Consider the following 57671-nt stretch of genomic DNA (forward strand, 5'->3'; position numbering starts at 1 on the left):
TGATGGAGTCCACGAGCGAGCGTAGCATTTTCAGTCCTTCGCTGTATGCCTGCATACCCGAACGGATATTGCGGTCGTAGCGGGTGGTGGATTCCAGCGCGCCGGCCGTAAGGAAATCTATTTTGATAAAGGTAGCATGAATAGCCTTCGCTTTCTGTATCTGCTTGATGATACTGGCCCTCACAGCCGGGTGTGTAGGATCGATGGGATAACAGGCCCAGTCGCCCGCTTTGTAAAGGATAGGCTGCCTGTTGCTATCCTTCAATACAACGCTGCTCAGAGGGGTCTCTGTCCCTGACAATTGCTGGTCCAGATGGTCCTTCCATGCCCATACGGCAAAGGGGATAAAATAGAAGCCCATTTGTTGCCGCTTTTTCTGCCCGTATTTCGCCAAAGAGGTAAGCAGTGAGGTAGTGTATATATTTTGATCGTACGAGTCAACGCTGAGCACCGGAGGGGCATATTTGTTGAAGTTGTCCATCGAAGCGATGATGTCCGATGTTTTGATCACTCCGGGAGGCATCATCACCTTTCTGTAACCCAGTACGTCTTCCACGCCGAAGCTGTTCCAGTAGAATGGCGCATTCCCTTTCCATTCGCTTCTGCCTGCCAGCTGTACATTGACTTGCCCGTATGCCGTAAATGCTTTGCGGATGTCGGTATCTGCTGCCAGATAGATAACCGGTGAAGTCACTGTTTTGCCCTGCATGGTGCCGTGCGGCGCATGGTCATGGGTGCCATCCAGTCCGCCGTAAGCCGGTGGCAAGGATTTATCATCCGCGGTAGCGGCGCCACCATACACTATAAACGAATCAATACGTCCTGTTTCCTTACCAGCACCATAGCGGAAGCCTGTTTTCCAGAAGTCGTGTGTCACACTGCCAGTCACCAGTCCTGATAAGCTCTGCTGGTCATAGATGGAAGTGAACTCGTAACTCATCCCTGAAGGGGAAGGCCACTGCCGGGTGACAACAGGCACCCAGTTGTCGTTGTCAAAAGGAACGTCTAGTATGCTGGGATTATTACCCGGAACAAACAGGTAGGCCTGTTGTTCCGGGATGATAGTTAATGGAGAGATGTTACGCGTTTCTAACGTCGCATCACCTGTTGCCTGTACACTCAGTAACAGGTGAGGCGACTGCGCGTACACGGTAATATGTTGTTCCAGTTTAAGCTGTCTGGACGGGTCACTATGTATGACAGAAATAGTTACACCTTTGCCGGAAGCATCCTGTACAGGAGTTGTACTGTACTTATGCTGCGAAAAATCTGTACTGGACAGTTTTCCTGCCTGCAACTCATCTATTGTGGCAACTGTATTTTGCAGCTGTACGCCATTCGCGAACAGGTAATTGACCCTGCCTGTACGGCTGTTAATAGTCAGTCTGACCTGTGGATTGGATACCACCAGGCTGTCTGTTGTCGATTTCACTGTCTGCGCCAGTAAGTTTCCGGAGGCCATGCAAAGCAGCCCGGCAAATGATATGTAACGGATGATCTTCATAACTAATTAGTAGCCCTCATTTTGATCTGCAGGTGTAAGTTTAGGATTGTTTTCAAACTCTCTTGCAGGGATTGGATATAACAGGTGTTTAGCCTGTATATTCGGTGTAGCATCAGGATTATTGGCTTTGACGATATTGAGCAGTGTGCCCGTCCTTTTCAGGTCGAACCATCTCCATCCTTCGAAGCCAAGCTCACGCATACGTTCCATCATGATTTCGTTGCGCAGCTGATCCTGTGACGGCACGCCATGTGCATTTTCCCATTTATCAAGTCCGGCACGCTGCCTGATCTTATTCAGATTGGCAAGCGCCGTGGTCACGTCATTCAGTTCGTTAGTTGCTTCTGCATACATCAGTATCACATCCGCGAGACGCAGGTAGTACATGTTCCTGGAAGACAGGGAGCCACTTACAGATACGCCGTTGGTAATGTCAAATTTCTTCACATGCGGTTTACCTACGTCTTCCCACCAGGAATAATCTACCAGCTCGCCGTTTGCGTTATAAAATACCGTGCGGAACGTAACGTCCTTCCTGAGATCATTAGCTTCAAAACTGTTGAAGAAATAATCGGTAGGAATGATCACATGTCCGCCGGCTCCGGTCAGGTTAGGCGCGTTGATCTGCCATGCACCGGTGTTATTGGCCATGTTGCTGGTATTGTCAGGTTCATTGGAGAACTGCACTTCAAACAGCGACTCAATATTATTTTCATTTTTCTCCACGAACAGGTCAGCATATGCCGGCATCAGAGTTGTTTTGTCAGATGTCAGCAATGGCTCCAGTGTACTCTTTGCAAGGTCGTATTGTTTGTGGGTGAGATAAACTTTACCGAGCAACGCGATGGCAGCTTCTTTATTAGCGTGACCTACTTCCGCACCGTTGCCTTTATTGTTGAGGTGCTCAATAGCATATTGCAGGTCGGATATCACCAGCTGGTATACTTCCTCTGCTGTACTCCGCGGATAACCGTCCCTTACTGCCTCCGGATTGTCAACATCAGTAGGCATCGGTACGCCATCATAGAGTTGCACCAGGTAGAAATAAAACAGCGCCCGCATAAATTTGGCTTCTCCCACTGAACGCGTTTTAAAATCTTCATTTACGGTAGACAGCAGTGTATACTTAATAGCGACGTTGGCATTATTGATGCCCTTGTAACAATTGATCCAGAAACCCTGTACAACATCATTCTGTGCAGTCAGCAGGGGAGAGTAGCTATTCACAGCCGCAAATCCCTGCCAGTAAGGGCCCCAGGTAGGTACAAAAATGGTCATCTTCGCTTCGTCGGTTCCCACCATGCCTACTACAGCATAGTCGGACTTCTTTAGCACAAGTAACTGGCGATAGATACCGGTAATACCAGCTGTAATACCGGCTTCGTCTTTGTAGAGTTCTTCCGGAGAAACAAACACTTCTGGTTTAATATCAAGCTGTTTCTCGCATCCGGAGAAAAAGACCCCGGTAAGTATGATGAAGAAAAGTATATAGCGATGCGTTTGCATAAATGTCTTTTTAGGAAATTATAAACCCATTTTTAAACCTACCAGGTAAGTACGGTACCGTGGATAGATATCGTAAGTTCCTGAGGTGCCGATCTCAGGATCAGTACCTTTATACCCCGTGAACAGGAATGGTTCCAATGCTTGTGCATACACGTTCAGCGACCTTATTTTGATCTTTGATAAAAGGGTAGGCGAGAAGTCGTACGCCAGCGTGATGTTCCTGATACGCAGGAAATCGCCTTTCTGAACAGCAAAGCTGGAAGAGCCCTGTGGCAGCGTTCTGGTGGAACTACCGAATGCATTCGGACGAGGAATGTCGGTGTTCTGATTTTCCGGTGTCCAGTATTTCAGACCATCTTTCAGGATCACTTTTCTGCCATCAGAATACACATAGTCCATATAGGCCCTGTTGTAGATATCATGACCATACATATAACTTGCAAATACCGTCATGGATACCCTTTTATATCTGAAATAGTTCCAGATACCACCCCAGGCTTTGGGGGTAGTACGACCTACGATCGCTCTGTCATACTGGTTGATAATACCGTCGTCATTGATATCTTTGATACGCACATCACCTGGTCGGCCGGTAGGATTAAGTTTAAAATCATCGCCGGTTTTATATATTCCGTCGAATACATAATCAAAGATCAGGCTGTTCGGCGCTTCTCCTACTTTCAGATAAGGACTGAGGGAATCCCTTCCAGGTAACAATGCAGTTACTTTGGATTTATATTTTGACCAGTTAAGATCTACCTGCCAGTCGAAGTTTTGCGTCTTTACAGGATACAGTTTCAATCCGATGTCGATACCTCTTGTATTCATAGAGGCCACATTGATCATAGTACCATCGAAGCCCTGTGATGGCGCCAGTGTGTTTTGCAGCAACAGGTTTTTGATGTTCTTGTTATAGAAGTCAAATGTCATTTGGATCCTGTTATTCAGGACTGCCAGGTCAAAGCCGGTATTGAACTGATGTTGTGCTTCCCATTTCAGTGCGCTGTTACCTTTGTTCCCACCTAACTGATAACCGCTGGATTGTGTATTGCCGTTGAAAGGATAGGTCGCGGCATTCATCTGCGAGAAGATCCTGTCATAAGACACATCCTGGTTACCGATTATACCGTAGCTGACCCTGATCTTCGCATCACTTACACGTGATTTAAACTTCACACCCACGAATGGTTCGTCGATCAGTCGCCAGGCGCCGCTGATGGAAGGGAAGAACCCGTGGCGGTTCTCCGCACCGAAGCGGGATGATCCATCGTAACGGGCGGTGAAGTTGAGGATGTAACGTTGTTTGTATTTATAGATAGCCCTGCCCAGCATTGAGCTGGTAGCCCAGTTGAAGTAGTCGCTTGCAATATTATCCCTTCTGGTAGCAAGGCTCATGTTTTTATATGTCAGTTCATCTGTTGGAAAACCGGATGCCTGTTCGAAGTTCCATTCCTGTCTTCTTTTCTGGAAGGTAAAACCAGAGAGGAGGTTAAGGGAATGGTCTTCTGAAGGATTGTAGTCGTAGGTCAGTGTGTTTTCCCATAACCAGTCGCGGTAACCGAAGTTCTGTACTTTAGCGACGCCTTTTTGTACGTATCCTGCACTGGTATTTCTCGGATAATATTCAAACTGTTGATTCTTGTAAATATCTGCACCTACATTCGAACGGAAGCTCAATCCGGGCAGCACCTTATAGTCCAGGTACATATTACCTATCAGCCTGTCGTCTATGCGGCGGTTGATCGCATCTGTAACCATCGCCAGCGGATTGTTCACCGTGATGGTACCCGTATTAGGATCTATCACCACTGATGGTTTTCCTGTTGAGTCGTAAATGGGCCGTAAAGGGCTCATGGTCACAGCAGTATAATAAGCTTCGTTGCTGACAATGTTCTGTTGGATATGTGAGTAGTTGCTATTCAACCCTATGGTCAGTTTGTCTGTCACGGCCGATTCTACGTTCGCTTTCAGGGAATAACGTTTCATGTTAGACCCTTTGATGATACCATCCTGGTTAAGGTAGTTACCACTGAGGTATACTTTATTCTTACCGATGCCATTGGAAATACTGAGGGTATGGCTCTGCTGCTGCGCAACCTGGGTGATAACGCTTGGCCAGTCATAGCTCTTGCCTTCGGCAAGGCTTTTCAGTTCTTCTCCGCTGAATATTTTCTTATCAGTCTCCGGATCGTTCATCGGCCAGCCAGTCGCGCTTTCGTCAAACCATGCCAGGCGGCGCAGATAGCCATACTGCGCACCATCTATGAAATCATAGGTCTTTACGATCTTCTGTATACCGTAATAGCCGTTGTAGTCAACGGAAGCCCTGCCTGTTTTCGCTTTCTTTGTAGTGATGATCACAACGCCTGCTGCCGCTCTGGCGCCATATATAGCTGCCGCAGAAGCGTCTTTCAGTACGTCTATGGATTCAATGTCATAAGGGTTGATCTCCCTGATATCGCCGGTCAGTATAACGCCGTCTACCACATAAATAGGTCCGTCGCCCTGTGTGATCGAGTTGATACCTCTGATCCTGATATTGGTACCTCCACCTGGTTGATAACCTGCACTGGTGATCTGTACGCCTGGTACCCTGGCCTGCAGAGCACTGTTAATGGACGTTGCAGGCAGTTCGGAGATCTCTTTTCCGGACAGGCTTGATACTGCACTGGTAATATCTTTCTTTTTCTGCTGACCGTAACCGATCACCACCACTTCGTCAAGCCCGGAGATTTCCGCCTCCAGCTTTATGATGAGTGATGTTTGTCCGGGAGTGAATGTGACGGTCTGTGTCTTGTAACCTACAAATCGGAAGCTCAGTACGGCTTTTGCTGTTGGAAGGGGAAACTGGCCGTCCGCGTCCGCTTTCAGGGACGCCCCTTTGTTAGTTGTGTTAGTAATGGTGACAAAAGGTAACGGTTTCCCGGATGCTGCATCCAGCACCTTTCCTCCTGATACCTTGTCTTGTGCTGAAACCCACGTACTTAATGATAGCAGTAGTAGGATGAGCAGGGATAAATTTCTTTTCATAACATGAATTTGCCTTTGTTTGGAATACTGATTAAACTGGTACCCTTGCCGTAAGTCTATTGTTGTTGGTTTTGCTGATGTTGTGGAATTTATTTAGTTCACGAATCAAATTTCGGGTTTCAGTATAACCGGGGAAATGGGGTTTCTTATGAAATTGATGGATTATTTTCTGGTTTTTGTATCTTGGTGCCAGATTCTATCAAGATGAAAGAGAAGGCAGTTAAAAAAAGGGAGGGCTTTGAAGGGCAGCAGCTGATCGTGGTGCCTAAAAAGATATCGGCCGATTTCCTGACGAAAGATCCCATTACCCGCCAGCTGTATGTTACCGATATCGGGTACTATCCAAAGGCTCGTTATCACTATATTAAACGGGCTGCGGGGGTAAGCCAGCACATAATTATTTACTGTATAGAGGGCAGGGGATGGATAGAAATTGATAAAAAACGTGTGGACGTACTACCGTCTCAGTTCATCATTATCCCGGTGAACGTTCCGCATAAATATATGTCTGACGAAAATGACCCCTGGACAATTTACTGGATACATTTTAAAGGAGAGATCTCGGCTTACATAGTGGAACTTATCTTGCAACGGGCGAAGAACTACAAGTTACACCTGACATACAACGAAAACCGGATCCGCCTGTTCGAAGAGATCTGTTTAAATCTTCAGAAAGGATATAGCGGCGACAACCTCCGTTATGTCAATATGATCTTTAATCACTTTCTTTCTTCATTATTATATGAAGAGAAATTCAATCACTCCGGATCGGAACAGCCGGATGACGTTATTGCACACACGATCGGTATGATGCAGGAACGCCTGGATAAAGTGGTCACCTTACAGGAATTGTCTGATTATGCCGGACTATCAGTATCTCATTTCTCAGCTGTCTTCAGGGAGAAGACAGGTTATTCCCCGATAGAATATTTTAATCATCTGAAGATCCAGAAGGCATGTCAATACCTGATGTTCTCAACAGCTACCGTCAAAGAGATCTCCGGCAAACTTGGGGTGGAGGACCAGTATTATTTCTCCAGGATGTTCTCAAAGTTAATGGGCATGTCGCCATCGGAGTACAGGAACAGGAATAAGTCGGCCGACCAATAATATTAGTAGTAAACATAAGTAATGTTACTTAGTAGTGCCCTAACAGTGAAGACGGCAAACGCAATGTTAACCGCTATTTAGCTATCTGCTGCAAGAAAAAGAATTTGCAGGGAAGGGAGATTTATATACATTCGCGACATCCCAAAAAGATATACCCCCATACAGCAGACCCTGCACGGGTGCTGGCTGACACTTACTACAAGAGAACTACCGAAACAACCAAAACCGCGAAGGAACCGAATCACTATTTAATCAAGTCCCCACAAAAATCCAGTTATGCTGAAAAACAAAAGCACAGAACATTACTATTGGTTAGATCTATTCAGAGGGTTAGCATCCTTAATTGTTGTTACCACGCATTGCCGTACGATGTTGTTTGTTGAATATGGCTTATTGCCTCCGGAAGACAAAACAACCCAGAACCTGATCTTCTTTTCTCTGACCCGTGTAGCACATGAAGCGGTATTACTTTTTTTTGTACTGAGCGGCTTCCTTGTAGGCGGAAAAGTTATTCAGCGATTGAGAGCAGGAACATTTGACCTTAAATCCTATACGCTCGACAGGACGGTACGTATAATGCTACCTTTACTTTCGGCCTTTATAATCATTTTGATATCCAATACGGTTACAGGCCAGCAGTTCAGTGTTGTTGACTATTTAGGGAATCTGTTATCGTTGCAGGGCATATTAGTGCCCTGGGTGAGCGGCCCCTTGTGGTCACTGGCTTATGAGGTGTGGTTTTATGTGTTAATGGGAGCAGTGGCCTGGCTATTAACAACCTCAAAAGAAACGAATAAGTACATCGCGTTTACGATCGTATTCGTTAACCTGGTGATATTTTCATATTACCTGAAACCGGAGCTGCTTTTTGTATGGGTACTGGGTGCAGTGTCCTGCTTTTATGCGAAGAAGAATAACTTGTTGCTGTTCGCAAGCATTTGCTTATTCACCGTTTCTATGGTGGCCTTCCAGCTATGGGGAAAGACGAGCCGTACACTTGAAAAGTCTGACTTTAATATAGAAATTGTCGCTGAACTGTGTTTAGCATTGTCTATGTGTGTGATTGTTCAGCAGGTGATATACCGTGCGCCTAAAAACAAGTTGACGATCCTGGTAAACAAGCTGGGAACGAAGCTGGCAGATTTTTCATATACTTTATATCTGACGCATTTGCCAATAGTATATCTTTTAATACACTTCGGCTTCCCAAAAAGTAAAACAATAGACGCGGTATCGATCGGTTACTACATTGCCGCTATTGTAATTGTTATAATTTGTGCTTACCTGATCTATTTAGTATTTGAGAAAAGGACTAAATATGTGAAGGAAGTTTTAAGAGGTAGAATGTCTTCCAGAAAGCGGGTTCCGGTACAGGAGCCGCAGGCTACATATTGAGTGGCCGGATAAATAAAGAAACCCGTTTCTGTCGTGTGCTCTTCAGGGGCAAAACGATAGAAACGGGTTACATTGGTTTAAGAGCGGACTGCATTAATATCAATCTACTACAAAACCATATTTTGCGAGGTTCTCTTTGGTCGCCTCGTAGGTCACATGTTGAAGCCCGTTGATGCCAAGACCTTCTGCTACTGATACGAACATGGCCCTGTCGTCAATATATAGCACCTCCTCTGGTTTTACGAGTGCAATGTCCAGGGCGATGCGCCAGATGTCTGCATCCGGTTTCCGGAAATGAACAAAGCAGGAGGAAACGAAGAAATCTACAAACTTATTGATCCCGAATTGCCTGATACGGTATTCATTGAGCTCACGGCCTTCATTGTTTACAATGGCGATCTTTACCCCATATTTTGCCTTGATTTTACATACCAGGTCTATCATTTCCGGAATGGCGGTAGTAACGGAGTACATATACGCTTTGAACTCATCTTCACTGAATCCCCTGGGTTCATAAAACACAGTTCTTTTCAGATATTCATCAAGCGTTAGTTTACCTTCCTCATAAGTGTCGAAAGTGAGGTGGTGACGTTCCTCCAGTTCAGGGAGGTCGAGAGAGAATTTAGCGGCAGCCTCTCGTCTAGCTTTACGGTCCCAGCCATTGCTCAATAATACGCCGCCTATGTCCAGGAATAATGTGGTGATTGTTGAATTCTGCTGCATAGTGCTAATGGTAAACGACAGAACATATTGATCTGTCAGATTTAATGGTGAAATTAAAAGTAACAAAAAAAATAATAATCAATCCCATCACAATGAAAATCAACAACACTAACCAATGAATATACAACAAAGAACCAGGTAACAAAACGACCAGCAAAACACAATAGAACTCCGTCAGGAGTCCCCATGTTTGTAGCCCGGGGTTTTTAACCCCGGGGACACCAGAAATCGTTGAAGCCCCCCGAAAGAAATAAAGACAAGGGCGTATCTTTGCCAGATAGATCTCGTCTTATACTATATTCTCACCATTAGCCCCTCTTCAAGTCCACGTCATGTCCACCTCATCTCCACGTTAGCTGCATGTATACTTCGGCCATGCTACTACCTCTGGGTAGCGAAATGCCTAGTTTAGGCTATCAGAAAATCCTCCTGTTAAAATAACATCATAAAATATCCCCCGGGCACCAACATTAGGAAGGCCGAAGTACAAAGGTACCCCGGCCGATAGCTAACTTAAGAACAGCAAACGCTACGTATTATAATAGAGATTTCATAACCTTCATAAAAACAATCGGATAAGGATCAAATCAAACGTCGTTGCTTGCCATATAGAGGCAAATGTGAGGCCTTACCGCATCTCGTCGTTGCAAAACATTGATATATATTATTCTATAGCATGGTCGCTGTCCGTGCCAACTCTCAATTACCTCTCATTTTGAGATAGCTATTATTTGTTTTGAGATGGTATGAGGTATATGAACGCATATCCGGATATGCAAGACCAACATAGAAAACGGCCACGTACCGGTTACCCTCATAAAGTTGTTTATACGCTGCCATTCTGATAATACCTTCTCAAGATGAGAGGTTTTTTAATGTTCTTTATTTCGGGCACGTATCGGTGATCCCGTTTGAAATGCCGTATGACACTGGATCTCCTGCGTTTCCTGTTTTCGCTTCCCACACAGGTGGTATAGGCTTTGGCATATAGAGGCACACTATTACACTAACCTGTTTAGTATGGGAACAAAACAATACAAACAAATGAAAAAAGCATTATTGGCATTTGCACTGGCTTCAAACGCTATTTGTGCAGTTGCACAGGACACCGCTACGACTACAGAAAAGGTACCATTTGACGGCATCGATCAGACATGGCAGAATGGTAACGACAGAAGAGAGAACCCGGCATTTCAGAACATGAAGTTCTTCACGCCGAGTATTATGATGGACATCAATTACACACATTCATTTAATAACCCTAATGACAACACAGTTGTTGGGTCTACGGCACTCGCCAGGAACAATGAAGTGCAGCTCTCAGCCCTGCACTTCGGCGGCGATTTCTATTATAAAGGCGCAAGGGCAAGGGTTATGACGCAGTTCGGTACTCGGTCCATTGTGGTGCCGCGTAATGACCTGAGCCCTTACCGTGGACAGTATCAGTTAGCGAACGCATACCGTTATTTAAGCGAAGCCTATGTGGGTTATCACATTAATAAATGGTACGGTATCAATATCGACGCCGGTATGTTCATGAGTTATGTTGGTTTGAACTCCTACTATCAACCAGAGAACTGGGAATACCAGGCATCCTTCACCTCCGATAATACACCCTGGTTCTTCAACGGATTGCGTGTGCAGGTTTATCCTACGCAACACCTGAAAGTGGAAGGCTGGTTTATCAATGGCTGGCAGAGCTATGGTAAGTTCAACAAAATGCCGGGACTGGGCTTCAACGTGACCTGGATGCCAAGCAGCAACATGAAGTTATTAACGAACGACTACTACGGTACGGATGCTGCCGGATTGCCTGACAGAAAACGTTTCCACTCCGATAACAGTTTGCTGGTCCGCTATTATAACAGGCCTCAGTCAAGAGGTATCAGCAGAATGGCCTTCTCTTTGACCGGAGACATTGGCTTTGAAAAAGGCGGTGGCGTAAATGGCTTTAAAGACAGCGATAAGAACGGTCCTGCACAATATTTCGCAAGCGGTATGTTCTACAACCGTGTATGGTTCAACAGAAACAAATTTGCATGGACAGTTGGTGGTGGTGTAATGACCAACCCAGGCAGATACCTGGTGCTTTATCCGACAGGACAGGCAAGCCCATTGCCTAGCCCGACCGATCCTACCAAAACCGAAGGCGCCTTCCCGTTCAGTGCTAACCCTGGCGATAAATTCAAAGGCTGGGATATGTCCACCAACTTTGACTATATGCCAAACCAGAGTGTGACCTTCAGGTTTGAAGTAGTGAACAGGAATGCGAGTGTGCCATATTTCGCTGGTGAAGGAGGTGTGACTTCCCAGACCGGTTATACTACTACGCCGCTGGACCCGAACTGGCGTCCTGACCTGGTAAAATCCGAAACAAGGATTATCCTGGCGGCTTTATTCAGGCTGTAATTTTGATCTATAAAGGGGAAAAAGGCCTTCCGTTCAGGGAGGCTTTTTTCGTTGATAGCCAATATCCCCAGAATCGGGGATATCCGCGTGCGCTAAATCACCTGATCAAGACTTATCTTTGCCCACATAAAAATTGAAGGTCACAGATGGAATATTCAAAAATCTATAAGGTAAAAGAAGAACATATTGACGTACAGGGTATCATGGATGGATTATATTACCCTTTCTATATGGAATGGTGCAGACATGATTATATCAGGGAAGTGCTGGGATTTGATTTCGCCGAAGAAGCTGCCAAAGGTATTCATATGGTATTGTCTCAATACACGATCAAATTTCTACGCTCACTGAAAAAAGACGATGAATTTACTGTGACCTGTGAACTGTATGGTGATGCGGGTGGGCAACCAAGACTGCATTTCAAACAGTCTATCATTTTGAATGGTAAGGTGATGACCACAGCTGTATTTACCGGTACCTGTGTAGCTGCTACCGGTGGCAGGCCTTATCTGCCAACCGGCATGACAGATAAACTGGTAGACGCGCCAAAACTGGATGTGGCGACGTTAAAGTAAAAGTTGTTTAGTTTCTATATATCTCCCGGGTAGTGAATGCTGTCCGGGAGTTTTTATTTGGAATTCTTTGTCTTCATTAGCGGACGCTGTTGCAGGAACCGTATCTTGAAATAATCCTTACCCATTATACACTGGGAGACAGAAGCCAAAGGTACTACCTTCTCCCAGTTTGCTATCTACCCAGATCTTTCCACCCTGTGCTTCTATAAACTCCCTGGAGATGGATAATCCCAGGCCTGTACCCACTTTCTCCGGTGTTCCGGGCACCTTGAAATAACGGTCGAATATGCGGGAGAGATATTTTTCTTCAATACCCCGGCCATGGTCACAAACGGAAAATTCGATATTGTTGTCTTTTAGAGAAGTGGTCAGCTCGATCTCGGCATCTTCAGGAGAATACTTCACTGCATTGGTCAGGAAATTGGTGAGCACCCAGGCTGTTTTCTCCGGGTCTGTCATGATCCTGTTGCTGTTCGTATTTTTATGGATCCGGATAGCGATATTCTTTTGCTGTGCCAGTGCACTCACTGTATTAGCAGCATTGTCGATGATGATATCGGGCAATACAGGCTCTATCTTCAGCTGTATATGTCCTGTTTCCACCTGGCTCATATTGAGCAGCTCACTGGTGATCTTGAGCAAACGGTTTGCATCGTCAGCAATACTTTTTACCAGTTCCTCCTGTTCCTTGTTGACGTTCCCTACACGGGTGTCTGTCAGCAGCTGTGCACTCATTTTAATGGACGCAATGGGTGTTTTTAGCTCATGAGAGATCGTGGCGATGAAGTTTGTTTTAGCTTCATTAAGCTCATGGAAAGGGGTGATATTGCGGAGTACGATCACCTGCCCGATCACTTTCTCGTTGTTGGTGACATTAAGGATATCCAGGTGGAAATAACTTTCTTTCTGATCTGCATAGATCTTAAGTTCCTTATTGGGACTGTCCTGTTTCAGCAGGCTTCGCATGAGGTCATTATTGACAGCAATATCAGGGGCGTATTGTCCCATGATCTCCGTTTCCCGTAATCCCAGCAGTTTTTCGGCTACCTTATTCAGAAAGAGCAGGTTCCTGTTTTCATCAAGGCCGATAATACCATCATTCATCTGGTTGATGATCGTATCGATACGGCTCTTTTCGAATTTGATCTTGGCCAGGTTGCTATGTTCATATTCATCCAGCTTTTCGGCCATGCTGTTAAACGCCTGTGCAAGCTCCCCGAATTCGTCGTGTTGTGAGATGCGGATACGTTTTGAATAGTCCTTGTTGACTATGGCCTTAATGCCTTCAGAAAGGGTCTTTACAGGCTCGCTGATGATCCCCGGAAAGTTAACTGCCAGCGTAAATGCTACAAGGGCCAGAAAGCCAAAGATGAACATCGTGTAATTACTGAAGCGCTTCGCGTTCTTTTCGGCGACTGCATTCTTGCGTAGAATGGCTTTCTGGTTTGCTGTATTGATCTTATAGATCTCCCGGCGGATAAGCGTCTGGAGACTGTCACTGGACGGATCATGTTTCAGTTGCTCGAATACATTCCTGACGGCAGCGGTAGCGAGGCCTTCGCCTGCTTCCGTAATATTTGATTCCTGTTTGGCAAGATTGTCTTCAAATTCAGGAAGTACTGTAGAATCGAATGGTACGCGGTCCATTAGTGTCAGCATGTTATTGCTGTACACGAGTGTTTCGTAATTGTCTTCCAGGATAAGACGCGCGTCATTCTTAAGCTGATATATAGAAAATATACCGATGATCCCGGATATTAGAATAGCTGCAAATAAAAATCCAATGCCTATACTTAGTTTCGTTTTGAGGCGCATGTCACGAGAGAATTATAATGTCAATGTCCGATTCCGACAACTTGCCCAGCAGTTGTGAGAATACGGCTGTATTCAACAACATCCCCATTACATTGAGGTGTGGTTTGCCGAGACAGATCGTAGTGATCTTTTTTTCTTCGGCAGTTTGCATAATACTTTTAGCAATATTAGTACTTTTTACTTTTATCACTTCTCCACCCAGTTCCATTGCGAGTTTGAAGTTATTGATAAGATGCCGCTGGGCTGCCAGTCCTATCTTGTCGCCGTCTTCTTTAGGCGTCTGCACGTAGAGCACATACCATTTGGATTGATAGTAGGCGGAAAGCCGGGCGGTTTTACGGATCACTTTCCTGGCAATGACATGATTGCTGCTTACACAGGCAAGGAAGCGCTCATTTCTTGCCTGAGCGCTTCCCGGAAGTGACGAGTCTATTTTACGTTCTACCTGGGCAGCCACTTCTTTCAGCGCCAGCTCTCTTAGCTGGAGGATCCTTTCCGGCTGAAAGAAGTTCTTTATAGCTATCGCTATTTTGTCCGTCGTATAGATCTTGCCCTCTTTCAGACGGGTGATCAGCTCATCTGCCGTGAGATCGATGTTCACAACCTCATCGGCCTGTTGGAGCAACAGGTCAGGGATACGCTCCGCCACATCCACGCCCGTGATACTTTTAACCTCTTCCTGTAAACCTTCTATATGCTGGATATTGACCGCACTGATAACGTTAATGCCCGCTTCGAGTATTTCCAGTACATCCTGCCAGCGTTTTTCGTTCTTGCTGCCTTCTATGTTGGTATGCGCCAGTTCGTCGATCACCACCACTTCCGGATGCAGATTAAGTACTGCCTGCATATCCAGTTCCTCGAGCGCCTTACCTTTATAGAACAATTCCCTGCGGGGAATAATGGGCAAGCCTTCCAGCAGGGCATGTGTCTCTGCACGGTTGTGCGTTTCTATGTAGGCAATCCTGATATCAACACCGTTGCGCAGTAAGGTCCTGGCCTCCTGCAGCATGCGGTAGGTCTTGCCTACACCGGCGCTCATACCGATGTATATTTTAAACTTTCCTCTTCTGGACTGACGGATCAGATCAAGGAAATGTTGCGCATTGTTTTCTTTTTCAGTCATAGGCTGGTACGTTCAAAAACTCACTCCCCGTCTAAACCCAGGCAGGTATTCTCCGAAAGAGAAGGCGCCCGTTGCTTAGTACGGAAAGAGTGAGTGGATCAGGTTATGAAGATCAGTACGCGCCGGCTAACAACCGGGCTTCTTTTTCTTCTTCTTTCTGTATGGCCGGAGGCGTAAAAAGCATGGCCGTACAAAGACAGTTCTGGCATCCTTTCTTCTGCAGGATATTAAAGTTAACACAACTCTTACATCCTTTCCAGAATTCAGGGTCCCGGGTTATTTCATTAAAGGTGACTGGTAAAAAACCTAACTTGCTGTTCATACGCATAATAGACAGTCCGCTTGTAATGCTGAATAACTTTGCCGCCGGGTATTTTTCACGTGATAACTGGAATACCCTTCTTTTGATGCGGGACGCGACTCCTTGTCCACGGAACAGGGGATTTACGATCATCCCTGAGTTTGAGACGAATTCCCCGTTGCTCCAGGCTTCTATGTAAGAGAAACCCACCCAGATCTTATTTACGGTCAATGCGATGACCGCCTTTCCTTCGCGGATCTTTTTCATAATAGCGGTAACGGAACGTTTGCTGATACCGGTACCTCTTGCTTTGGCGGAAGCTTCCATTTCTGCGGTGATTGTCGCAGCATATTTACAATCTGAAAGCACCGCCTTTCTGACGATCACTCTGTCGTTGTCCATTTCGGATAGTTTTATTTTAATGTATCGAGGGCTATATTAAGTTTCAACACATTTACTTTTGCAGGTCCTGCAACGCCCAGCAGCGGACGTTTAATATGATCGGATACCAATGTCATTAATTTGGTCTCTGATAGATGACGTATTGCGGCAATACGTTTTACCTGTATCAGGGCTGCCGCAGGAGAAAGATCAGGATCTAACCCGCTACCGGATGCTGTTACCAGTTCGGCAGGAATATCTTCCTTTTTTATACCAGGATTGTGTACCAGGAAAGTATCGATACGTTCCAGTACTGTTTTCTGGTAGTCCGGATTGGAGAGGCCCTTGTTGGAGCCTCCGGATCCGGCAGCATTATAGTTAACCGCAGATGGGCGGCCATTAAAGTATTTATCTTCTGTGAAGTTCTGACCTACATTTTCGTAACCCACCACTTTGTTATTTACAGTGACAGTTCTGCCCTTTCCCTGTCCAGGAGCTGTTTTGGATACAGCTGCAATTAAAGACGGATAAAGAACTGCAAGAACGAGCACCATAAAAAGTGTCAGTTTGATAGAAGGCCATATATACTTTTTCATCGTTGTTTTTTTAAACGTTAATTACATGAACAGGGTAAGGAACAGGTCAATGATCTTGATGCCCACAAAAGGGATAATAACACCACCAAAACCATATATCAGCAGGTTCCTGCGCAACAGGGCACTGGCGCCGATCGGTTTGTAGGCGACACCCCTGAGTGCCAACGGGATCAACGCAGGAATGATCAGTGCATTGAAGATCACGGCAGAAAGGATAGCGCTCTCCGGAGAAGCAAGGTGCATGATGTTAAGCCCCTGCAATGCGGGAATAGCGGTTACAAAAAGTGCTGGTACGATAGCAAAATATTTTGCTACGTCATTAGCGATGGAAAAGGTTGTGAGCGTACCGCGTGTCATCAGTAACTGTTTACCGATTTCCACGATCTCAATCAGTTTGGTAGGGTCGTTATCCAGGTCCACCATGTTGCCCGCCTCTTTGGCTGCCTGGGTACCACTGTTCATGGCTACTCCTACGTCAGCCTGGGCTAATGCAGGAGCGTCGTTGGTTCCGTCTCCCATCATCGCTACCAGTTTTCCGCCTTCCTGTTCCTTGCGGATATAGATCATTTTGTCTTCAGGTTTGGCTTCTGCAATGAAATCGTCCACACCGGCTTTTTCAGCAATGTATTTCGCGGTCAGCGGATTGTCGCCCGTAACCATCACCGTCTTTACACCCATGCGGCGCAGGCGTTCGAAACGTTCACGAATGCCAGGTTTGATAATATCCTGTAGCTCGATCACGCCGATCACTTGTTCGTTGCGGCTCACCACCAGCGGTGTACCACCATTGGAAGAGATCTCTTTTACTTTCTCTTCTGTTTCGGCAGGGAATACATGACCCGCTTTCTGTACGATGTTGCGGATAGCATCATACGCGCCCTTGCGGATCCGCATGCCGTCGAGATTGATCCCGCTGCTGCGTGTTTCAGCGGTGAACTCGATAAAGGTTACTTCATCTTTGTTCAGTTGAGGCGTCTTAATACCTTTCTCTGCAGCCAGTTCCACGATGGATTTCCCTTCAGGTGTTTCATCCGCCATAGATGCCATCGCACACGCTTCAAAGAACTCTTTCTTGCCAACGCCGTAAGCTGGCCAGAATTGGGTGGCTTTACGGTTACCGATAGTGATGGTACCCGTTTTGTCGAGCAACAAAGTATCCAGGTCGCCTGCAGTTTCGACCGCTTTACCACTTTTAGTGATGACGTTGGCTCTCAGTGCACGGTCCATTCCCGCGATACCGATCGCACTGAGTAGCCCGCCAATGGTTGTAGGTATAAGACAGACGAACAGGGAAACAAAAGCAGCAATAGTAATAGGTGTATTGGCGTAATCACCAAACGGCTTAAGGGTTACGCAAACGATGGTGAAGACCAGCGTAAAACTTGCCAGCAGGATGGTAAGGGCAATTTCATTAGGCGTCTTCTGACGGCTGGCGCCTTCTACAAGCGCGATCATTTTGTCCAGGAAGCTTTCTCCGGGATCGGTGGTTACACGTACCTTGATCCTGTCGCTCAGCACTTTGGTACCACCTGTTACAGACGATTTATCGCCACCGGATTCACGGATCACAGGAGCAGATTCACCTGTAATGGCCGACTCGTCGATGGTAGCCAGTCCATGCACTATCTCACCGTCCATAGGTATCATGTCACCAGCTTCGCAAATGAAGAAATCACCCTTGCGCAACTGTGAAGAAGGAACGATCTTGATCTCATTAGTGTACATTTCACCCACTGCCAACACCTTCTTGGCAGGTGTTTCTTCCCTTGTTTTACGAAGGCTTTCCGCCTGCGCTTTACCTCTTGCTTCTGCGATCGCTTCCGCGAAATTGGCAAAGAGAAGGGTCAGCAGCAGGATGATAAACACAGCGAGGTTATAACCGAAAGAGCCTTGTGATTTATCTCCTGTAAAGGCAGTATATAGTGTTACAACCAGCATGATAGCAGTACCGATCTCCACGGTGAACATCACCGGATTACGGAACATGATTTTTGGAGAGAGTTTGACAAAAGCCTGCTTTAAGGCGCCGCTCACCAGGGCCGGTTCAAAAAGTTTATTATGATTGTGTTCAGACATATAATTCAATTTTGCGAACAAGGGTTGTCATAGGACAATAACAGATAATGATATAGGATAGTAACAACGGTTTATTAGTAGGACTGGAAATATTCTGCGATAGGTCCGAGGGTCAGTGCAGGGAAGAAGGCCAGCGCTGCTATGATCATGATCACAGCGTAGGTCATGATACCGAATGTTGCGGTATCGGTCTGCAATGTACCGGCGGATTCAGGGATATATTTCTTTTTGGCAAGTATACCCGCGATAGCTACCGGCCCGATAATAGGGATGAAGCGGCCGAGTATCATGACTACACCCGTGGTGATGTTCCAGAAGATATTGTTGTCTGCTAAACCTTCAAAGCCGGAGCCATTGTTGGCAGAGGATGAAGTATACTCATAAAGCATTTCTGAGAATCCGTGATTGGAAGGATTGTTGAACCAGGCAGACGGTTGTACTGACCATGCCATTTGCGGATGATGTGCTGCGAAGTACGCTGACAACGCTGTACCCACCAGTATCAGGAATGGATGGAAAAGTGCAATGATAGCAGCGATCTTCATTTCACGTGCTTCTACTTTGCGTCCCATAAACTCGGGCGTACGTCCCACCATCAGTCCGGAGATGAACACCGCGATGATCAGGAAGATAAAGTAGTTGAGAAGACCTACGCCTTTACCACCATAGAAACAATTGGTCATCATACCCAACATCTGCATAGCGCCGGATATAGGCATAGAACTGTCATGCATGGAGTTGATCGATCCGGTAGAAATGATAGTGGTCATTACCTGCCAGTAAGCGGAAGCAGCAACACCCAGACGTACTTCCTTGCCTTCCATCGCAGAGATGTCTTTCAGCCCCATATGGCCGAGGACAGGGTTGCCGCTCATTTCGGAGATAAGTGTCGGTATCATGAGCGTCAGCATACCTACGGTCATGACGCCAAAGATGATATAACCAAGCTTTCTTCTGCGGATAAAGAAACCGAAAGCGAAGATCAGTGCCATAGGCAATATCACCTGGGCAATGATCTCTACCATATTGGTAAAGTAGTTCGGGTTCTCCAGCGGATGGGCTGAGTTAGCGCCATACCATCCACCGCCATTAGTACCCAGGTGCTTAATAGCGATCATACCGGCAGCAGGACCTCTGGAAACCTGTACGGAATCGCCCTGAACGGTGACAATACTGTCTTTCCCGTCAAAGCTGGCAGGTGTGCCGTTGAACGCCAGGATGATGGCCATAATAATGCTCAAAGGCAGCAATATACGGGTGATCGTTTTGGTGAAGAATACGAAGAAGTTACCCAGCTTTTCTGTTGTTTTTTCAGCGAAGGCCCGGAACAATACTGCAACAGCGGCGACGCCGGTAGCGGCAGATACGAATTGCAGGAATGTGATCACAAACAGTTGGGAAAAATAGGTAACGCCGGACTCTCCGGAATAGTGCTGGAGGTTACAGTTCACCAGGAAACTGATGGCCGTATTGAAAGCAAGGTCCGGTGTCATATCCGGGTTACCGTCCGGATTGAGAGGCAGATGCGACTGGAACAGCAGAACAACAAATGCATAGATCAACCATACGAAGTTAATTGATAACAATGCTGCCATGTGTTGCTTCCAGTTCATCTCTTTATGAGGATCTATCCCGCAAATGCGGTAGATAAAGCGCTCCACAGGATTCAGGAAGTCGGTGATGACACGCTCGCCCTGGAATACTTTTGAAATGTATTTGCCAAGTGGGAAAGCTATCACCAGTGTTACGATAAAGGTGAGGATGACACCTAGTATTTCGCTGTTCATTATTAATCGGTTTGTGTCAGAATTTTTCAGGTTTCAGGAGAACATACACCAGGTAGATAAATACGAGGATGGATATTATCAGCAATATTGTCATCATAAATATTCAATTATATGTTTTCGAAGAAATCTATCGATTTGTAAAAGATGTAAAAGCAAACCAGCATTATAAGCAGGTAGATCGCGATGAGCATATGATAGTAGTTTATATTGATGACAGATTATACCCCTGGTTTCAGCACCTGCTGAATGTAGAGAGAGAATAACACCGCAGGCATTACCCGCTGTATTTCTAACCATTCCTGGCGACTGCAGGACATCCTTAGATTGGAGAAGGAGAAGATGAAAACGTTTTCAATAGCAGTTTTCACCAACTGATTGCCACGGTTGTAGATCTTCTCAGCGAGCACCATACAACGTTGTACCTGGCGCAGCTGATGCTGTTGTAACATCTTACCGGTATAGTTAGCCAATACTTTTACAGAGAGATAGGCACTTCCAAAAACAGGAGCGCGTACGATCTCAGTTTGTATTTCTGGTATTTCATCCGCTATCTGAGCGGCGGCTTCATATTGGTTCATAAAAATTGATTTACGGGGTAATAAAGGCCAACGGCATGCCTGTTCCTGTCACAGGAATGTGTTTTCGGCCGGAAGCCGGTACTGGTAAGGAGAGCAATTGAAGGGGAAATGGCACGCGGGTAAAATAAGGTCCTTAAAACCCTCTCATTTTGAGAAAGGACTATCAATTTGAATGAGATATACCCCCTGAAATTGGACGCCCCGGATGTCCGGTTCACCTCCCAATTTGGCCGATCGGCCTATCTGCTACTATGTATTGTTCTGAAATTGGCGTCCATTTGTGTCATGATTGGCAATGAGGCGTAACGAAATTTTAAAACATTCAACGATAAAAGATATGAAACCAGGTAGAGTAATTATTATGAGTATTGCCTTGATAGGTGTTCTGATAGGCATGGCAGCATTTGTAAATGCATCAAACCAGAAAATGATGAAAGATGTACAGAAAGCGAAGGACAATAAAGGCTTCGCAGTTGTTGAACTATTCACTTCGGAAGGTTGTTCTAGTTGTCCGCCGGCCGATGAATTAATTGAGCGTATCCAGGAAGGTAACGAGAATAAGGAAATATATATAATGGCCTTCCATGTAGACTATTGGGATCACCAGGGTTGGAAAGACCGCTTCAGTGATCATGAATATTCCGTAAGACAGGAGCAATATGCAGGCTGGTTGAACCTTTCCACTATTTATACGCCGCAGGCGGTAATAAATGGCACCAGGGAGTTTGTAGGTTCAAACGGTAGTTCTATCGTGAAAGCGATCTCCAACGGTCTGGAAGAAGCGCCCGGAGCTGAAGTTAAACTCCAGTATAAGATCGCACAAGGTAAATTGTACATAGAACATGAAGTGACCGGCGATAAAAAGAACACAGAACTAGTGCTTACCCTGGTACAGAAATCAGCCGAGAGTAAAGTAATGGCAGGGGAGAATTCAGGCAGGAAATTATCGCACGTACAGATCGTAAGACAGCTGGCACATGTTGACGCCAACAGCAAGGAGGAAGTGGTAATGACATTACCGCAGGACTTCACCGGAAAAGGCTGGGAACTGATCGGCTTCGTTCAGCGCAATGCAGATGGCCGTATCATAGGTGCCGCCAGGACCGGATTTCAATCATAAGAAAGTTCACTGAATAAATTATAGAAGTATTTAATTGTTAAAAAAATCTAAACTAAACAGATCATGTCAAACAACACTAACGGGGTGATCGCTACTCCAAAAATCGAAAAAGTAATCTATACAGGTAAAACACATACAACCGGCGGCCGAGAAGGTTTCTCAAAAAGCTCTGATGGTCATCTGGATATTGAACTCACATCTCCCGGAGCAAAAGGTAACGGTACAAACCCGGAACAATTGCTGGCAGCAGGTTGGTCTGCCTGTTTCATCGGCGCGATCGGTATCGCAGCCAATAAGGCCAAAGTTAAATTACCGGAAGACTTCTACGTGGATACTGAAGTTGATCTTGGGGTGACAGGAGTTGAATATTTGCTTCAGGCCCGTCTGAACGTACATCTCCCAGGTATTGACAAAGACGTAGCACAAATGCTGGTAGATACCGCACATAAGACATGTCCGTATTCCAAGGCATTACACGGAAATATCGATATTACAACTAACCTGATCTAAAACTAGATCTGAATCGGGGATAAGCTGGCGCATTCCTTTTATATAGTAGCATAGCATGCTACTGTATAAAAGGAATGCGTCTTTTGGCAGATTCCTGTTAATTATTTAAACCGTATTCTTCGATCTTGCGGTAGAGGGTAGCAAGACCGATATTCAGCAGGCGCGCGGCCTCTGTTTTATTGTTCTTGGTATGATGTAACACCTTGATAATATGTAGCTTTTCGACACTGGCAAGGTCAAAGGAGGATTGTCCGCCGGTACTGATCTTATCAGCGATCTGAAGGTCCAGCGGAAGGTGTTCTATGGACAGATCTGCTCCTCCGGCTAGGATGACCGCCCTTTCCAGGACGTTCTTCAGTTCACGGATATTTCCTTTCCATTCATGAAGCTGTAACTTCTCAATAAAGCCCGGTGTGATCTGCTGTTTACGCTGGTTGATCTTAGCGGAAAAGACGCCTACGAAAAACTCGGCCAGGGCCGGAATATCCTTCTTTCTTTCTCTTAAAGGAGGTAGCATGATGGCGAAGACGTTCAGACGATAGTACAGATCTTCACGGAAATGCCCTTTTTCGGCCTCTTCTTTCAAATCCCGGTTAGTAGCCGCAATGATCCTTACATTGACCTTGGTGGGCTTCGTATCGCCTACTTTGATGAATTCACTGGTCTCCAGTACCCGGAGCAGCTTACTTTGGAGGTCAGGAGGCATTTCCCCGATCTCATCCAGGAAGATGGTCCCGGTATTGGCTTCCTCGATCAATCCCTTTTTATCCCTATTGGCATTGGTGAAGGCGCCTGCCTTATAACCGAAAAGCTCACTTTCCAGCAGTTCCCGGCTAAAGGCACTACAGTTAAGGGCGACAAACGGTTTGCCCACTCTCTTACTATTATTATGAATAGCCTGGGCGAATACTTCCTTACCCGTACCGGTTTCCCCCAGTAGCAGAACGGTAGTATCTGCGGGAGCTACTTTGCTGGCCTGCTCAATGGCATCCCGGATAGGGCGGGAGGTACCCAGGATACTGTCAAAGCTGTACTTCTTACCGACCTGTTTCTCCAGCTTTTCGATACGTTTCTGAAGCTGGACCTTTTCAATAGCCCTGTTCAGGAGCGGGATAATGCGGTTATTGTCATCACCTTTGGTAAGGTAGTCGAAGGCGCCGTTCTTAATAGCCTGTACGCCGTCAGGGATGTTCCCGTATGCAGTCAGCAGGATAATTTCTATAGCAGGATATTTCTCTTTCAGTGTCTTTGAGAAGTCGACGCCGGTACCATCCGGTAGTTTTACGTCGCAGAGGACTACGTCTATTTCTTCCTTTTCAATTATTTTCTGAGCACTTTTAATATTGCCGGCTTCCAGTACATGGAAGCCTTCCAGTGCAATAATACGTTTCATCAGGCTGCGCAGCTTCTCTTCATCATCTATTATAAGGACAGTTCCGTTCATAAGATCATTTGCGGGCAAAATTACATATTCCCGGTGATCTTCCTTCTATGCTGTTGACCCAACAAAGCATGCCAGACGTCAAACAAAATTTACCCGGTCTTCCCGCAGGGATATTTTAGCATAAAAATTCCCTGCTATGCAAACTCATACTACTCCCAGACAAGCCTATCTCGACTGGCTCCGTATCCTGGCCATCTTCGGCGTCCTGGTCTTTCATTCCGCGATGCCCTTTGGCGCAGAACTGGAATGGCATATCCGGAATAAGGAGACGAGCAATCTTTTCTTAGAGCTGGTATACTGGATGCACCTTTTCAGGATGCCTCTGTTGTTTTTTATTTCAGGTACCGTCAGTTACTTTATGTTGCAGCACCGTAGCGGTGGGAGCTTCATCGGGTTACGCGTCAGGAGATTATTAGTTCCCGTTATTCTCGGCATACTTGTCATCGTTCCTCCACAGGTGTATATGGAACGCATCACACAAGGCTTTAAAGGCAATTTCTGGCAGTTCTATAGTAACATGTTCACTACGGGTGCCTATCCCAAAGGAGACATCAGTTGGCATCACCTGTGGTTCATTGTTTACCTCCTGATCTATGATATACTTTTTGCTCCGGTATTTGTCTGGATCATCTCTTCCCGAGGCGCTGCATTCCGTAAAGGATTAAACTCGCTGGCAAAAGGAAAGCGGGTATACCTGCTGGCGATTCCCGGTATTGCTGTCTTTGCTGCCTTCTCCAGGCAATTTCCCGAAACAAATAACCTGGTGGAAGACTGGTGTTATTTCTTTTACTGGTTGTGTTTCCTGCTGCCGGGTTTCCTCTGTATCGCGCAGCCTTCGCTAATGGATAGTCTGCAAAGGAACAGATATACTTCTTTCCTGGTAGCGTTCCTGTCTATCGTAGGGATCAATTATCTTCGCTGGAATGATCTGCAACCCTGGGACGTACTGGTAAACTGGGACCAGGATCCCGGGACTTATGCTTATCTTGCATTAAAGGCAATATGTGCGTGGGGATGGGTGCTCACTGCTATCGGGTATGGTAAACAGTATCTCGACAAACCTCATCCGGCGCTGAACTATCTGAACCAGGCAGTGTATCCTTTTTACATCTTACATCAGACAGTTATTGTTATCCTTGCATATTATGTTGTACAAACTACTGATACAATAGGTGCGAAGTATCTGTTCATTGTGATAACAACGTTTATATTGTCTATGGGGATCTTTCATTTGCTGATCCGTCCTTATGCTGTATGCCGGTTTCTATTTGGTATGAAACCTGCGGCAAAACAGAACAGGAGGGAAGCAGATAAACCCGAAAAAGATACCGCAGAAGAAAGGATATTATTACCGGCATCATAAAGAAATATCATATTTCATGAGTAATTTCCGTAGATATTATTTCCCCGCCATTTATGGTCTGATCACCTATTTCAGTATCCGGCTGCTGCTGGATACTGTTACTGGTATGAGATTCTGGGAAAGGTCCTGGGAACTGAACCTGTTTGAGATTTCCTGTTGTGTGTTGTTTGGATATCTGCTGATCGGTATGCATCATTACCTGTACCGCTATTTTGATAAGCATTGGACAGATATGACCAATTACAGGAAACGGGTACTGAAGGAAGCAGGCGTTATTTCACTGGTGACCATCCTGTTTCAGAATATATTTGTACTGCCGATGGCAGCTTTTACAGACGACGGTGCGCAATGGTATGACGTAGCAGATATTAACCTCGTGCCATTATTGTATTCCCTGATCTACTACGGCGTAAGTCGTAGCAACACTTTTCTGGAAGCATATGTAAATAATAAGACAAAGCTGCAGGAAGTGATGAATGATCAGCTGCAGGCAGAATTGAAGTTCCTTAAGTCCCAGCTGCATCCTCATTTTATCTTCAATGCACTCAATACTATTTATTTCCAGATGGACGAAGATGTCAATGCCGCCAAGAAGAGTGTGGAACAGTTTTCAGAACTGTTGCGCTACCAGTTGTACGATCAGCAGCAAACAGTTTCTATCAGGCATGAAATACAATACCTGCATAGTTTTATCAACCTGCAAAAAGTACGGGCTTCCGATAAGTTAGTACTGAATTTACAGCTGGATCCCGATCTGTACGATCAGCAGGTCTATCCCTTATTACTTTTCCCGTTGGTGGAGAACGCTTTTAAATATGTAGGCGGAGAATACTGGATCAACATTCAGGCATCCGTGGAGAATGACAGGATACACTTTGTAGTAGAGAATGCCATCCCTAAATTCACCACGCCGGCAAAAGCAGGAGGCATCGGGCTGGAGAACCTGAAACGGCGGCTGGAACTTTTATACCCGGGAAAACATACATTTGAGGTCAGCAAAACGGAGCATACCTTTAGAGTGGCATTATCCATCCAACCGGAACCGCTTGCTTACCAGACAATAATAACTGAAGAAGATGAAGATCAGATGCGTCATCACGGATGATGAGCCCTATGCAAGAAAAGGATTACAGGGGTACGTAGGACAGATAGATTTCCTGGAACTTGTAACCGTTTGCGAGAGTGCTGTAGAGTTAAACGCCTTCCTTAAGCAGGAAGCTGTTGACCTGTTATTCCTCGACATAGAAATGCCTTATCTGTCAGGGATCGACCTGTTGAAAACATTAGCCAGACCACCAAAGGTGATTTTCACCACAGCTTACGAAAAGTATGCCGTGCAGGGCTATGAACTCGAAGTACTGGACTACCTGCTGAAACCAGTTTCTTTTGATCGCTTTCTACGCGCAGCAAATAAAGCGTTCGATTATTTCAGCCTGCAGCAACAGGTGAAACCGCAGCAGGAATATTTCTTTGTGAAGGTAGACAGTAAGCTGGAGAAAGTACTGGTAGCAGATATATTATTTGCGGAAGGGATGGAGAATTATGTAGTCATCTACACCAAAGAAAAGAAGATGATGACACATCTTACCCTGAAGATGTTACAGGAACATTTACCGGCAGACAAATTCATCCAGCCGCACAAATCCTATCTTGTTGCAATAGACAAGATCGATGCGATCGAGGGTAATATGCTGGGCGTTTCGGGGTACCAGGTACCAGTATCACGTTATCAGAAAGAGGAGATCATGCAGAGGGTCCTGCAGAACAGGATCCTCAAAAGATGAATCAGAAGCCAACTGCGGCATTTGCGTCGATCAGGCCCCAGCCGAATTTGCTGCTTCTGCTATTGGCAAACCCGGATGCACGGGCCATCCTGGCTATAATGCTATCCCTCGGATAAGCCGGATATTTACTCCAGACCAATGCTGCGATTGCCGCACAACTGGCCGTTGCCACAGAAGATCCGCCTACAGTAGAAGGTACATTTCCGGTCATGGCAATGCTCAAAGGATTTCTTCCGGACGATTTTTGCATAACAATAGCAAAGTCGACCTTACTACCCGTATGACAAGCGTCGCAGCGATCTCTCAGGTTGTCCTTCATTCCTGTAACTGCCACTACCTGTGGCTGATTGGCCGGAAATATTACTCCTACAAAACCTGCAAAGAAGGAAGTGGAAGTACCTGCCGCACAGAACATCAGTTTTTGTTTGCTGTAAGCATAACTAAGGGCGTCTTTAATCTGACCTGAACTAAAGAGCGTGCCCATACTCATACTGATGATCTTCACCGCAGGATCGTCAGCGCCCAATACATACGCATTGGTAACGCCATTAATTGCACTGGTGGAAAGCAATACAACATTCTCCGCTGCATGTACAATGACAAGATCACAGTTATAGGCTATCCCGGCAGTATTACCGTCAGTGCCTCTCGGTCCTGCAAGCACACCTGCCATACTGGTGCCATGCCCGCATGGATCGTCCGGACTGCTGTTGTAAGTGCCCAGTTTTTGTATGGTCCTGCCCGAAGACAAGCCCTGATTGAAAGCGCTTCCCAGGTTCTCCTGCTGCGGACTAACGCCTGTATCAATGATCATCACTTTAATATGCTGTCCCGTTGAACGCTGCCATGCCTGTTCTATGCGATGATAACCATAGTTCCAGGAGAGTTTGGCAGCTGGTGATATCGCCATAAAGTCAACACCTGCAACGAGATCTGTCTTGGCCGAGTTATAACCACAACCTGAGGCCAGAATGTCTGATGCTGCCGCTGCGTCTCTCGGATTTACATCTTTCATAAAAGCACCATAACCGATAGGCTCCGCATAACGCACTTTGTCAGATGACCGGAGAGCGCTGACAGTTTCATAACGACTGACGCGTACGTTCAGGAAACGTAGTTTTTCAGCAGTGGGATTATGTTGATCTTTTCCTGACGCGACATCTTCTTTATTGCCGATCAACGCTAATATTTCGCCTGCGCTGGAAGATGCAGAATATCCTACGGAAAGGATACTATCCCCATGCAGCAAGGCACTCCAAACCATTGTATCGTTCGCCATTTTCCAATCGAAATAGCCATGCGCGTCGAGCTGCTGTTTAACAAAAGCATTAATAACCGATTTAGGTATGCGTTCCTGCGGGTCTTCTTGTCCGGGAATGGTAGTTCTAAGCGTATCTGTTTTTCGGCAGGAGGTGGAAAGTACAAATGCTACGACCACTATTATAAAATAAGGGGTTCTCATCTGTTTACGTTTTTAGTGATTAACAATCCTGACTGATAACGTGGTTACCAGAATTTACACTAATTCCCTGAGTAAGTCAAAATCATTTTAATAAGGATTTGGATTTAATCCTAAATACTATACATTTGCAACAAAGATGCAAATAGTATAGGTCACAGTCTAGAATATACTGTGCAAATCCTTTCCGGGTGCTGATTACCCGGTACGGGCGTTCTATTTTAATAACTATTTTATATGATAACTGACAGATTACCTGTAACGGTGCTGAGTGGCTTTCTCGGCGCTGGCAAGACCACTTTGCTCAATCACGTCCTGCACAATAGAGAGGGCCTGAAAGTGGCCGTTATTGTCAACGACATGAGTGAGGTTAATATTGACGCACAACTGGTCAGGAATGAGCAAACGCTGAACCGGACAGAAGAGAAGCTGGTCGAAATGAGCAATGGCTGTATCTGCTGTACGTTACGTGAAGATCTCCTGATAGAAGTAGAAAAGCTGGCGAAAGAAGGAAGGTTTGATTATCTGCTGATAGAAAGCTCGGGTATCAGCGAACCATTACCTGTAGCCCAGACGTTCAGCTACGTGGACGAAGCGAATGGTACTGACCTGAGTAGTTTGTCCAGACTGGATACACTGGTAACGGTTGTGGACTGTTTTAATTTTCTCAGAGATTTCAGCAGTATTGAAACGTTACAGGACAGGGAGGCTAGTGATATGGAAGGAGACAATAGGACCATTGTGAACCTGCTGACTGACCAGATTGAATTTGCGAACGTCATCATCCTGAATAAAACAGATCTCATTACACAGGAAGAGCTGGGAATGCTACAGGCCGTCATTCGTAAAATGAATGCCGCAGCACGCATTATTCCATCTTCCTTTGGCAGGATCGATCTGCAACAGGTATTGAATACCCACCTTTTTGACTTTGAAGAAACCAGCCAGAGCGCAGGATGGATAGAAGAACTGAACAAGTCGCATCATACGCCTGAAACGGAAGAATACGGTATCAGCAGCTTTGTGTACCGTAGCAGGAAACCATTTCATCCGGAACGTTTCTGGCAGTATCTGAACAACGACTGGCACTCCAATATCATTCGCAGTAAGGGCCTTTTCTGGCTCGCATCACGTAAAGATGATGCGCTGAACTGGAGCCAGGCAGGTGGTAGTCTGCGGGCGGAACGTGCGGGCGTATGGTGGTGCAGCATGCCTTACCAGGAACGGATACGTTACGCTTCGTTCCTGGACAATGAAGATGATATAGACAATAGGTGGGATAAACGTTTTGGAGACCGTTACAATGAAATAGTGATCATCGGCAGAGAACTTGAAAAAGATACTATCATAAGAGAGTTGGAGGATTGTCTGTGTAATGAACCAGAACTCCGGACCATGGAAAGTGGAGGCACTTTCCGGGATGAATTCCCTGTTTAATAACCCGGTAGAGATGATGAAGGAAAGGCGGTACCCCGTCACGCCCTCAGAAGTGTCCTCACTTTTGGGGGCTTTTTCGTTTGAGGCAAATACCGGAGTAACGATATGTCCGGTCCGCGGTCAAATTTGTCCATTTGCCTGATTATCCATTGGATATCGATTTATGGTAGGACTATATTTGGATCATAAAATGAAAACAAAATAGATGAGCCATGAAAAAGATTATAGGGATTCTCGCCAATATCGTCATTACAGGCCTCTTAGCAATGAGGTGTACACTGGATACCGCCAGAAACGTAGCCTCTGCCGAAACAACACCAGCCAGACAAACGCAGTCTATCCGTATAGACGCTAAGTCCCGCCGCTGATCATTCCCATAATTACCATTGATTAATTCTTATCATAAATTATTAAAACTTTTATAAAATGAAAACGAACAGAAACATACTTACAGCGTTTATTGCTATTGTAGGATTTGCAGCATTGACCATTCCAGGTTCTGCGAGTGCACAACAGAAAGGAGTTAAACGTACAGACCTTCAGCGGCATGACCTGAGTATCCCCGGTTACGAAATGATCCAGGCGGTTGTGGCCATTGACCCTGGAGTAACCGCCGCCAAACACAAACATCCGGGAGAAGAAACTATCTATGTTCTTGATGGCACCTTAGAGTATCAGCTGGAAGGACAGCCACCGGTAAAACTTAAAGCAGGAGATGTTCTCTTTGTTCCTGCAGGTGTACCTCACACAGCAAAGAATATAGGAAAAGGTTACGGCGCAGAGCTGGCTACATATACAGTTCAGAAAGGAAAGCCACTGGTAACACTGGTAAAGTAACGTACCAGGCCAGTAGTGCAAAATATATGCTCCTTGTGGAGCCGCTTATTGGAAGAAATTGATTAACGTTCCGGGATCTGTACAACAGCTCCCGGAATTTCAAATTCCAGCAGATGTCCAAACAATTCGTAAACAGAAGCGTTATTTTTTTGACCGTCTTTACCACATTGCTTGCGTTTTTTTCACTAGCCAACGCGCAGGTATCCGGAGAATTTACACAAAAGATGAAACCTTCTCTAAGTGGTGCAACCGGCTGGGTTAACACACAGCCTTTAAACCTGAAAGATCTCAGGGGCAAAGTTGTGCTTATTGACTTCTGGACATACACCTGCATTAACTGGCGGCGTACGCTTCCTTATATAAGGGAATGGGCGTCGAAGTATAAGGACCAGGAACTGGTTGTTATTGGTGTACATACACCGGAGTTCCCATTCGAAAAAGAAACGGACAATGTAAACAGCGCCATCAAAGAAATGCATATCAGTTATCCCGTAGCGGTAGATAACAATAATGCCATCTGGGAGTCACTTCAAAATGAGTACTGGCCTGCGTTATATCTCTTTGATGCAAAAGGGAAATTACGGTATCAGAAATTTGGTGAAGGTGATTACCAGGAATCGGAACTAAAGATCCGGGAGCTGTTAAAAGAAACTGCTGCCGCAGATGTTCCTGGTGGTATAACCACTCTTCAACCGGAAGGTATCGAAGCCGCTGCTGATTGGGGAAACCTCAGATCGCCCGAGAATTATCTGGGATACTTCCGTACGCAGGGCTTTGCATCCCGCGAAACGATACACCCTGATAAGCCAGTCGTTTTTTCAGTACCCGATGATATACAACTTAATCAGTGGGCACTTTCGGGAGAATGGAAGATGAGTGCAGGAAAGATTGTGATGCAAAAAAAGGGCGGTAAGATCGTTTACCGTTTTCATGCCCGCGACCTCCATTTAATTATGGGGCCTGCCACGCCGGGAACTACTGTGAAATTTCGTGTGCTTATTGATGGAAAACCTCCAGGTCCCGCACATGGACTGGATATTGATAGTGATGGAAATGGTACCGTAACAGGGCAGCGTATGTACCAGCTGATACGCCAGCCTGGCAATATTGAAGATAAAATATTTGAGATAGAATTTCCTGAAACAGAACAGGGAGTGGAAGTTTATGATTTTACATTCGGATGATCAATGCCTATTACGACTGATGAAATGCAATGATGTATACAACTGTATATAAGACGTCGGTATTTGATTCAAAGAATTAAAAAAGTAAACAAATGGACAAACAAACAATTCAGGGCTTCAAAAGGTACGGTTCCTACGAGCCCTCACGGACAGGCCTTCTACTGGTCGACCCATACAATGACTTTATACACCCCGATGGCAAAAGTTTCCCCAAAGCCAAAGAAGTAATAGAGGGTGTTCACCTGCTGGATAATCTCAGACGAATAGTTAAAAAGGCCAGAGAGCTGAGCATACAGGTCTTCTACGTCCCGCATCACAGAACATCTCCCGGAGATCTTGCCGATTGGAAATACCCTACTCCAGGACAACTTTCAACAGTAGAGCGGCTGGTTTTTCAGAGAGGCAGTTGGGGTGGCGAATTCCATGCTGATTTTCAGCCACAACCCGGCGATGTCATTGTACAGGAACATTTTGGCCAAAGTGGTTTTGCCAATACAGACCTGGACAGATTACTGAAGCAACATGATGTAGATAAGATCATACTGATTGGTATGCTTGCCAATAGCTGTATCGAGTCCACCGGCCGTTTTGGTATGGAACTCGGTTATCATGTTACCCTGGTAAAAGATGCTACCGCTGCATTTGGTTGGGACTTAATGCATGCCGCGCATGATCTCAATGGTCCCACCTTTGCCCACGCTATCATGACCAGCGATGAACTGCTAGATATTCTTCAGGGAAAACCAATACCTGTTGAAGAAGCAGTCAATGCGAAGTGAACGTATCATCATGTGATGCCAATCAGTATACAATAAATAAAATATTATCATATGCAACTTGCAGAAAAGATTGTTGATTCAAGCTTCAGCGCCATAATCAACGCACCAATTGAAAAGATCAATATACCGGAATGGGCTTTTAATTTGTCAGAGCCGGACTACCAGGCATGTTCGGCTGCGCACGTCTCTGCCGCGAAAACAATAGGAGCTGACGGCCGGCGCATGTCGATCAATGTGGAAGTGATCGGTGGAAACCCGATGGTACAGCATTACCAGGAAGAACTATCACAACCCGATCACCTGGTACTGACTTCTTTTTCCGATGTTTTTACTCCCACCGGACGTGTGGTCATCCATGTACATTGGGAGCTTTCTGTTAAAGCGATCAGCGCAACGCAGTGTGAGTTTACCAACAGGGTCGTTACACATGCTACGGAAGATATGATGCGTGGACTGGCCCGGCAGGGTATTCCTTTTGAACTATTTAAAACACAACGGACGCCTGTATCCGTCGATCATAATCGTTTGGAAACCCCGTTGTTTGCAGCCAGCATTGAACGATATGCATTGAACGGATGATGTGAGCGGGAAGAATTTTTTGTTTTAGTTGTTGACAAGCTTGCCCTGAAGGGTGCAGTACCTGGTGATTCAGAATACCACGTAAGTAAAATAATGAAAAGACAGGGAAACATCCTTTGGGCGGGCTTTTTATTTAAATGGTCATACGTTGTTAACGTAAACATAACATGTAACTAAAGTACCGCTTTATAATTTCGCGCCGGATATCTGCCAACTAACTATGATAGAGAATCTGACCGACGCGGAATTATTATCACTTTCACAGACTGGCGATGAGAAGGCGTTTGAGGCGATTATGTATAGATATAATACACAACTGTACCGGTATATTTATACACGCATCCGTAGTGAACATGACGCGAAAGACCTCTTGCAGGAAGTATTTATTTCCTGCTGGAAGAACCGGTATACTATTAATAATATAGCGGCTTATCTCAAACGGTCGGTACATTATGCCATCATAGACTGGCAGATAGAAAATAAAAAAGTACTGGCGCGGCAGGCTACACTGCTGGAAAAAGACGAACCCACAACATATCCTGTAGAAGACCAGCTGATATCTGTTGAGCTCCGGGAAGAGGTAGAAACGGAGATCTCAAAGATGAACGAAACCATGCGTAAGATCTTCGTATCCAGTCGCTGGGAATCAAAATCAATCCCTGAAATAGCCCAGGAATACGGGCTTTCCGAACAAACAGTCAAAAATAACCTCTCCCTTGCGCTCAAACGTATCCGTTTGCGCCTGGCCGCATTTTTCCTGATGCTTGTTTACATACTGGTAACATTGAGTTTACAATTCCTTAACGGTACCACTTTTCACTTTTGAGGACTTTACTGATGAATGGGAACATCATCAGACAAAGCAGCGTTGTTAGCGCTTTTAAAAAAATACCGCGCCGGCCGGTGTACGCCGGAAGAAGCTGCGCGTATCCAGGAATGGTTCGACAGCTTTGAAGAACTACCTGAGAGTGAAGACATGAGAACTGCTGCCGATGAGGTAGTGCAAAGAACAATGCATACCCTGTTCCCAGGTGGAAAAGTGTTCAGGTATATCATGCTTAGCGCCGCAGCCGTGTTGCTGGTCGCCATTACCGGCCTGCTGTTCGTTTACGGATTCTATACTAAAAGACCGGTCGCCGTTACCTATTCATCTCTTACTACAGGGAAAGGAGAACGTAAGAAATTGACCTTGCCGGATGGAAGTATACTGACTATGAACGCAGGCTCTACCATCAGCATTCCATCCAATTTCGGAGATAGCACAAGAGAAGTAATATTAACAGGACAGGGGACTTTTGATATCAGTCAAAACATTGAGAAGCCATTTATAATCCGCACGGGAAATATCCGTACTGTAGTACTGGGTACTGCTTTTGACATCAAAGCATATCCGGGTGAAAAAGATGTACAGGTAGCCGTACTAAACGGTAAAGTGCGCGTTGAAAAACATGAAAATAACCATACGGAAATACTGGCCCCGGGTGTAACCCGGGACCAGCTGCTGACCTATAACGAAGCTTCAGGCAAACATGAACTGAAGCCCTGCAAGGCAGCAGACATCGCAGGCTGGCAGCAAAACAGATTATTCTTTGAGCAGGCCACACTGGAAGAAATTGCACAGGTACTCGAAAGACAATACAATATACATATCACACTTAACGGAAAGGCAAAGAACAGATGCCGTTACACTTTATTATTGAAGAATGAAAAATTAGACAATGCGTTACAGCTGATAGAGCAGCTGTCAGGAATCTCCTACCAGGTAAATAACAATGAAATAAAAATCAACATTGCGTCATGCGAATAAAATGTAATGCGCTAACAATGAAGAGGCAGTTGCGCCTGCTCGCCTTATTTCTTTTTACTCATGTGATGTGTTTTGCAAACGACCTGCAAAATCAATACATCACTGTTACAGTACGCAATGAGCGTATTAGTCTGAACGTCAGGAATCAGCCATTGAAGAATGTGTTCATGCTGATAGAACAGAAAACAGGTCTTTCCGTAGCCTATAATGCCAGTACAGTTAATGCAATGCAGACTGTAAGCTATAAAGCGGATAATGAAATGCTTGCTACCGTATTCCAGGAGTTGCTGAAAGATTACCAGGGTACAGTAAAACAGGTGGACGACAGTCACATCTTCCTGAAAGTGGAAAAGAAAAAGGCCGTTGAGAAGATAGCAGAACCTGTTGCCGCTGTTGCTGCAGCGCCTGTTATGATCTCCGGTACGGTGACTGATGAAACCAATCAGCCGGTGCCGGGAGTAAGCATTTACGAAAAGAACACTAAGAAAAATACAACAACCGATGCGCATGGTAAATATACCATTGCAGTAAATACCGGTGATATATTGGTGTTTAACTTTATTGGTTATGCGCCGCAGGAAGTAACTGTAGGAGCTGAAAATATTATGAACGTTCAGCTGAAAGTGCAGAACAGCCAGCTGAAAGAGATCGTAGCTATCGGTTATCAGACAGTAAGAAAGAGTGATGTAACAGGTGCTATCTCCAGTGTAAAAGCGAGTGAGCTGAACCTGACTTCTCCTTCCGTTGGACAGGCGCTGGTAGGTAAAGTAGCTGGTGTGCAGGTATCGCAGGTAAGTGGTGCTCCATACGCCAGCACTAAGATCCGTGTACGTGGTATCGGTTCTATCAATGCGGGTTCTAACCCATTGTATGTAGTGGATGGTTACCCGATGGACAATGATATCTATATCAACCCGGAGGATATTGAGTCGATCGACATCCTGAAAGACGCCGCTTCCGCCGCTATCTATGGTTCCCGTGCTGCAGGTGGTGTGGTGCTGATCACTACCAAACGCGGTAAGGCAGGCAAAGGTAAGTTCGAATATGATATTCAGTCTGGTATTAACCAACTGGCAAAAAAAGTAAAACTGCTCAATGCGGATGATTTTGCCCAGTTAATGATAGATGGTAGAAACAATTCTTATAAAGATTTCGTGGTAAACGGTGGTGGTACCTGGACCGATGCTATGTATTCCGACGATAATGCAACCCGTGTTGCTAAAGTAGGTAATGCCAATGCTGTTCAGGTTGATCCGGCTTTTTATGACTTTGCGAGCCAGAAGGCGATCAAATCAAAATACAACACCGATTGGCAGGACCTCTTATATCGCAATGCAATATTCAGCCGTCACAACCTGTCATTCTCTGGTGGTAGCAACGAAGTTAAATATTACATCAGCGGTGGTTATCAGAACCAGGATGGTATTATCCTTAACACCGGTGTAAAGAAGATCAACTTCCGCGCAAACGTTGATGGGCAGATCAACTCAAAACTGAGAGCCGGCATGAATGTTTCCTATACCAATAACCAGAATAAGGAAACTGAAGAAGGTCGTTGGGACCATAACCCGATCATGGCCGCATTGCTGATGCTGCCTACTTATCGTGCTTATGACGACAACGGTAAGATAGTAAAGAATGAAGTAGCTGCGCTGTCAGCAACCTATGGTTATAACAGCTTTGAAAACCCACTGGCGATCGCGCAGGAGATCAACATCCGTCGTAAAGGCAACCGTGCTACTTATAATGGTTATGCTGTTTACCAGATACTGCCGGAGTTGTCTGTAAAGGCTAACCTGGGTACGTCCAGTTTCTCTGAGAAATACGACTATTATTATCCAACCAGCCTCAGTGCCGGCGTGAGCGCTCCTTACTCTCAGGATGCAAAGAACGCTGCCAATGCAAAAGCAAGGAACACTGGTATTGTAGATCGTCTAGGTGAGTTCACGGCTAACTATAGCAAACAATTCAACAAACATAAAATAGATGTGCTGGGCGGTTATACCATACAGCAAACAACAGGTGATGTCCTTGAAGTAAAAGCACAGGGCTTCCAGGATGACCGTATCCAGGAATTGAATGCGAAAGGCGCTGATGCGGCACTGTTCACATTGACTACAGCCTCTAAGTATACTTATACACTGCTCTCTTACCTGGGACGTATCAACTATAATTACGATAGCCGTTATTATCTGACAGCGTCCTTCCGTACAGATGCTTCTTCCCGTTTTGGTCCTGAGAACCGCTGGGGTAATTTCCCTTCAGTGGCAGCGGGCTGGAACATTTCAAATGAATCATTCTATCACGATTGGTTAGGACAGCATTCTACATTAAAGCTGCGTGCAAGCTGGGGTCTGAGTGGTAACAACAACATCGGTAACTATAACTCAACACAGGTAATGGGAACTCCGACAGGCGTACCCCTGGGCAATGGTTCCGTTAATACCGGTACGTTCGCAGGTGGTATCAAAGATCCAAAGATCGGTTGGGAGTCTACTTCACAGTATAATGGTGGTCTGGATATCGGTTTGTTCAATGGCCGTCTGAATGTGATCGCTAACTACTATCTGAGCTATTCTTATAACCTGTTGTTCAACCAGCCAATTTCCGCTATTTCAGGCGCTACTACCGTGCTGACGAACCTGCGTGATTCCAAGATCCGTAACAGGGGTGTTGACCTGCAGCTGGATGCAAGGGTCGTTGACGGAAAGGATTTCCATCTGAACTTCGCAGGTAACATCTCCGTAAACCGTAATAAGGTGCTGGATATGGGTGGAGCAAACACGATCCTGACTGCCGGTGCTGAACGTTCTTACATCACACATATTACGCAAACAGGCCAGCCTGTAGGTATGTTCTACGGATTCAGAGTACTTGGAGTTGCTACCGAGGAGAATTACAAGACTTTGGCACCATCAGCTTCCAGCTCTAATCCTTTACATCCTGGTGATCTGTACTTCTATGACAAAACAGGTGATGGAAAGGTGAATGATGCTGATAAAGATGTTATCGGCAACCCTTATCCGAAATTTACTTATGGTTTTAACCTGTCAGCTACTTATAAAGATTTCTATTTCTCTTCATCCTTCAATGGTTCTTATGGCAACCAGGTACTGGACGGACAGGATTATTATCTGTACAACATGGAAGGCTCAGGAAACCAATATGCTGACGTTGCAGAGCGTTTCCGTTCCGTTTCGCAGCCAGGCGCCGGTAAAGTGTTCAGAGCTTCCCGCGCTGGTACACAGAGCAACAGTACACGTCTGTCTACCTTCTATCTGCAGGACGCTTCTTATTTCAGATGTACCAACATCGTACTGGGATACAACTTTAAGTTCCGCGGATTGCAGGAAAGACTCGGAGTATCGAAAGCAACCATCTTTGCAAGCGTAGATAACGCATTTACGATCACCAAATACAAAGGATATAATCCTGAAGTAGACTTTGGATCTACCAGCACCAATCCGAACCTGGCTCCTGGTGTTGACTATGGGATGTATCCGCTGGTCCGTGCGTTTAACGCAGGTGTTAAACTTGGTTTCTGATCTATTGACGCTTAAACACAGAAAAAATGAAGAATAGAATATCAATTATACTGGGTCTTGCAGCTGTGCTGGCAACGACCTCCTGTAGTAAAGATTTCCTGAACCAGCAAGATCCTAACAGTCAGACAGTGGATAGTTATTTCCAGACAGAGAATGACGTACTGCTGGCTGTGAACGGAATTTATCAGTCCCTGAGAAGCAATAATGCGATCGGGGAAGGAAGCGGATTGTTCTCTGAAGAACGTTCTGACAACACTGGTCGTAATGACAATCAGTCAAATGCCGGTGAACCTTTTCAGTTCGGAGACTTTTCCCTGCTGCCAAGCAATACTAATCTGAAGTCGCACTGGGTAGCCATGTACCAGGTTATTTCAAGAGCTAACCTTGTGCTGTCAAATATCGATAAGGTGTCTTTCACCAACGAGGATACGAAGAAGGGTTATGCTGCAGAAGCGAAATTCCTGCGCGCATTGATCTACTTCCATATGGTGCGCAAATGGGGCGACCTGCCGTTGGTGAACAAACAGCTGACACTCGACGAAGTAAGAGCCAATACTTTCCGCTCAAAAGACACGGCTATCTACACACAGATCGTAACTGACCTGCTGGATGTAGTGAATAGCCCGCTGCCGAATTTCCAGACAGGCGCTAATATCGGCCGTGTTTCCAAAGCAGCAGGTAATGCATTACTGGGACAGGTATATCTGACCATGGCGACTACAATAGACAACGGCAAACGGAATGATAACCTCGCAAAGGCAAAACAATACCTGACTGCATGTTACGATATGCGTAAGTTCGGTGCTTTGAAGGAAGTGCCTTATTCAGATGTTTTCGCCGTAGAAAAGAAAGGTTCTTGTCCTGAGTTGATCTTCCAGATCGTTTACAAACAGGGCGATGCTACTTATTCTTCCAGTATCGCAGCCAATAACCAGGCTAAAGGAGAAACTATCAATTCTCAGAAAGCGGCGACCGGCGTAGGTGGTAATGTAACTGGTGATCTTGTTAAGGAATACGAAGCGAACGATCCACGCAAAGACTTCTCTATAAAATTTGCAGAAGCCAGCAATGTGAAGGACTGGTTCATTACTAAGTTCCGCGATGCCAGCGATGCGGCAGGAAAGAGTGGTTATGGCGGAAATGACTTCATCCTGATCCGTTATGCCGATGTGATCCTGATGCTGGCAGAGGTAAATATGTACCTGGGCGATAACACTACTGCTATCCAGTTCCTGGATATGGTGCGTGAAAGGGCAGGAGTACCAACCTACGCTACTGCTATGCAGGACGCGGCATACAGTACCAAGTTCCCGACACTGAAACTGGCCATCCTGCACGAACGTCGTGTGGAACTGGCTTTCGAGAACCACCGCTGGTATGACCTGCTGCGTACTTTCACCACAGAAGAGCTGGTGAACTATTTCCATGCAAAGAACCAGGCGGATTTCGGGATTGCCAAGCTGGCCAATTTTTCGGCGAAGGATCGCTATTATCCTATCCCGTTTGATGAGTATAAACTTGATCCTGTAAGAATGTATCAGAATACAGGATATTAATACGATAGATGAATGCAGCGGGAGTGCTTCTGAAAAGGAGCGCTCCCTTTTTTATAAAGTGCTGTGAACCAACTAATAAATCAGGTTTGAAGCGGCATTATACAAGGTTAATACAAGGCTTAACTTACGTTCATCTTACGTTCAAAGACGTAGGATGAACGTAAGTTAAGCCTTGTATTAACCTTGTATAATAGGAGATTGGTGGAGCTATACAGAAGGCTATTCCTCAAATAGGCATTGAAGCGGTACCCTAAAGGCATGGTAAAGGCATGGTAAAGGCATGGTAAAGGCATGGTAAAGGCATATACCGGGTTATTTTTAGCCCCGTGGAATAACCACTGGTAAAAAAAGAGTGCTCCGGTTACTTTTTAGCCCCCTTTTTTACTATATTGACTGTCCATAAACCTCCGCGTTTGATCAACCAAATGGAAACTATGCGTAAATTACTGGCACTGATTGCCTTAACCCTTTTTATCTATCCCACTGGCCCGCTTTCCGCTCAAAGTAAACGGTATGTTATTGATAGCAGTTTACAGGTACCACTGAAGGATGGTACGGTACTGAGTTGTATGATCGTATACCAGGAGGGCGCTAAATGGCCTTTACCGGTCGTTTTAAGGGCTAACTGTTACCCGTCGAAGCAGGACACCATCCGGGCGCAATATGTGGCAGATAGCGGCTATATCGGCGTATTTGTCTATAACCGGGGAAAGAGCCGGTCAGGAGGAAGCTTTTATCCTATGGAAAATGATGCTGCTGATAATTATGAGATCATTGACTGGATCAGTAAACAGCCCTGGTGTAACGGAAATGTAGGTATGTATGGAGGTTCCTACCTGGGCTTTGCACAATGGGCCACGGTAAAAAAGGTCCATCCAGCCTTAAAAACGATCGTACCGCAGGTGGCGGTAGGACCAGGGATAGATTATCCTAACCCGGGAGGGATATTCGTGACGTACAGTTTGCAGTGGCTCAAATATGTCAGGAATAACCATTACCTGGACGATGCCACTTTTTTTAATGAGAAGAAATGGAAAGATCTTAATACGGAATACATCCTGCGGGGACTTCCTTTTAATAAGCTTGATTCACTCGAAGGAAGTGGTATGGACACTGTTTTCCAGCGTTGGATCACTCATCCCGGCTACGATGATTTCTGGCAAAAGATGACGCCTTCGGCAGATGAATTTTCCCGTATCACTATACCCATTCTCACTACCACAGGTTTCTTTGATGATGATCAGCGGGGCGCCATCCACTATTACAATGCGCATAATAAGTACGGTCCGGCGGAAGGTATGCGTCAGCATTACCTGTTCATCGGCCCTTTTGATCATGCCGGCGGACAGGGAGGCAGGCGTCGGAATTTTATTCCCCCTTACAAGATCGATACGGTCGCGATGGTAGATCAGAAGCAACTGGTGCTGGACTGGTTCAACTATACGCTGAAAGGAGGAAAGAAACCGGCATTCCTGCAAGACAGGATCGCGGTATTTGCGATGGGAGAGAACAAATGGCATTATTTTCCATCCATCGAAAAAATGAATAGGGATACCTTGTCATTCTATCTGCCCGCAAGAGATGGAGAAACCTTACTGACGAAGAAAAAAGGCGGACGGAAGCCATTGGTGTTTTCGTTTGATGCCGCAGATCCTGTAGACGATACCATCGTGATCTATGACGGTAGTAGCTCACTGATCACCGAAGGCCTTTTCAGAAAGAAACACCTGCAAACTTTCAGCTCAGAGCCGCTGAAGCAAGATGTGATCCTGAATGGTTCCATTACGGCGGATCTCTGGTTGTCGTCCGGTACGCCTGATGCCGATATTATGATAAGCTGGTGGGAGGTGGATGCTGATGGAAAGAAATGGCCGCTTTCGCATGTGGCCCAACGCCTGTCCTTAAGTATCGATAAACAGAAGCCGGTTTACTGGAAAGAACATGAGGTGCATCATATCACACTGGATAATACGCCCTGGATCTGTAAACAGCTGAAGAAGGGCAGCCGGCTGGTGATGACCATCAGTCCTGCTTCGAACCTTTACTGGCAGAAAAACTATGGCGCGGCGAAAGATGTGAGTGAACAAACCCTGCTGGATGCACTGCTGCATGAATTACGGTTCTACCCTGAGTCTCATTTCAGCGTACCTGTTATGTAAACAGGTGTTACTTAATAAGATAATATCCCAGGGCCAGCCACAAGAGGCCTTTCACTAAAAAAAAGATGAAGGCCCAGATGCCGATACGCTTGATCCATTTGACAAAAGCGTTCTTTGGAGGAGGCGTTGTTTGTTGTTCCATATACGTTGATAAAAGACTGCTGGTGCCTGCAAGTTAAGGATTGTAGCTATTGTATAAAAATCGTGGATTGAAAAATAGTAAAACATCCTGATATTCACCATTTTTTGTATATATTTGCTGCCATTCTATAACCAACTTGATAAAACCTCATGGGACAAACGAAATTACCCGAATTCTTTCACTTTGATGATTATTTTATTGACGAGAAAGTAGGTCTGTTAAAATTCGCGAACGCTTATAAAGTATTTAACCAGGACGGTCAGCAAATAGGAAATATCCGTCAGGAAGTTCCTTTGCTGCACAAATTCCTGCGCCTGTTGCTCGATAAAAGGATCTTTCCGTTTACACTGAATATAGTCGATGCGAACGAACAGGTGGTGGCATCTATTCACCGTGGCTGGACGTTCTGGATGTCAAAAATTGAGATCCGCGATACGAATGGTGTGGTCGTAGGCGGTATCAAACAGAAATTCAAGTTCATGAAACCCTTGTTCCATATCCTCGATGCCAACAACGAGGTGCTCGCTGAGATCAAAGGAGACTGGAAAGCATGGAACTTTAAGATCGTTGATTCGTCCGAGAGAGAATTGGGTGCTATCACGAAGAAATGGGCAGGCGCCTTTAAAGAAGTGTTTACCACAGCGGATAAATACCGTGTTACCATTGCAAAAGAATGTCCGGAAGATATCAATAAAATGGCGATCGTAGCAGGAGCCATCACTATCGATATGGTGCTGAAGGAATCTAAATAAGAAATACGAATTTCAAAAAGGGATGATACAGGATACGTATCATCCCTTTTCTCTTTTATAGCTTGGCCTGTCGGCGTCTCCACGGTTTTTGCATGGCCTGATATTTGACGAGGTTGCTCATGGATGTCCTTATTACGCAGCGTTTTATAAATTTCAACATATGGATGTAACCAGGAAAAGACCGCCGTTTTGTATTGGCATCGGATGTTCTGCAGGAGGGCTCAAGGCAGCATGTGAGTTTTTTCAACAGGTCGTGGAGAAAACAGGCGCTGCATTCGTTGTCATTCCCCATCTTTCCAGCGAGCACCGGAGTAAATTCAGTACCGTTCTGGAAAGATTTACCGAAATGCCGGTGCACCGCGTGGAGGGAGAGATGAGGTTGGAAAAGGACCATGTGTATGTACTTACTGAGGATAGAATGATGATCGTCGAGGACGGCCGCCTGAAAGTGAGAAGACGGTACTCGACGGAGATCATCAATAAATCGATAGATATTTTCTTCAAGTCCATGGCGAAAGCATACCGTGAGAACGGTATCGGGATAATCCTGTCGGGTATGGGACACGATGGTATAGAGGGGATAAAACTGATCGAAGACTACCATGGACTGGTCATCGTTCAGGATCCGGATACTACTGATTTTAATATCCTTCCGCAGGCAGCCATCAACAAAGATGATCCGCATATGGTCCTGCCACCGGCAGACATTGCCCGGTTTCTACTGAGATACCTGGAAGTTCAGGGACAGTCGGAATTGAGTTGATTTAATTTTTATATATCTTTAGCAGTCCTGACTGTATTTTTGTAAAAAGCAGGTATAAAAGTAAAGCTGTATGTATGTCAGATACACATTCTGATGCGGAGTTGAACAAAAGGCGATCTGGATCCATACCTAATGCATCGCTGAAAAGCATTTTAGCGATCCTTTCGGAGTTTTCAGGAGTGGACTTTCTGCAGTATAAGTTATCAACCATTAACAGGCGACTCCAGCGGAGGATGTCGCTGGTGAATGTCCAAGGGTTTGAAGAATACCTTACGTTCATAAAAGATAATGAGAGCGAGCAAAATATTGTTTATGAGGACCTGCTGATCCACGTGTCTTCCTTTTTTCGCGATGAAGGCAGCTTTGAATACCTGTTGCGGTTCATATTGCCACAGGTGGTAAAACAGTCCCGCGATAAGGAAGAACAGGTACGTATATGGGTAGCAGGGTGCGCAACAGGAGAGGAGGCCTATTCCATTGCCATTTGTCTTTATGAGTTGATGGGGGATAAACACTTCGCCAGCAAAGTGAAGATCTTTGCAACAGACCTTTCCGAATCAGTGATCGTAGCTGCCCGTAAAGCCGTCTATACAAAAACGCAGGTAGCAGGCATATCTGAAAAAAGGCTGGCGCAATTTTTTGTGGAGCGGGAACAAGGCTATGAAATATCAGCATTGATCAGAGATGTATGCGTGTTCGCCTGCCACAATATGCTGACAGATCCGCCATTCGCAAATCTGAACCTGATCAGTTGCCGCAACGTACTTATTTACATGCAACCGGTATTGCAGAAAAAAATGCTGAGCATATTCAATTATGCACTGAAGGACCGTGGCTTTCTCTGGCTAGGGAAGTCGGAGACCAACAGATCTCCCGACCTTTTTGAAATGCCATCGAAGAAAACGAAGATCTATCTTAAGAAAAATGTAGATAAATGGACGCTGAGAAATGCGTTCCCTACTAATAAAAAAATAAAGCACATGACACCAAGCTTTGATCAGGAGAGGGATGGAAATATTGATGCACAGAAAGCGGCAGACAGCATAATACTTTCAATGTATGCACCTTCTGCAGTCCTGCTTGATGAGAAATTCGATATTATTGAGTTCCGCGGTGTTACCATGCAGTTCTTTGAACATGGACCGGGCAGAGCCAGTCTGAACATTCTCAAGCTTGCCCACAGGGACCTGGTACATAGTCTCAGAAGTGCGCTCAGTCAGGCGCAATCCTCCAGAAGCAATGTAAGAAAAGAGGGGCTTGTAGTTAACACAGGAAGTGTTTCACTCAATGTTTCATTTGAAGTAGTGCCCATCAACAGCCTGCACGAAAGCTTCTACCTGATCATTTTCAATAATCAGCAACACGATCTGACTGCCAGCGACCTTACAATAAGGAAAGCCGATCTGTTGGAGACTGCCGATGAAAAAAACCTCCGTATCCTTCAACTGGAAAGGGAAGTACAACGATATAAAGAAGAGTTGCGTGCTGTCGCGGAAGCGTATGAGGCGACCAACGAAGAGTTGCAGTCTGCCAATGAAGAGCTGAAAAGCCTGAATGAAGAACTGGAAGTATCGCAGGAAGAACTGCAGGTGATCAATGACGAATTGAGCACCCGTAACAACGACCTGCTGGAAAGGAATAATCAGCTGAACAATGCGCGTCTTTATGCAGAGTCGATCGTTAATACAGTGCACGAGTCCTTACTGATATTGGATACCAACATCCGCGTGGTTAGCGCCAATGCTTCCTTTTACCGCACGTTCAAAATGGAGCGGAAGGAGACAGAAGGAAAATTGCTGTATGAACTGGAAAGCAAACAATGGAATACATCAGACCTCCGTGTGCTGATGGAAAACCTGCTGACGTCACGGACACCTTTCGCCAATTATGAACTGACTTATAAATCTGCCGGCAATAGTTATAGGACCGTGATGATGAACGGCCAGCTGATTACTTCGCAGGACCTGAAAGAAGAGCTGATCCTGATCGCTATAGAGGATATTACTGAAGTGAGGGAGGCCAGGGAGCGTATTGCCCGTAAACAGGAATTGGTACGCGTCAATGAGGAGAGGCTTCGTTTGGCATTGGATGGTACCAAAACAGGTACCTGGGACTTTAATCCCTTGTCAAAAGAACTATTGTTATCGGATAGGAGCCGTGAGCTCTTTGGCATAACGTCAACGTCCCCATTGGAGTTTGACGGCTTTCTGAGGGCCATTCATCCTGCAGACGCACCAGGTGTGCAGGGGAATATCGCCGCAGCTCTCGCCGGCCGGGATAGCGGGCATATTAACCTGGACTTCCGTATTAATCTGACGGAAGATAGAGTGAACTGGATCTCCTGTAAAGCACAGGTCTTCTACGATGACAATGGCATTGCTGTGCGTGTACTTGGGGTAGTAACGGATATCAATGAAAGTAAACAGTTCGAAAAGCACCTGCAGGAGGTGAATAACAAACTGAATTTCGCGCTGCAAACGGGCCGTCTGGGCTCATGGGAATTGGACCTTTCCACAGGCCAGCTGCACTGTAATGAGCTGTTCCGGACTCATTTCGGTCTGCCCACACAGGCCCAGCTGACTTATGAGAAGATGTTGTCCCTGATCCTGCCTGAAGACTTGAAGCATGCAGACGAGGCCTTACAGTATGCATTGCAGAACCGGACGCTCTATGTGGAGGAGTACCGTGTCAAATGGCCGGATAACTCCATTCACTGGATAGCGACTACCGGACAGGGTATTTTTGATGAAGACGGTTTTGCTAAGAGGGTTGTGGGGGTTGCCCTGGATATTACTGAAAGAAAACAGGCGCAACTGCATCTGCAGCAAAGTGAGGCATATTTCCGGATGATCGCAGATACTGCTCCGGCGATGATCTGGATCGCAGAGAAAAATGGATCTTTCTCCTTCTTTAATAAAGCCTGGCAGAAATATACAGGACGTACCCTCGATCAGAATAAAGATAGTGGCTGGTACGATATTATGCATCCGGAAGATATTGACAAATGGAAAATTAATTTCAGCCGCTCTTCCCGCGACAGGAAGAACTTCTATGCAGAGTTCCGCCTCAAACGGCATGACGGTACCTATCACTGGTTGGCATGTTCAGGTATTCCCCGCTTTAATTCGCAGGATGAATTTGCCGGTTTTATCGGCGCATGTACTGACATTGACGATCAGAAGATGGTGGAAGATGCACTGGAAAGGAAGGTGCGCGAAAGGACCATTGCATTGGAAGATGCCAATGCTAACCTGTCCAAACGGAACCATGAACTGGAACAGTTCGTTTTCATCACTTCTCACGACCTTCAGGAACCGCTGAGAAAGATCCGCCTGTTTGCAGATATGCTGGAAAGTGTGAAGCCGGATGCTACCAAGATCGATACCGCCTTATACTTACGCAAGGTAAAACAGTCTGCTATCCGCATGTCGGACCTGATAAGGGACCTGATCGCATATTCAAGGCTGGAACTGGGGGAAAATGCATTCCTTCCTGTGGACCTTAACCTGATCGTCACGAACGTAATAGAAGACTTCGAACTGCTGATCAAGGATAAAAACGCCACGATCGAGGTGGATGAACTGCCGGTGATAGATGCTGTGCCTTTACAAATGAACCAGTTGTTTTACAACCTGATCGGTAATGCGCTGAAATTCTCAGGTGCGAACGGAGATAGCAGGGTAACGATCACCGCCAACAAGATCACTGATTCTGAAATGAAGGATTTGCCGGCGTTGCCAGGCGGCCCTGTTTATTACCGGATCATCGTGGCAGATAACGGTATCGGTTTCAACCAGGCATACGCTGATAAGCTGTTTGTTATCTTCCAGCGACTGAACCAGAAAGAGAAATTTGAAGGAACAGGTATCGGGCTGGCGCTTTGCAGAAAGATCATGGAGATACACAATGGAGATATCCAGGCGTTTGGAGTGGAACATCAGGGAGCGGCGTTTCATATCATCATCCCGGAAACACAACAATAATATATCCGGTTAGGACAATAAAATAGCTTTATTCACGTAATAATAGCAGAAATGGCCAGCTCGAGCTGGCCATTTCTATTTATACCTTTATACAAATAGCCCCGATTTAACATATTGGGAATCAGAGTGTATTATTATTGTAATTTTTAATATAAATTTGCGTAATTTTTCAACCTAATTAGTATTTTAGACACTGGTTTGGGCTTCCCTAAAAAGACGCCGGACCCACCATATTGCTATGAGGCCTATCCTATGTCTTTTTTTCATTATTGTGCAGATGATTGTCCGGGGACAGACGGCATCGCCGCCGCCGTCTAACGGACCGGCTCCGGGAGGAACAGTGGCTCCGGCGGGTACGACCGCTCCTGCGGGTACCGTTGCTCCGGCAGGCCCATTAAAAAAAGGCAATTTTGAAACAGAATTTAAAATGAAATCGGGAAGTTACCTGGGCTTCGGACAGGTGAACCTCGGTATGGGTGAAATAGGCTTTAAAGTAGTCGTATTTTGCCAGAATAAGGAGAAGAAGAACGGCCGTCTTGAATTCCGTATTGACCGTCCTAAAGGCAAGAAAAGCAGGCGTATCGGTACGCTTAAGATCCCCTTCACCGGCGATACGACCTATGCATTAAAGTTAACCGGTAACCCTAAATATTCGAATGGGGTACATGACCTCTACCTGGTAGCCAAAGGCAATCCTTTTAGTATAACGTCTATCACTTTCGTACAGGATTATTAAGATAGTCCGAACCCGGTACGGGCATTTACATCAATAACATGTCTGAAAGACAGTTTAACCAGCACTTTCCCATTGTTTTTATTTAACGGGAACTAAGGTAGTCCTTTGACCTTATCATGTGGTGAGAACAGCCGTACTTAGCGGTACACATGCCGTTTCTGCAGGTTAATATACTGCGCGTATATACATTTTCACTTTCATAAGATCGCAGTATGTTAAAAGAAATATAATTCTTGATTATTTTTTCTATTTTAGGTGTGAAATTGACACGTTGAGAAAAGTATCGTTATGAAAATCAGGCTGCACACTATGTAAACTGAAAACCTATGTAGTTGTACTGTGCTATTGACCCGCTACCATGTATTCTTTAACTAAGCAAAACCACGTTTTAATGATGATGACAGACAATAGCGTCTAAGGCGGATATGTTGTTACATATTACCGTCGTAACCAAAATCAGCGAAAGGAGTTCGCCTTTATTTAACTACACAAATTAAACGTATGAAAAATGTAGACCTGTTGAAGGTCAGGCATCGCTATGCCTGGCAGTCAACACTATTGCGCATGAAATTTACATTGCTGCTTTTTTTACCGGGCCTGTCCCCACTTATGGCTGTTGCAGATGGTTACCCAACTTCTTATTTAATCCGGCAGGACATCATATTAAAAGGAAAGATCGTTGATAAAAATAAAGAACCGGTTATCGGGGCCACTATTAAAGTAGTTGGTACCTCGAAAGGGACAACGACATTGCCTGATGGCTCTTTCAGCCTTAGTGTGGCAAATGGAGCACAGGTAACGGTCAGTGCTATCGGGTTCCTTCCCCAAACGCTTACTGTTAGTGGCAACGCCCCTTTGAACGTAACATTGGAAGCCGATACCAAAGGCCTCAGTGAGGTGGTGGTAGTAGGTTATGGCGCTCAGAAAAGAGAAGCTGTATCCGGCTCTATTGCCACAGTCAAAGGCGCTGATCTTGTCAAGTCGCCCGCTACCAACTTATCTAACTCCATTGCCGGACGTATGCCTGGTGTAACTGCCATGCAGAACAGCGGTGAGCCTGGAGCTGATGGTTCCTCTCTCCGTATCCGTGGTTCAAATACCCTCGGTAACAACGATCCGCTGATCGTAATTGATGGTGTGGCAGGACGTACCGGTGGTCTTGAGCGTCTCAACCCACAGGATATCGAAAGTATTTCTGTATTGAAGGATGCTTCTGCTGCTATCTATGGCGCACGTGCTGCAAACGGTGTTATTCTTGTAACCACCAAACGCGGTAAGAGCGGTAAGCCACAGCTGAACTACTCTTTCAACCAGGGATGGTCACAGCCGACACACATCCCTGAAATGTCTAACGCCGCTGAATATGCACAGTTAAGAGATGAGCTGAGCCTCTACCGAGATGTACCCGGAAGAGAGTGGGGCACTGCATGGAACGCTTATAAAACAGGCACAGCCTATACTTCACCTACTACCAATAAGAAATGGGATGTTGCTTTTGGTCAGACGGAAATAGAGAAATTTCGTAATAGTACAGACCCATGGCTGTATCCTAATACTGACTGGTACAAATCTACATTCAAGACATGGGCGCCACAATCCAATCATAGCGTACAGGTTTCCGGTGGTAACGAAAACATGCGTTACCTGACCTCGTTCGGTTACCAGTCGCAGGATGCTTATTATAAAAAATCGGCCACTGGTTATGATCAGTACAGCCTGCGTGTTAACCTGGATGGAAAGATCAATAAGTATGTAAATGTTAGCGTAGACATGTTAGGCCGTCAGGAGGAACGTAATTATCCTACCCGTTCTGCAGGTGATATCTTCCGTATGCTGATGCGCGGTAAGCCTACTGAGCCGGCGTTCTGGCCCAATGGTCTGCCTGGTCCCGATATCGAATACGGTAACAATCCTGTAGTGATCACTACAGACCAGACCGGGTACGATAAAGATAAACGTTACTACGTGCAAACCAACGCACGCCTGGACGTACTGGTACCAGGTGTGGAAGGTCTGAAACTGAGTGGTAATGTGGCGTTCGATAAATATATCAAAAGCACTAAACGCTGGATGACGCCATGGTACCTGTATACATGGGACAAAAAAACTTATGAGCAGGATGGCAAAACACCCTTGCTTGTAAAAGGTAAACGCGGTACCGATCAGGCTACACTTAACCAGGGTGATGAAGATCAGAGTAACTTGTTACTGCGTGGTTTGCTGACGTACGACCGTACATTTAAGAAAGACCATACGCTGAACTTTGTGTTCGGTATAGAGCGGGAAACTGTCAACTCGGAAAGTTTCAGCGCTTTCCGCAGGTACTTTATCTCTCCACTGATCGATCAGATGTTCGCCGGTGGCGATGCTGAAAAAGATAATGCCGGCAGTGCATGGGACCGTGCCCGTCTGAACTATTTCGGTCGTGTGGCCTATAACTATAAAGAGAAATACCTCGCGGAATTTGTATGGAGGAATGATGGATCATACATGTTCCCTGGTACTTCCCGTTTTGGTTTCTTCCCTGGTCTGATGTTAGGCTGGCGTGTATCAGAAGAAGGCTTCTGGAAAGACAACGTGACGTTCATGAACTACCTGAAACTGCGTGCATCATGGGGTAAGCTGGGTAATGACCAGGTTTACTTCGATGATAATGGTGATGGTACGCTCACATTGCAGGAATACCAGTATTACTCTACTTATGGTTTCAGCAGTTACATCCTGGGAGGCAATGTGGTAAAGTCGCTCTTTGAAGCACGTATCCCTAACCCCTACATCACGTGGGAGGTAGCGAACAACTATAACATTGGTCTGGACGGAGCTTTGCTGAACGGTAAGATCTATTTCGAACTGGACGCGTTCATGAACAAACGTTCAGGCATCCTGGTAAGAAGGAATGCATCTGTACCTCAAACAACAGGTATGACACTGCCAGCTGAAAATATCGGTAAGGTGGACAACAAGGGTTTTGAATTCCGTGTTGGTTATACTGATCATGCAGGTAGTAAATTCCGTTATGACGTTAGCGTGAATGGCGGTTATTCTAAAAACAAGATCGTTTTCTGGGACGAAGCGCCGGGAGCTCCCGTATGGCAACGTTCTACCGGTATGCAGATGAACACTAACCTGTACTATGAATATGACGGTGTGTTCAAAGACTATGCAGAGATAGAGAAGAACGGGATAGACTACAGTGCGCTGACAAACAACCTGCGTCCGGGCGACATGAAGTTTAAAGACATTGATGGCAACGGTAAGATTGACGGCGACGATAAGATACGCTATGCAAAGAGCACACAGCCGACGTTTACAGGTGGTCTGAACGCCAACCTGCAATACGGCAACTTTGACCTCGCTCTTCTCATACAAGGAGCTACCGGTGGCGCCCTGGCTATCAATACTGAGTCTGGTGAGATCGGCAACTTTACCAAAGACTACTATGATCACCGCTGGAGCCCTGATAATCCAAACGGAGAACACCCTCGTGTGAACGACCGTAATGATACCTATTGGGCGACTGGTAATACCTATTGGATCCGCAGTACCAACTATGTACGTCTGAAGAACCTGGAGATCGGGTACAGTATTCCTGATTTTCTGAAGAAGAAAAGTGGTATCACCAATCTGAGGTTATATGCCAACTGTCTGAACCTCTTCACGATCGATAATCTGAAGATCCTCGATCCGGAATCTATTAATGGTAATGGACAGTATTATCCGCAGTCAAGGGTATTGAATGCAGGTTTCAATTTAACTTTTTAATCAGCAGTATCATGAGACAATTACTTAAGAAAATATATATCGGAATTGGTATTGCAGGTACTTTCACAGTAGCAGCATGTAATACTGATTTTCTGAATACAAGGCCTTTAGGGGAAGCTACCAAAGATGATGTGTGGCAGGACCAGGCACTGGCCGAAGCGTTTGTAAATGAGATCTACAATGGCCTGAGCAGTGGAGGTTTCCTCGAAACGATGTTATCCTCTGCTACTGACGAAACCATGTTCACGCATAACTACGGTATGAAGAACATGGGTGAGGCGACGATCAGTCCTACAGATGCAGAATATGTTAATACCCGTGGTACGTTCCGCTGGGGAGAATTGTATAAACGTATCCGCGCCTGCAATGTGTTTTTTCAGAACATACAGAAGGTGCCTTTTGATAAAACAGCTACTGCAGAACGTTTAAAAGGAGAAACCTATTTCCTCCGTGCATACTTCTATCATCAGCTGGTACGTGCTTATGGTGGTGTACCCCTGATAGATACCGTGTACACGCTCGATGATAAAGATTACACGGTTGTCCGTAATTCTTTTTCCGAATGTGTGGAGCACATCATACGTGATTGTGATTCTGCAGCTGCAAATCTGCATGGCAAAGAAGGCATCACCGTAAAGGGCCGTGCTACTGAAGGAGCGGCTCTCGCGCTGAAATCACGTATGCTGATCTATGCTGCGAGTGATCTGTATGACTTTCCAACCGCCAGTGGGAAATCGACTGTAATAGCTGCTGCGGCTACTCCGGCAGTACTTGGTTATACTACCGGCAACCGTACGGAACGCTGGCAACGTGCTAAAGCTGCTGCCTGGACGGTGATGGAGCTTGGACGTTATTCCCTGGCATTTCCTTCGCCGGCTTCACCACAGGAAGCCAGCGCCAACTATCAGCAAATGTTCCTGGGCGATAATACAGAGAGCATCTTCTCCCGTTATTTCCTGAACGCTAAGTCAGAAGCTGGTGGTCAGATCGGTCTTTACAACGGCTTGAACGGTTATCATAACTGGTCTGGTAATACACCCACACAGTTGCTGATCGACGATTATGAAATGGCGGATGGCACACCTTTTAACTGGGGAGATCTGTCGCATAAGTCAAATCCTTATTTGAACCGCGATCCCCGGTTTTATGCCAGTATCCTGTATGATGGCGCTAACTGGCGTGCGCGTCCCTCCGATGTAGCAGCAAAGGATCCCGCTAACCAGGCACAGACAGGTGTATATGAGGTGTGGGATGCGGAAGGCGGAAGAACGATCAATTCCCCCGGTCTGGACACACGTCAGGGACCAGTAGAGAACTGGAATGGCAGTTTCACCGGGTACTATATGAAGAAGTTCATTGATCCCAATGTGGATGCACAGTATTTCCGTCAGGAGGTACCATATCCTGTCTTCCGGTTTACCGAGATATTATTCAACTATGCGGAGGCTTGTATAGGACTGGGTGAAGACGAAGAAGCGCGTAAATACCTGAATATGATCCGTAAACGTGCTGGCATGCCTGATATTACAGAATCAGGTGCTGCATTGTTGGCGCGTTTCCAGCGGGAGAAAGAAATAGAAATGGTGTTTGAAGAACAGCGTTTCTATGATGTGCGCCGCTGGATGATAGCACCTTCGACTGTTGGCCGTGCATTACGTGGCATCAACGTAGTAGGCAAGCTGAAACCTAATGTGAAGGTTACTTTGTACCAGCATGATGAGAACAGCTATGACTATACTTACACACCGGTAACACTGGTGAATGAGAACAGGATCTGGCTGGACAAGATGTATTTCATGCCGCTGCAAAGGGATGAAATGAACAGGAATAATAAACTGGTACAGAACCCGGGATATTAATAGTTTGATTTGATTAACGCGGATGGCGCTACCGGGGCGGCATTCGCAGGAAGTAATAAAATGTGCAGCAAAACGCTGGTTGAATATCGATTGGGCACTGTGCGGCGTCTGGAGGTTTTAACGCTGATAGAGCTGTGTCAATCCCCTCTCAGCGTCTTGAAGGCACATTTTTATTACTTCCTGCTACGCCTACCCACCAGGTAGTAATCCTCCGATTAACATACTGCTTTGGGATTTAGCTGTTGTTCAACATGCGCAAGTGTCAAACTGTCTTTGATCAACTCTTTGAAGAATGGGGCCAGTGGAGCCCCATTCTTTATTTTATTGGGTAGATCAGGATTGGTGATGGCTGCTTTACCTATTGATACCAGGTCTGCTTCCTGTGTAGAGAGCAATCTTGCGGCGAGGTCAATATCATGCATGCCGCCATTTACAATAACTGGTTTGCCTGTAATGCGCTTTGCAATACCATTGGATGATGTTCCGTCTTCGTATAATGATTCCCTTGCCCAATTTCCGCCTTCAGATGCAATGTGGATATAACTGGCATCCAGTTCTTTCAGAATATCGAATATCGCCTGTGCAGTATCTGGTCCGCCGGGCCATCTGTAAGGAAGGTCATTAACCTTGCTTTCAGACAGTCGTATGCCTACGATGAAGTCTTTCGGAACTACCGCTCTTACTGCTTCAAAGGTCTCTATCAGGAATCGCAATCTGTTCCGGAAACTGCCGCCATATTCATCGTTCCGTACGTTCGTATGAGGTGTGATAAACTGATCTATCAGGTAACCATTGGCGCCGTGTAATTCCACCCCGTTAAATCCGGCTGCAACAGCCCTTAAAGCAGTTTGTACAAAGCCTTCTTTTGCATCTGCCAGGTCTTGCTTTGTCATGGCAACGGGTAGGGGGAAGGCGCCCGTCAGACCTCCGGGTTCAGTATTTCGGAGGCCTCTGGGCTGTATGGCAGAAGGAGCGATCGTTTTGTCGGTTTGTTGAGCGATGGCGCCGCCATGCATCAGCTGAAGTATGAACAGGGCATTTGGATCGGATTGATGAACTTTATCTGTCACCATTTTCCAGCCCTCCAGTTGCTCGTTTGTGACCAGTCCCGGTTGATGATCATCTGTTTTACTGAAAAGATCATCTGTATAAGTACCTTCCGTAATGATCATACTAAATCCTCCCTTTGCAAAGGCTGCGTAATAGGCGGCCATTTCAGCTGTGGGAACACCGTTGGCAGTAGCGCTTCTCCGTGTCATCGGGGCAACTGTGAACCTGTTTTTCAGGGTATGTCCCTGGATGGATATTGGTTCAAATAATATGTTGTTCATGGGTTCCTTTGTTTAGGATACAAAGGTCATGACAAGGGTGGTTACAGGACGTATAACTAATTTAATATTTCAGGTTAAAGTAGTTTAACGGGAATAGTTATCAGTATCTTTGCAGAAACCCCCTTTGCCGTGAGAATTACTCCATCTTACTTCATCGTTATGAGACTGTTCGTGGTTCTTCTTCTTTGCTGTTCTGTATTTACTACGCAAGCTCAAAACGATACCCTGTCATCGGGTGAATTAAAAAAATACATCGGGAAGTATGACGTAAATGGCATGGTCGTACAACTCGTATCGCTTAAGCAATCCCTGATGCTTGTGGTGCCAGGTGCGCCAATGCAGGAGATGATACCGGACGGGGTGAATAAATTTAAAACCAGTTCATTTGAAGATGAGCGCTTCCTTTTTGTGGAGAAGGATGGTAAAACAACGGCGATGATCAGCCAGCGTGGAGAGCAGTCGTTGGAGTTCAGGAAAATATCAGACACTGCCGATAACTTCGCTGGAACTGATTCACTGCTTACCCTAAGAAAACTGACAGCACATTTTATTCTTTTATATAGTAGTATTGATGCTGCTAGTGTTAATAGTATCGCCGACAGACTGGAGGGAGACTACAAACGGGTCCTGAATGATTTTAAGCTGGATAAAATGCCTGTTACGACGGTCAGGATCTATCCCAACCGGGAGGGGTTTAAGCATGGAATAAACTTCCCGAATGCCCCTGATGAAGTGTTAGCCACTGCCTTCGGGAAGGATGATTTCAGAATGGTCTCGCCCAATGCAGAAGGGGTAGATAGTGCAATGCTGACAAAAGGCGTAACGCATGAATTTACGCATTGTGTTCATCTGAATATTGATTATTCGCCTAATAACCCGCGATGGTTATGGGAAGGTGTGGCCATGTTCGAATCGGACTGGTTCTTTGATCCGAAGGAGCTGGATATTATCCGCAACAAACAATTCCCGCCTTTAGCCACGCTTGGCAATGGAATGGAATATATGCTGGGCTATGTTATTATTGAAGCGATTAGGGATATCTGGGGATTTGATGCCGTTATTAGTCTGATAAAGACACGGGGAAATGTTGCATCAAGTGTCAGCATTAGTGAGAATGAGTTCGAAAAAAGTATATTTGAGCATATCTATAGTAAGTACGTAAAGAAAGATTGAGATAAAAGTATGAAGAGAAGTGCATATCCTTTTAAACGTTTATTTTTTGCATATTCATTTAATAGCAAGGGCCCTCAACAATTTAATGCATGAGAGCCCTGCTGGGTGTAGTTGTTCTTTAACACTATTGAACTACAGAAAGTTGATTGCTTCTGACATCGTCGATCCTTGACTTTAACCTGTGTGCTTCTTTTTCAAAATCGGGCACCTGGTGTATATTATGCGCTATATGATCGTAAAAAGTAAGGACACATTCCGTACCTGCTTTTTCAGGTAACAGGGAAACGCCGATCCTTGTTGTAATGGTTTCCTGTCTGTTGCTTTTGTTATCAGATCTGAACGAATACTTATCGCTGATGATCCTTGTGTCTCTCAAATGTTCGAGGTTGATCACTTCATAAGAGAAGTCAGTCTCTTTATGATCAATAACCAACAGCTTTTTGTTTAATTCGTCAATGACGATAGTTTGATGAACAAGCTGCTGCTGGTAGCTGTTTTCAATACCTGTTTGTCTTATCACGCCCGTTATATAGTCATGTATTTTTGTCCGTTCCCGGTTCTTCCGTTTTTTATTTGCATTGCTTAGCATGACTATGATAGCAACCATAGGCACTATAAGCAATAGCACTATTACTATTTCTGACATATTCGAAAAGTTTAGGTAATACAATAGCATTGGCGATTGAGCACCGCCT

The 57671-nt window shown here is 45.6% G+C and carries 44 protein-coding genes (1 of these 44 running past the window's edge); 27 read left to right on the plus strand and 17 right to left on the minus strand.

Annotated features, from left to right (window positions below; all coding sequences use genetic code 11):
- The 3 genes in view from C7475_RS00860 to C7475_RS00870 are tightly spaced (at most 18 nt apart) and all read right to left on the minus strand, a layout consistent with a single transcriptional unit that may run on beyond the window.
- Positions 1-1504, minus strand: partial view of a hypothetical protein gene (locus tag C7475_RS00860; protein ID WP_110050033.1) — the 5' portion only. 683 nt of this gene lie to the left of the window's left edge; 1504 of the gene's 2187 nt are visible here — the first part of the coding sequence; it begins with the start codon at positions 1502-1504; its stop codon lies beyond the left edge, outside the window.
- 6 nt (positions 1505-1510) lie between these two features.
- A complete protein-coding gene (locus tag C7475_RS00865; protein WP_110050035.1) occupies positions 1511-3010 on the minus strand; it encodes a RagB/SusD family nutrient uptake outer membrane protein in 1500 nt (499 codons plus the stop codon).
- Between the two features lie 18 nt (positions 3011-3028).
- Positions 3029-6040, minus strand: a complete 3012-nt coding sequence (locus C7475_RS00870) for a TonB-dependent receptor (protein ID WP_110050037.1) — start codon at positions 6038-6040, stop codon at positions 3029-3031.
- 204 nt (positions 6041-6244) lie between these two features.
- Between C7475_RS00870 and C7475_RS00875 the strand changes: the two genes are divergently transcribed.
- On the plus strand, positions 6245-7150 hold the full coding sequence (locus tag C7475_RS00875) for an AraC family transcriptional regulator (protein WP_110050039.1): 906 nt from the start codon (positions 6245-6247) through the stop codon (positions 7148-7150).
- A gap of 276 nt (positions 7151-7426) precedes the next feature.
- Complete coding sequence (locus tag C7475_RS00880; RefSeq protein WP_110050042.1) at positions 7427-8545, plus strand: acyltransferase; 1119 nt, start codon at positions 7427-7429, stop codon at positions 8543-8545.
- Between the two features lie 99 nt (positions 8546-8644).
- On the opposite strand, the gene C7475_RS00885 is transcribed toward C7475_RS00880, so the two are convergent.
- A complete protein-coding gene (locus C7475_RS00885) occupies positions 8645-9268 on the minus strand; it encodes an HAD family phosphatase (RefSeq protein ID WP_110050044.1) in 624 nt (207 codons plus the stop codon).
- A gap of 1020 nt (positions 9269-10288) precedes the next feature.
- On the opposite strand from C7475_RS00885, the gene C7475_RS00890 reads away from it, so the two are divergent.
- Together C7475_RS00890 and C7475_RS00895 are read left to right on the plus strand one after the other, a co-directional pair.
- Positions 10289-11677 carry a porin gene (locus C7475_RS00890; RefSeq protein WP_233259737.1) on the plus strand — a complete coding sequence of 463 codons (1389 nt, stop codon included), beginning with the start codon at positions 10289-10291 and terminating at the stop codon, positions 11675-11677.
- A gap of 146 nt (positions 11678-11823) precedes the next feature.
- A complete protein-coding gene (locus C7475_RS00895; RefSeq protein ID WP_110050046.1) occupies positions 11824-12252 on the plus strand; it encodes a thioesterase family protein in 429 nt (142 codons plus the stop codon).
- Between the two features lie 117 nt (positions 12253-12369).
- On the opposite strand, the gene C7475_RS00900 is transcribed toward C7475_RS00895, so the two are convergent.
- The 8 genes from C7475_RS00900 to C7475_RS00935 form a co-directional block, all read right to left on the minus strand.
- A complete protein-coding gene (locus C7475_RS00900) occupies positions 12370-14067 on the minus strand; it encodes an ATP-binding protein (protein WP_110050048.1) in 1698 nt (565 codons plus the stop codon).
- A 1-nt stretch (position 14068) separates the two neighbouring features.
- Positions 14069-15193, minus strand: a complete 1125-nt coding sequence (locus tag C7475_RS00905) for a sensor protein KdpD (protein ID WP_110050050.1) — start codon at positions 15191-15193, stop codon at positions 14069-14071.
- A 112-nt stretch (positions 15194-15305) separates the two neighbouring features.
- Positions 15306-15896 carry an N-acetyltransferase gene (locus tag C7475_RS00910; protein ID WP_110050052.1) on the minus strand — a complete coding sequence of 197 codons (591 nt, stop codon included), beginning with the start codon at positions 15894-15896 and terminating at the stop codon, positions 15306-15308.
- A gap of 11 nt (positions 15897-15907) precedes the next feature.
- Positions 15908-16471 (minus strand): K(+)-transporting ATPase subunit C, encoded by a 564-nt coding sequence (locus C7475_RS00915; RefSeq protein WP_110050054.1) that lies wholly within the window; start codon positions 16469-16471, stop codon positions 15908-15910.
- Positions 16472-16492: 21 nt separating this feature from the next.
- Positions 16493-18547: a potassium-transporting ATPase subunit KdpB gene (gene kdpB / locus C7475_RS00920; RefSeq protein WP_110050056.1), complete on the minus strand. Its 2055-nt coding sequence runs from the start codon at positions 18545-18547 to the stop codon at positions 16493-16495.
- Positions 18548-18621: 74 nt separating this feature from the next.
- Positions 18622-20334: a potassium-transporting ATPase subunit KdpA gene (kdpA, locus tag C7475_RS00925; RefSeq protein WP_110050059.1), complete on the minus strand. Its 1713-nt coding sequence runs from the start codon at positions 20332-20334 to the stop codon at positions 18622-18624.
- 16 nt (positions 20335-20350) lie between these two features.
- Positions 20351-20431 (minus strand): K(+)-transporting ATPase subunit F, encoded by an 81-nt coding sequence (gene kdpF, locus C7475_RS33490; RefSeq protein ID WP_089837633.1) that lies wholly within the window; start codon positions 20429-20431, stop codon positions 20351-20353.
- 121 nt (positions 20432-20552) lie between these two features.
- A complete protein-coding gene (locus C7475_RS00935; RefSeq protein WP_110050061.1) occupies positions 20553-20912 on the minus strand; it encodes a hypothetical protein in 360 nt (119 codons plus the stop codon).
- 337 nt (positions 20913-21249) lie between these two features.
- Here C7475_RS00935 and C7475_RS00940 point away from each other — a divergent pair, with 337 nt between their 5' ends.
- Positions 21250-22032 carry a thioredoxin family protein gene (locus C7475_RS00940; protein ID WP_110050063.1) on the plus strand — a complete coding sequence of 261 codons (783 nt, stop codon included), beginning with the start codon at positions 21250-21252 and terminating at the stop codon, positions 22030-22032.
- A gap of 63 nt (positions 22033-22095) precedes the next feature.
- Entirely contained in the window at positions 22096-22542 is a 447-nt protein-coding gene (locus C7475_RS00945; RefSeq protein ID WP_110050065.1) for an organic hydroperoxide resistance protein, read from the plus strand.
- 97 nt (positions 22543-22639) lie between these two features.
- Here the strand turns inward: C7475_RS00945 and C7475_RS00950 are convergent, their stop codons facing one another.
- Positions 22640-23986, minus strand: a complete 1347-nt coding sequence (locus C7475_RS00950; RefSeq protein ID WP_110050067.1) for a sigma-54 dependent transcriptional regulator — start codon at positions 23984-23986, stop codon at positions 22640-22642.
- A 136-nt stretch (positions 23987-24122) separates the two neighbouring features.
- Between C7475_RS00950 and C7475_RS00955 the strand changes: the two genes are divergently transcribed.
- Genes C7475_RS00955 through C7475_RS00965 form a run of 3 tightly spaced genes read left to right on the plus strand, consistent with a single transcriptional unit; the run spans position 24123 to position 27133 of the window.
- Positions 24123-25349 carry an acyltransferase family protein gene (locus C7475_RS00955; RefSeq protein WP_110050069.1) on the plus strand — a complete coding sequence of 409 codons (1227 nt, stop codon included), beginning with the start codon at positions 24123-24125 and terminating at the stop codon, positions 25347-25349.
- 16 nt (positions 25350-25365) lie between these two features.
- Positions 25366-26454 carry a sensor histidine kinase gene (locus C7475_RS00960; RefSeq protein ID WP_110050071.1) on the plus strand — a complete coding sequence of 363 codons (1089 nt, stop codon included), beginning with the start codon at positions 25366-25368 and terminating at the stop codon, positions 26452-26454.
- Positions 26426-27133 carry a LytTR family DNA-binding domain-containing protein gene (locus C7475_RS00965; RefSeq protein ID WP_110050073.1) on the plus strand — a complete coding sequence of 236 codons (708 nt, stop codon included), beginning with the start codon at positions 26426-26428 and terminating at the stop codon, positions 27131-27133. Before C7475_RS00960 ends, C7475_RS00965 begins: the two co-directional genes overlap by 29 nt.
- 1 nt (position 27134) lies before the next feature.
- On the opposite strand, the gene C7475_RS00970 is transcribed toward C7475_RS00965, so the two are convergent.
- Positions 27135-28595: a S8 family serine peptidase gene (locus C7475_RS00970; protein ID WP_110050076.1), complete on the minus strand. Its 1461-nt coding sequence runs from the start codon at positions 28593-28595 to the stop codon at positions 27135-27137.
- A gap of 234 nt (positions 28596-28829) precedes the next feature.
- On the opposite strand from C7475_RS00970, the gene C7475_RS00975 reads away from it, so the two are divergent.
- The 11 genes from C7475_RS00975 (at position 28830) to C7475_RS01020 (ending at position 42475) form a co-directional block, all read left to right on the plus strand.
- Positions 28830-30029, plus strand: coding sequence for a GTP-binding protein (locus C7475_RS00975; RefSeq protein WP_110050078.1), 1200 nt, complete (start codon positions 28830-28832; stop codon positions 30027-30029).
- 212 nt (positions 30030-30241) lie between these two features.
- On the plus strand, positions 30242-30397 hold the full coding sequence (locus C7475_RS32865) for a hypothetical protein (protein ID WP_158286376.1): 156 nt from the start codon (positions 30242-30244) through the stop codon (positions 30395-30397).
- Between the two features lie 58 nt (positions 30398-30455).
- The gene (locus tag C7475_RS00980; protein ID WP_110050080.1) at positions 30456-30866 is read left to right on the plus strand and encodes a cupin domain-containing protein; all 411 of its coding nucleotides are present in this window, start codon (positions 30456-30458) and stop codon (positions 30864-30866) included.
- A gap of 113 nt (positions 30867-30979) precedes the next feature.
- Positions 30980-32050, plus strand: coding sequence for a thioredoxin family protein (locus tag C7475_RS00985; RefSeq protein ID WP_199236151.1), 1071 nt, complete (start codon positions 30980-30982; stop codon positions 32048-32050).
- A gap of 92 nt (positions 32051-32142) precedes the next feature.
- Positions 32143-32829: an isochorismatase family cysteine hydrolase gene (locus C7475_RS00990; protein WP_110050083.1), complete on the plus strand. Its 687-nt coding sequence runs from the start codon at positions 32143-32145 to the stop codon at positions 32827-32829.
- Between the two features lie 51 nt (positions 32830-32880).
- Positions 32881-33408, plus strand: a complete 528-nt coding sequence (locus C7475_RS00995; RefSeq protein ID WP_110050085.1) for a hypothetical protein — start codon at positions 32881-32883, stop codon at positions 33406-33408.
- A 220-nt stretch (positions 33409-33628) separates the two neighbouring features.
- Positions 33629-34234 (plus strand): RNA polymerase sigma factor, encoded by a 606-nt coding sequence (locus C7475_RS01000; protein ID WP_110050088.1) that lies wholly within the window; start codon positions 33629-33631, stop codon positions 34232-34234.
- 15 nt (positions 34235-34249) lie between these two features.
- Entirely contained in the window at positions 34250-35215 is a 966-nt protein-coding gene (locus tag C7475_RS01005; RefSeq protein ID WP_110050091.1) for a FecR family protein, read from the plus strand.
- A 17-nt stretch (positions 35216-35232) separates the two neighbouring features.
- On the plus strand, positions 35233-38760 hold the full coding sequence (locus C7475_RS01010; protein ID WP_110050094.1) for a TonB-dependent receptor: 3528 nt from the start codon (positions 35233-35235) through the stop codon (positions 38758-38760).
- A 26-nt stretch (positions 38761-38786) separates the two neighbouring features.
- Positions 38787-40316, plus strand: coding sequence for a RagB/SusD family nutrient uptake outer membrane protein (locus tag C7475_RS01015; protein WP_110050096.1), 1530 nt, complete (start codon positions 38787-38789; stop codon positions 40314-40316).
- Between the two features lie 434 nt (positions 40317-40750).
- Positions 40751-42475: a CocE/NonD family hydrolase gene (locus C7475_RS01020; protein ID WP_158286377.1), complete on the plus strand. Its 1725-nt coding sequence runs from the start codon at positions 40751-40753 to the stop codon at positions 42473-42475.
- A 7-nt stretch (positions 42476-42482) separates the two neighbouring features.
- Here the strand turns inward: C7475_RS01020 and C7475_RS01025 are convergent, their stop codons facing one another.
- The gene (locus C7475_RS01025; RefSeq protein ID WP_110050101.1) at positions 42483-42617 is read right to left on the minus strand and encodes an alanyl-tRNA synthetase; all 135 of its coding nucleotides are present in this window, start codon (positions 42615-42617) and stop codon (positions 42483-42485) included.
- A gap of 149 nt (positions 42618-42766) precedes the next feature.
- Between C7475_RS01025 and C7475_RS01030 the strand changes: the two genes are divergently transcribed.
- The 6 genes from C7475_RS01030 to C7475_RS01055 all read left to right on the plus strand — a co-directional run bounded on the left by C7475_RS01030 (position 42767) and on the right by C7475_RS01055 (position 54472).
- Positions 42767-43369, plus strand: a complete 603-nt coding sequence (locus C7475_RS01030; protein WP_110050104.1) for a phospholipid scramblase-related protein — start codon at positions 42767-42769, stop codon at positions 43367-43369.
- Between the two features lie 160 nt (positions 43370-43529).
- On the plus strand, positions 43530-44132 hold the full coding sequence (locus C7475_RS01035; protein WP_110050106.1) for a chemotaxis protein CheB: 603 nt from the start codon (positions 43530-43532) through the stop codon (positions 44130-44132).
- A gap of 74 nt (positions 44133-44206) precedes the next feature.
- On the plus strand, positions 44207-48115 hold the full coding sequence (locus C7475_RS01040; protein ID WP_110050108.1) for a CheR family methyltransferase: 3909 nt from the start codon (positions 44207-44209) through the stop codon (positions 48113-48115).
- Positions 48116-48353: 238 nt separating this feature from the next.
- Complete coding sequence (locus tag C7475_RS01045; RefSeq protein WP_110050110.1) at positions 48354-48851, plus strand: carbohydrate-binding protein; 498 nt, start codon at positions 48354-48356, stop codon at positions 48849-48851.
- A 501-nt stretch (positions 48852-49352) separates the two neighbouring features.
- Positions 49353-52613 carry a TonB-dependent receptor gene (locus C7475_RS01050; protein WP_110050112.1) on the plus strand — a complete coding sequence of 1087 codons (3261 nt, stop codon included), beginning with the start codon at positions 49353-49355 and terminating at the stop codon, positions 52611-52613.
- An 11-nt stretch (positions 52614-52624) separates the two neighbouring features.
- Positions 52625-54472, plus strand: a complete 1848-nt coding sequence (locus C7475_RS01055) for a RagB/SusD family nutrient uptake outer membrane protein (protein WP_110050114.1) — start codon at positions 52625-52627, stop codon at positions 54470-54472.
- A gap of 215 nt (positions 54473-54687) precedes the next feature.
- Here C7475_RS01055 and C7475_RS01060 read toward each other — a convergent pair whose 3' ends face one another.
- Positions 54688-55803: an NADH:flavin oxidoreductase gene (locus C7475_RS01060; protein WP_110050116.1), complete on the minus strand. Its 1116-nt coding sequence runs from the start codon at positions 55801-55803 to the stop codon at positions 54688-54690.
- A gap of 159 nt (positions 55804-55962) precedes the next feature.
- On the opposite strand from C7475_RS01060, the gene C7475_RS01065 reads away from it, so the two are divergent.
- Entirely contained in the window at positions 55963-56976 is a 1014-nt protein-coding gene (locus C7475_RS01065; protein WP_110050118.1) for a hypothetical protein, read from the plus strand.
- A 124-nt stretch (positions 56977-57100) separates the two neighbouring features.
- Here C7475_RS01065 and C7475_RS01070 read toward each other — a convergent pair whose 3' ends face one another.
- Positions 57101-57622 carry a hypothetical protein gene (locus C7475_RS01070; RefSeq protein ID WP_146217429.1) on the minus strand — a complete coding sequence of 174 codons (522 nt, stop codon included), beginning with the start codon at positions 57620-57622 and terminating at the stop codon, positions 57101-57103.
- Positions 57623-57671 lie beyond the last annotated feature (49 nt).

Source organism: Chitinophaga sp. S165, assembly GCF_003182155.1.
Taxonomy (GTDB): domain Bacteria; phylum Bacteroidota; class Bacteroidia; order Chitinophagales; family Chitinophagaceae; genus Chitinophaga.

Bases quoted from the DNA above. Each gene is read 5' to 3' on its own strand.
- C7475_RS00865 (WP_110050035.1), bottom strand. From the start codon at position 3,010: ATGCAAACGCATCGCTATATACTTTTCTTCATCATACTTACCGGGGTC.
- C7475_RS00870 (WP_110050037.1), bottom strand. From the start codon at position 6,040: ATGAAAAGAAATTTATCCCTGCTCATCCTACTACTGCTATCATTAAGT.
- C7475_RS00875 (WP_110050039.1), top strand. From the start codon at position 6,245: ATGAAAGAGAAGGCAGTTAAAAAAAGGGAGGGCTTTGAAGGGCAGCAG.
- C7475_RS00880 (WP_110050042.1), top strand. From the start codon at position 7,427: ATGCTGAAAAACAAAAGCACAGAACATTACTATTGGTTAGATCTATTC.
- C7475_RS00885 (WP_110050044.1), bottom strand. From the start codon at position 9,268: ATGCAGCAGAATTCAACAATCACCACATTATTCCTGGACATAGGCGGC.
- C7475_RS00890 (WP_233259737.1), top strand. From the start codon at position 10,289: ATGGGAACAAAACAATACAAACAAATGAAAAAAGCATTATTGGCATTT.
- C7475_RS00895 (WP_110050046.1), top strand. From the start codon at position 11,824: ATGGAATATTCAAAAATCTATAAGGTAAAAGAAGAACATATTGACGTA.
- C7475_RS00900 (WP_110050048.1), bottom strand. From the start codon at position 14,067: ATGCGCCTCAAAACGAAACTAAGTATAGGCATTGGATTTTTATTTGCA.
- C7475_RS00905 (WP_110050050.1), bottom strand. From the start codon at position 15,193: ATGACTGAAAAAGAAAACAATGCGCAACATTTCCTTGATCTGATCCGT.
- C7475_RS00910 (WP_110050052.1), bottom strand. From the start codon at position 15,896: ATGGACAACGACAGAGTGATCGTCAGAAAGGCGGTGCTTTCAGATTGT.
- C7475_RS00915 (WP_110050054.1), bottom strand. From the start codon at position 16,471: ATGAAAAAGTATATATGGCCTTCTATCAAACTGACACTTTTTATGGTG.
- kdpB (WP_110050056.1), bottom strand. From the start codon at position 18,547: ATGTCTGAACACAATCATAATAAACTTTTTGAACCGGCCCTGGTGAGC.
- kdpA (WP_110050059.1), bottom strand. From the start codon at position 20,334: ATGAACAGCGAAATACTAGGTGTCATCCTCACCTTTATCGTAACACTG.
- kdpF (WP_089837633.1), bottom strand. From the start codon at position 20,431: ATGATGACAATATTGCTGATAATATCCATCCTCGTATTTATCTACCTG.
- C7475_RS00935 (WP_110050061.1), bottom strand. From the start codon at position 20,912: ATGAACCAATATGAAGCCGCCGCTCAGATAGCGGATGAAATACCAGAA.
- C7475_RS00940 (WP_110050063.1), top strand. From the start codon at position 21,250: ATGAAACCAGGTAGAGTAATTATTATGAGTATTGCCTTGATAGGTGTT.
- C7475_RS00945 (WP_110050065.1), top strand. From the start codon at position 22,096: ATGTCAAACAACACTAACGGGGTGATCGCTACTCCAAAAATCGAAAAA.
- C7475_RS00950 (WP_110050067.1), bottom strand. From the start codon at position 23,986: ATGAACGGAACTGTCCTTATAATAGATGATGAAGAGAAGCTGCGCAGC.
- C7475_RS00955 (WP_110050069.1), top strand. From the start codon at position 24,123: ATGCAAACTCATACTACTCCCAGACAAGCCTATCTCGACTGGCTCCGT.
- C7475_RS00960 (WP_110050071.1), top strand. From the start codon at position 25,366: ATGAGTAATTTCCGTAGATATTATTTCCCCGCCATTTATGGTCTGATC.
- C7475_RS00965 (WP_110050073.1), top strand. From the start codon at position 26,426: ATGAAGATCAGATGCGTCATCACGGATGATGAGCCCTATGCAAGAAAA.
- C7475_RS00970 (WP_110050076.1), bottom strand. From the start codon at position 28,595: ATGAGAACCCCTTATTTTATAATAGTGGTCGTAGCATTTGTACTTTCC.
- C7475_RS00975 (WP_110050078.1), top strand. From the start codon at position 28,830: ATGATAACTGACAGATTACCTGTAACGGTGCTGAGTGGCTTTCTCGGC.
- C7475_RS32865 (WP_158286376.1), top strand. From the start codon at position 30,242: ATGAAAAAGATTATAGGGATTCTCGCCAATATCGTCATTACAGGCCTC.
- C7475_RS00980 (WP_110050080.1), top strand. From the start codon at position 30,456: ATGAAAACGAACAGAAACATACTTACAGCGTTTATTGCTATTGTAGGA.
- C7475_RS00985 (WP_199236151.1), top strand. From the start codon at position 30,980: ATGTCCAAACAATTCGTAAACAGAAGCGTTATTTTTTTGACCGTCTTT.
- C7475_RS00990 (WP_110050083.1), top strand. From the start codon at position 32,143: ATGGACAAACAAACAATTCAGGGCTTCAAAAGGTACGGTTCCTACGAG.
- C7475_RS00995 (WP_110050085.1), top strand. From the start codon at position 32,881: ATGCAACTTGCAGAAAAGATTGTTGATTCAAGCTTCAGCGCCATAATC.
- C7475_RS01000 (WP_110050088.1), top strand. From the start codon at position 33,629: ATGATAGAGAATCTGACCGACGCGGAATTATTATCACTTTCACAGACT.
- C7475_RS01005 (WP_110050091.1), top strand. From the start codon at position 34,250: ATGGGAACATCATCAGACAAAGCAGCGTTGTTAGCGCTTTTAAAAAAA.
- C7475_RS01010 (WP_110050094.1), top strand. From the start codon at position 35,233: ATGAAGAGGCAGTTGCGCCTGCTCGCCTTATTTCTTTTTACTCATGTG.
- C7475_RS01015 (WP_110050096.1), top strand. From the start codon at position 38,787: ATGAAGAATAGAATATCAATTATACTGGGTCTTGCAGCTGTGCTGGCA.
- C7475_RS01020 (WP_158286377.1), top strand. From the start codon at position 40,751: ATGCGTAAATTACTGGCACTGATTGCCTTAACCCTTTTTATCTATCCC.
- C7475_RS01025 (WP_110050101.1), bottom strand. From the start codon at position 42,617: ATGGAACAACAAACAACGCCTCCTCCAAAGAACGCTTTTGTCAAATGG.
- C7475_RS01030 (WP_110050104.1), top strand. From the start codon at position 42,767: ATGGGACAAACGAAATTACCCGAATTCTTTCACTTTGATGATTATTTT.
- C7475_RS01035 (WP_110050106.1), top strand. From the start codon at position 43,530: ATGGATGTAACCAGGAAAAGACCGCCGTTTTGTATTGGCATCGGATGT.
- C7475_RS01040 (WP_110050108.1), top strand. From the start codon at position 44,207: ATGTCAGATACACATTCTGATGCGGAGTTGAACAAAAGGCGATCTGGA.
- C7475_RS01045 (WP_110050110.1), top strand. From the start codon at position 48,354: ATGAGGCCTATCCTATGTCTTTTTTTCATTATTGTGCAGATGATTGTC.
- C7475_RS01050 (WP_110050112.1), top strand. From the start codon at position 49,353: ATGAAAAATGTAGACCTGTTGAAGGTCAGGCATCGCTATGCCTGGCAG.
- C7475_RS01055 (WP_110050114.1), top strand. From the start codon at position 52,625: ATGAGACAATTACTTAAGAAAATATATATCGGAATTGGTATTGCAGGT.
- C7475_RS01060 (WP_110050116.1), bottom strand. From the start codon at position 55,803: ATGAACAACATATTATTTGAACCAATATCCATCCAGGGACATACCCTG.
- C7475_RS01065 (WP_110050118.1), top strand. From the start codon at position 55,963: ATGAGACTGTTCGTGGTTCTTCTTCTTTGCTGTTCTGTATTTACTACG.
- C7475_RS01070 (WP_146217429.1), bottom strand. From the start codon at position 57,622: ATGTCAGAAATAGTAATAGTGCTATTGCTTATAGTGCCTATGGTTGCT.